The sequence below is a fragment of the Sphingobacterium sp. NGMCC 1.201703 genome (assembly GCF_047784615.1).
Classification (GTDB): domain Bacteria; phylum Bacteroidota; class Bacteroidia; order Sphingobacteriales; family Sphingobacteriaceae; genus Sphingobacterium.
This window is the reverse complement of the sequence record NZ_JBLOHD010000002.1, coordinates 634388-692058: the sequence shown is the minus strand read 5'-3', so window position 1 is coordinate 692058 and position 57671 is coordinate 634388. Positions and strand designations below refer to the sequence as shown.

At 39.9% G+C, this 57671-nt stretch carries 49 protein-coding genes and 1 other RNA gene (2 of these 50 running past the window's edge); 30 read left to right on the top strand and 20 right to left on the bottom strand.

Going from position 1 to position 57671, the window contains the following annotated elements:
* On the bottom strand, positions 1-51 hold the 5' portion of the coding sequence (locus ACK8HY_RS08185) for a CBS domain-containing protein (RefSeq protein ID WP_077432510.1). The gene continues 612 nt to the left of window position 1, outside the view; 51 of the gene's 663 nt are visible here — the first part of the coding sequence; the start codon lies at positions 49-51; its stop codon lies off the left edge, out of view.
* A gap of 241 nt (positions 52-292) precedes the next feature.
* Between ACK8HY_RS08185 and ACK8HY_RS08180 the strand changes: the two genes are divergently transcribed.
* Together ACK8HY_RS08180 and ACK8HY_RS08175 are read left to right on the top strand one after the other, a co-directional pair.
* Entirely contained in the window at positions 293-1126 is an 834-nt protein-coding gene (locus ACK8HY_RS08180) for a 1-acyl-sn-glycerol-3-phosphate acyltransferase (protein WP_077432511.1), read from the top strand.
* Positions 1127-1131: 5 nt separating this feature from the next.
* Positions 1132-2091, top strand: a complete 960-nt coding sequence (locus ACK8HY_RS08175) for a GNAT family N-acetyltransferase (protein WP_077432512.1) — start codon at positions 1132-1134, stop codon at positions 2089-2091.
* A gap of 33 nt (positions 2092-2124) precedes the next feature.
* Here the strand turns inward: ACK8HY_RS08175 and ACK8HY_RS08170 are convergent, their stop codons facing one another.
* From ACK8HY_RS08170 to ACK8HY_RS08160, 3 genes are read right to left on the bottom strand one after another with little or no spacing between them, the layout of a single operon-like run.
* The gene (locus ACK8HY_RS08170) at positions 2125-2859 is read right to left on the bottom strand and encodes an MIP/aquaporin family protein (protein WP_416133333.1); all 735 of its coding nucleotides are present in this window, start codon (positions 2857-2859) and stop codon (positions 2125-2127) included.
* A gap of 9 nt (positions 2860-2868) precedes the next feature.
* A complete protein-coding gene (gene glpK / locus ACK8HY_RS08165; protein WP_416133332.1) occupies positions 2869-4368 on the bottom strand; it encodes a glycerol kinase GlpK in 1500 nt (499 codons plus the stop codon).
* A 25-nt stretch (positions 4369-4393) separates the two neighbouring features.
* Positions 4394-5971, bottom strand: coding sequence for an FAD-dependent oxidoreductase (locus ACK8HY_RS08160; protein WP_416133331.1), 1578 nt, complete (start codon positions 5969-5971; stop codon positions 4394-4396).
* A 367-nt stretch (positions 5972-6338) separates the two neighbouring features.
* Here ACK8HY_RS08160 and ACK8HY_RS08155 point away from each other — a divergent pair, with 367 nt between their 5' ends.
* Positions 6339-6845 (top strand): thioredoxin family protein, encoded by a 507-nt coding sequence (locus tag ACK8HY_RS08155; RefSeq protein ID WP_077432516.1) that lies wholly within the window; start codon positions 6339-6341, stop codon positions 6843-6845.
* Between the two features lie 499 nt (positions 6846-7344).
* Here ACK8HY_RS08155 and ACK8HY_RS08150 read toward each other — a convergent pair whose 3' ends face one another.
* The gene (locus ACK8HY_RS08150; protein WP_077432517.1) at positions 7345-8736 is read right to left on the bottom strand and encodes an arginine decarboxylase; all 1392 of its coding nucleotides are present in this window, start codon (positions 8734-8736) and stop codon (positions 7345-7347) included.
* 108 nt (positions 8737-8844) lie between these two features.
* Here ACK8HY_RS08150 and argS point away from each other — a divergent pair, with 108 nt between their 5' ends.
* From argS to ACK8HY_RS08135, 3 genes are read left to right on the top strand one after another with little or no spacing between them, the layout of a single operon-like run.
* Positions 8845-10629 carry an arginine--tRNA ligase gene (gene argS / locus ACK8HY_RS08145; RefSeq protein ID WP_416133330.1) on the top strand — a complete coding sequence of 595 codons (1785 nt, stop codon included), beginning with the start codon at positions 8845-8847 and terminating at the stop codon, positions 10627-10629.
* Between the two features lie 4 nt (positions 10630-10633).
* Positions 10634-11710, top strand: a complete 1077-nt coding sequence (locus ACK8HY_RS08140) for an oxidoreductase (RefSeq protein ID WP_416133329.1) — start codon at positions 10634-10636, stop codon at positions 11708-11710.
* Between the two features lie 57 nt (positions 11711-11767).
* On the top strand, positions 11768-12913 hold the full coding sequence (locus tag ACK8HY_RS08135) for an NAD(P)/FAD-dependent oxidoreductase (RefSeq protein WP_416133373.1): 1146 nt from the start codon (positions 11768-11770) through the stop codon (positions 12911-12913).
* 86 nt (positions 12914-12999) lie between these two features.
* On the opposite strand, the gene ACK8HY_RS08130 is transcribed toward ACK8HY_RS08135, so the two are convergent.
* Positions 13000-14043: a helix-turn-helix transcriptional regulator gene (locus ACK8HY_RS08130; RefSeq protein ID WP_077432520.1), complete on the bottom strand. Its 1044-nt coding sequence runs from the start codon at positions 14041-14043 to the stop codon at positions 13000-13002.
* A gap of 158 nt (positions 14044-14201) precedes the next feature.
* On the opposite strand from ACK8HY_RS08130, the gene rnpB reads away from it, so the two are divergent.
* Both rnpB and ACK8HY_RS08120 read left to right on the top strand, forming a co-directional pair.
* An RNA gene (gene rnpB / locus ACK8HY_RS08125) (RNase P RNA component class A) lies at positions 14202-14579 on the top strand.
* Positions 14580-14644: 65 nt separating this feature from the next.
* Positions 14645-16036, top strand: coding sequence for a sigma-54-dependent transcriptional regulator (locus ACK8HY_RS08120; RefSeq protein ID WP_416133328.1), 1392 nt, complete (start codon positions 14645-14647; stop codon positions 16034-16036).
* Positions 16037-16172: 136 nt separating this feature from the next.
* Here the strand turns inward: ACK8HY_RS08120 and ACK8HY_RS08115 are convergent, their stop codons facing one another.
* The 4 genes from ACK8HY_RS08115 to ACK8HY_RS08100 all read right to left on the bottom strand — a co-directional run bounded on the left by ACK8HY_RS08115 (position 16173) and on the right by ACK8HY_RS08100 (position 21224).
* Positions 16173-16832, bottom strand: coding sequence for an HAD family hydrolase (locus tag ACK8HY_RS08115; RefSeq protein WP_416133327.1), 660 nt, complete (start codon positions 16830-16832; stop codon positions 16173-16175).
* A 75-nt stretch (positions 16833-16907) separates the two neighbouring features.
* Positions 16908-18809: a DUF3857 domain-containing transglutaminase family protein gene (locus ACK8HY_RS08110; RefSeq protein WP_416133326.1), complete on the bottom strand. Its 1902-nt coding sequence runs from the start codon at positions 18807-18809 to the stop codon at positions 16908-16910.
* Complete coding sequence (locus ACK8HY_RS08105) at positions 18806-20782, bottom strand: DUF3857 domain-containing protein (protein ID WP_077432524.1); 1977 nt, start codon at positions 20780-20782, stop codon at positions 18806-18808. Before ACK8HY_RS08105 ends, ACK8HY_RS08110 begins: the two co-directional genes overlap by 4 nt.
* Positions 20783-20849: 67 nt before the next feature.
* A complete protein-coding gene (locus ACK8HY_RS08100) occupies positions 20850-21224 on the bottom strand; it encodes a hypothetical protein (protein ID WP_077432525.1) in 375 nt (124 codons plus the stop codon).
* A 436-nt stretch (positions 21225-21660) separates the two neighbouring features.
* Here ACK8HY_RS08100 and ACK8HY_RS08095 point away from each other — a divergent pair, with 436 nt between their 5' ends.
* Positions 21661-22185: a hypothetical protein gene (locus ACK8HY_RS08095; RefSeq protein WP_077432526.1), complete on the top strand. Its 525-nt coding sequence runs from the start codon at positions 21661-21663 to the stop codon at positions 22183-22185.
* A gap of 102 nt (positions 22186-22287) precedes the next feature.
* On the top strand, positions 22288-23166 hold the full coding sequence (locus ACK8HY_RS08090; protein ID WP_416133325.1) for a flagellar motor protein MotB: 879 nt from the start codon (positions 22288-22290) through the stop codon (positions 23164-23166).
* Positions 23167-23254: 88 nt separating this feature from the next.
* Here the strand turns inward: ACK8HY_RS08090 and ACK8HY_RS08085 are convergent, their stop codons facing one another.
* The 3 genes from ACK8HY_RS08085 to ACK8HY_RS08075 all read right to left on the bottom strand — a co-directional run bounded on the left by ACK8HY_RS08085 (position 23255) and on the right by ACK8HY_RS08075 (position 27522).
* On the bottom strand, positions 23255-23887 hold the full coding sequence (locus ACK8HY_RS08085) for a gluconate 2-dehydrogenase subunit 3 family protein (RefSeq protein ID WP_416133324.1): 633 nt from the start codon (positions 23885-23887) through the stop codon (positions 23255-23257).
* 3 nt (positions 23888-23890) lie between these two features.
* Complete coding sequence (locus ACK8HY_RS08080) at positions 23891-25627, bottom strand: GMC family oxidoreductase (protein ID WP_077432529.1); 1737 nt, start codon at positions 25625-25627, stop codon at positions 23891-23893.
* A gap of 302 nt (positions 25628-25929) precedes the next feature.
* The gene (locus ACK8HY_RS08075) at positions 25930-27522 is read right to left on the bottom strand and encodes an ABC-F family ATP-binding cassette domain-containing protein (RefSeq protein WP_416133323.1); all 1593 of its coding nucleotides are present in this window, start codon (positions 27520-27522) and stop codon (positions 25930-25932) included.
* 265 nt (positions 27523-27787) lie between these two features.
* Here ACK8HY_RS08075 and ACK8HY_RS08070 point away from each other — a divergent pair, with 265 nt between their 5' ends.
* A complete protein-coding gene (locus tag ACK8HY_RS08070; RefSeq protein WP_077432531.1) occupies positions 27788-29125 on the top strand; it encodes a sigma-54-dependent transcriptional regulator in 1338 nt (445 codons plus the stop codon).
* Between the two features lie 93 nt (positions 29126-29218).
* On the opposite strand, the gene yiaA is transcribed toward ACK8HY_RS08070, so the two are convergent.
* Complete coding sequence (gene yiaA / locus ACK8HY_RS08065; RefSeq protein ID WP_077432532.1) at positions 29219-29686, bottom strand: inner membrane protein YiaA; 468 nt, start codon at positions 29684-29686, stop codon at positions 29219-29221.
* 139 nt (positions 29687-29825) lie between these two features.
* On the opposite strand from yiaA, the gene ACK8HY_RS08060 reads away from it, so the two are divergent.
* Positions 29826-31334 carry a hypothetical protein gene (locus tag ACK8HY_RS08060; RefSeq protein ID WP_077432533.1) on the top strand — a complete coding sequence of 503 codons (1509 nt, stop codon included), beginning with the start codon at positions 29826-29828 and terminating at the stop codon, positions 31332-31334.
* Here the strand turns inward: ACK8HY_RS08060 and ACK8HY_RS08055 are convergent.
* Positions 31328-31948: a murein L,D-transpeptidase catalytic domain-containing protein gene (locus ACK8HY_RS08055; RefSeq protein ID WP_416133322.1), complete on the bottom strand. Its 621-nt coding sequence runs from the start codon at positions 31946-31948 to the stop codon at positions 31328-31330. The genes ACK8HY_RS08060 and ACK8HY_RS08055 overlap by 7 nt on opposite strands.
* A gap of 47 nt (positions 31949-31995) precedes the next feature.
* The gene (locus ACK8HY_RS08050) at positions 31996-33099 is read right to left on the bottom strand and encodes a DUF695 domain-containing protein (RefSeq protein ID WP_416133321.1); all 1104 of its coding nucleotides are present in this window, start codon (positions 33097-33099) and stop codon (positions 31996-31998) included.
* Positions 33100-33407: 308 nt separating this feature from the next.
* Between ACK8HY_RS08050 and ACK8HY_RS08045 the strand changes: the two genes are divergently transcribed.
* The 10 genes from ACK8HY_RS08045 (at position 33408) to ACK8HY_RS08000 (ending at position 44025) form a co-directional block, all read left to right on the top strand.
* Positions 33408-33911 (top strand): BON domain-containing protein, encoded by a 504-nt coding sequence (locus ACK8HY_RS08045; RefSeq protein ID WP_416133320.1) that lies wholly within the window; start codon positions 33408-33410, stop codon positions 33909-33911.
* 14 nt (positions 33912-33925) lie between these two features.
* Positions 33926-34345, top strand: coding sequence for an SH3 domain-containing protein (locus tag ACK8HY_RS08040; RefSeq protein WP_077432537.1), 420 nt, complete (start codon positions 33926-33928; stop codon positions 34343-34345).
* A gap of 82 nt (positions 34346-34427) precedes the next feature.
* On the top strand, positions 34428-35393 hold the full coding sequence (locus tag ACK8HY_RS08035; RefSeq protein WP_416133319.1) for a hypothetical protein: 966 nt from the start codon (positions 34428-34430) through the stop codon (positions 35391-35393).
* Between the two features lie 312 nt (positions 35394-35705).
* Entirely contained in the window at positions 35706-36908 is a 1203-nt protein-coding gene (gene tyrS, locus ACK8HY_RS08030; protein WP_416133318.1) for a tyrosine--tRNA ligase, read from the top strand.
* A 132-nt stretch (positions 36909-37040) separates the two neighbouring features.
* On the top strand, positions 37041-38798 hold the full coding sequence (locus ACK8HY_RS08025; RefSeq protein ID WP_416133317.1) for an aromatic amino acid hydroxylase: 1758 nt from the start codon (positions 37041-37043) through the stop codon (positions 38796-38798).
* 81 nt (positions 38799-38879) lie between these two features.
* The gene (locus ACK8HY_RS08020) at positions 38880-39239 is read left to right on the top strand and encodes an S-adenosylmethionine decarboxylase family protein (protein ID WP_077432541.1); all 360 of its coding nucleotides are present in this window, start codon (positions 38880-38882) and stop codon (positions 39237-39239) included.
* A gap of 3 nt (positions 39240-39242) precedes the next feature.
* Positions 39243-40679 (top strand): hypothetical protein, encoded by a 1437-nt coding sequence (locus ACK8HY_RS08015; protein WP_416133316.1) that lies wholly within the window; start codon positions 39243-39245, stop codon positions 40677-40679.
* Between the two features lie 14 nt (positions 40680-40693).
* Positions 40694-40912, top strand: a complete 219-nt coding sequence (locus ACK8HY_RS08010; protein ID WP_077432543.1) for a DUF350 domain-containing protein — start codon at positions 40694-40696, stop codon at positions 40910-40912.
* Positions 40905-42419 carry a polyamine aminopropyltransferase gene (locus ACK8HY_RS08005; protein ID WP_416133315.1) on the top strand — a complete coding sequence of 505 codons (1515 nt, stop codon included), beginning with the start codon at positions 40905-40907 and terminating at the stop codon, positions 42417-42419. Before ACK8HY_RS08010 ends, ACK8HY_RS08005 begins: the two co-directional genes overlap by 8 nt.
* Positions 42397-44025 carry an FAD-dependent oxidoreductase gene (locus ACK8HY_RS08000; protein WP_416133314.1) on the top strand — a complete coding sequence of 543 codons (1629 nt, stop codon included), beginning with the start codon at positions 42397-42399 and terminating at the stop codon, positions 44023-44025. The genes ACK8HY_RS08005 and ACK8HY_RS08000 overlap by 23 nt, the downstream gene beginning before the upstream one ends.
* A 120-nt stretch (positions 44026-44145) precedes the next feature.
* Here ACK8HY_RS08000 and ACK8HY_RS07995 read toward each other — a convergent pair whose 3' ends face one another.
* Together ACK8HY_RS07995 and ACK8HY_RS07990 are read right to left on the bottom strand one after the other, a co-directional pair.
* Positions 44146-45045: a flavin reductase family protein gene (locus tag ACK8HY_RS07995; protein WP_416133313.1), complete on the bottom strand. Its 900-nt coding sequence runs from the start codon at positions 45043-45045 to the stop codon at positions 44146-44148.
* 13 nt (positions 45046-45058) lie between these two features.
* The gene (locus tag ACK8HY_RS07990; protein WP_077432547.1) at positions 45059-46033 is read right to left on the bottom strand and encodes a fumarylacetoacetate hydrolase family protein; all 975 of its coding nucleotides are present in this window, start codon (positions 46031-46033) and stop codon (positions 45059-45061) included.
* Positions 46034-46348: 315 nt separating this feature from the next.
* On the opposite strand from ACK8HY_RS07990, the gene ACK8HY_RS07985 reads away from it, so the two are divergent.
* The 8 genes from ACK8HY_RS07985 (at position 46349) to ACK8HY_RS07950 (ending at position 56365) form a co-directional block, all read left to right on the top strand.
* Positions 46349-47506 (top strand): homogentisate 1,2-dioxygenase, encoded by a 1158-nt coding sequence (locus tag ACK8HY_RS07985; protein WP_416133312.1) that lies wholly within the window; start codon positions 46349-46351, stop codon positions 47504-47506.
* Positions 47507-47535: 29 nt separating this feature from the next.
* Positions 47536-48663, top strand: coding sequence for a 4-hydroxyphenylpyruvate dioxygenase (hppD, locus tag ACK8HY_RS07980; RefSeq protein WP_416133311.1), 1128 nt, complete (start codon positions 47536-47538; stop codon positions 48661-48663).
* Positions 48635-49903 (top strand): Glu/Leu/Phe/Val dehydrogenase dimerization domain-containing protein, encoded by a 1269-nt coding sequence (locus ACK8HY_RS07975; protein ID WP_416133310.1) that lies wholly within the window; start codon positions 48635-48637, stop codon positions 49901-49903. Before hppD ends, ACK8HY_RS07975 begins: the two co-directional genes overlap by 29 nt.
* A gap of 788 nt (positions 49904-50691) precedes the next feature.
* Positions 50692-51471, top strand: a complete 780-nt coding sequence (locus tag ACK8HY_RS07970; RefSeq protein ID WP_416133309.1) for an N-formylglutamate amidohydrolase — start codon at positions 50692-50694, stop codon at positions 51469-51471.
* Positions 51461-53293 (top strand): flavohemoglobin expression-modulating QEGLA motif protein, encoded by a 1833-nt coding sequence (locus ACK8HY_RS07965; RefSeq protein WP_416133308.1) that lies wholly within the window; start codon positions 51461-51463, stop codon positions 53291-53293. The genes ACK8HY_RS07970 and ACK8HY_RS07965 overlap by 11 nt, the downstream gene beginning before the upstream one ends.
* A gap of 14 nt (positions 53294-53307) precedes the next feature.
* Positions 53308-54309 (top strand): glutathione synthase, encoded by a 1002-nt coding sequence (locus ACK8HY_RS07960; protein WP_416133307.1) that lies wholly within the window; start codon positions 53308-53310, stop codon positions 54307-54309.
* Positions 54310-54571: 262 nt separating this feature from the next.
* Positions 54572-55555, top strand: a complete 984-nt coding sequence (locus tag ACK8HY_RS07955; RefSeq protein WP_416133306.1) for a lipoate--protein ligase — start codon at positions 54572-54574, stop codon at positions 55553-55555.
* A 42-nt stretch (positions 55556-55597) separates the two neighbouring features.
* Complete coding sequence (locus ACK8HY_RS07950) at positions 55598-56365, top strand: methyltransferase domain-containing protein (protein ID WP_416133305.1); 768 nt, start codon at positions 55598-55600, stop codon at positions 56363-56365.
* 19 nt (positions 56366-56384) lie between these two features.
* On the opposite strand, the gene ybaK is transcribed toward ACK8HY_RS07950, so the two are convergent.
* Positions 56385-56861, bottom strand: a complete 477-nt coding sequence (ybaK, locus tag ACK8HY_RS07945) for a Cys-tRNA(Pro) deacylase (protein ID WP_077432554.1) — start codon at positions 56859-56861, stop codon at positions 56385-56387.
* 11 nt (positions 56862-56872) lie between these two features.
* Positions 56873-57671, bottom strand: the final stretch of a protein-coding gene (locus tag ACK8HY_RS07940; protein WP_077432555.1) for a DNA polymerase/3'-5' exonuclease PolX. 860 nt of this gene lie beyond the right edge of the window; 799 of the gene's 1659 nt are visible here — the last part of the coding sequence; its start codon lies off the right edge, out of view; it ends in the stop codon at positions 56873-56875.

Genomic DNA, 57671 nt, shown 5'->3' with positions numbered 1-57671 from the left:
AGCTTTCTGGATGCTGAAATCTGCGTTTGAAAGAAATTGTCCTATTAACATACCCAAACTTAATAAAAAAAATGATGTGATAGGGAAAATTTTATAGATCAGAATCTTTGGCGGTGTCTGGACTTTTTTGTGTTTGATGAATAAATTAAAAGTAAGTAATTACATTATTGCAAATAAGTACAATTTTAATGTTTAAAATTGTACTTTTATTAGCATTCTGTTAGTATTTTTGTCCACAATTTAAGCTATGTTAAAAATGGAGGGTAGCTAGTTTTTTAGAAAAATAAGATTGATGGTTACGAGTGAGAATAAAAAATTTATTGATATACGCGAGGTTATTCGCAAAAAAAATGCAGGATTAGCAAAGTGGATTCCATCTTTTTTGTTGAATTATCTTAAGAGGACCATTCATGAAGATGAGATCAATGATATTATGACGCGTTTTGCAGATTTGCAGGGGCTGGATTTTGTCGATGCGTTAATCAATGATTTGGGAGTTACAGTAAATTTATATGGCGCCGAAAACATTCCGGATTCTGATCCGGTCATTTTTGCCTCCAATCATCCTTTGGGTGGTTTAGATGGGATTGCGTTTATGCATGCGATAGGAAAGCATCGACGGGATGTGAAATTTTTGGTGAATGATATCTTATTAAATATAGGAAATTTGAGGCCTTTATTTGTCGGTGTGAATAAATTGGGAGGACAGGGTAAACAAGCTATTTCGGCAATTGAGGAAGCCTATGGAGCCGATGATGCTTTGCTTGTATTTCCCGCCGGCCTGGTCTCCAGAAAGCAGAAAGATGGACGTATCGAGGACCTGGAATGGAAAAAAAGCTTTATCAGCAAAGCGAAGAAATATAAAAAAGATATCATTCCGGTACTTATTGACGGCAAAAACTCTAAGTTTTTTTATAATTTTGCAAGGCTTAGACAAAAAATAGGTCTTAAGGTAAACATTGAAATGTTATATTTACCTGATGAAATGTTTGCCCAGCGCGGGCACACTGTTAACATTATAGTAGGAAAGAGAATCCCTTATACAGCGTTTGATCAATCAAAGAACGAAAAGACTTGGGCTGAAGAAGTGAAAAGAAGAGTTTATGGATTAGCTCAAGAAAAATAGAATTTATGCAAGAAATTATACCTCCAGTTGATAGAGAACTATTGAAAGCCGAATTGAACAAGGACGTTTTCGTACGATATACCAACAATGGAAATAACGAGATATACTTAATCAACTATCATAACTCGCCCAATGTCATGCGCGAAATTGGACGGTTACGGGAGTTGACATTCCGTGGCGCAGGTGGAGGTACAGGGCTTTCGATCGATATCGATGAAAATGATACATCTGAGGATTGCTACGATCAACTGATCGCATGGAATCCCGAAGATGAAGAAGTTGTTGCCGGTTATCGTGTGATTAAATGTGCAGAGGCAGGAGAGACCAATGGTATTCCCAATTTATCTACCGCCCATTATTTTCAGTTCTCAGATCAGTTTACAAAAGATTATTTACCCTATACCATTGAATTAGGGCGATCTTTTGTTCAACCTCGATATCAACCTGCAATTGACAATAGAAAAGGAATTTTTTCCTTAGACAATCTGTGGGACGGTTTGGGGGCTTTGGTGATGCTCAATCCAGAAATCAAATACCTTTTTGGGAAAGTGACAATGTATCCACATTATAACAAGGATGCACGGGATATGTTGCTTTACTTTATGGACTACTATTTCCCGGATCATGATAAATTGGTTATTCCATTGCCTGATTTAGAAATTAAAAACGATTATGACCGTTTTATCGGTGTTTTTGATGGCTTAGATTATAAGGAAGGTTATAAAATATTAAATAGTCATGTAAGAGCATTGGGGGAAAATATCCCACCTTTAATCAATACATACATGAACCTGTCCCCGACGATGAAATCTTTCGGTACTGCTCGAAATGATGAGTTCGGTACGGTGGAAGAAAAAGGAATTTTGATTGTTATTGACGACGTTTATCCCGTGAAAAAGGAGCGGCATATGAATACTTTTGAGCGCGATAGAGAATATGGTCATCGTAAACCAAAACGGGTTTAAAATAATAAAGGGATTCAATATTGAATCCCTTTATTATTTTATTAAAGTATAGACTACAAATGCTAATATCGCCCCAATGATTGGACCAATGATGGGGATCCAGGCGTAAGACCAGTCCGAACTTCCTTTACCTTTAATTGGCCAAATCGCATGGAATAAGCGGGGACCGAGATCTCTGGCGGGATTAATTGCATAGCCGGTTGTGCCTCCTAGGGATAAACCAATAGCCCATACTAAAAAGGCGACCGGTATGGCACCTAAAGAGCCCATTCCAATAGGTTCAGTCTTTCCATTAATTGTGATATCCTGTCCTGTTATAAAAAAGATAACAAAAATTAAGACGAAAGTTCCAATGATTTCACTTGCCAGGTTTGTTGAAGTATTCCGGATATTTGGGATTGTAGCGAAAACACCTAGTTTGGTGGTGGGATCAGCTGTTGCATTAAAGTGGTCTCTGTGTATAACGTAAGTTAACAATGCGCCGCAAAATCCGCCTGCAACTTGAGCCAGAATATAGCCTGGTACTTCCGTCCAGGGTAAAGCCTTATTAAGTGCCATGGCAATTGTCACTGCTGGGTTGAGGTGGGCGCCCGTGTAAGGTCCCGCGAAGACCACTCCAACATACACGGCAAGGGCCCATGCAGTGGTAATGACAATCCAGCCACTATTTTCTCCTTTTGTTCCTTTTAAGATTACATTTGCAACAACACCGTTCCCCAGGAGCAGGAGCAGTGTCGTTCCGATAAATTCAGCTAAATAATGGTTCATATGTATTGATTAGTTTTCTGTCCAGAATTGCAATGCCTTAACGCCCTTAGTCCATTGTTTAATAATTTGTTTAGTCTGCTCTGCTTGTTCTTTTTCGGGTTCAAAAAGACGGTCTTGCGCCCAAAATTTAGCAAGCTCTTCTTCACTATTCCAAAAACCGACAGCCAGTCCAGCAAGGTAGGCAGCGCCTAATGCAGTTGTTTCAGTAATTTTAGGTCTGATCACATTGCTGTCCAGTACATTGGCTTGGATCTGCATTAACAGATTATTTGCTGTTGCTCCGCCATCTACACGCAGTTCTTTGATCGGGATTCCGCTGTCCGCTTCCATCGCCTGTAAAACATCTCTGGTCTGGAGTGAAATGGCCTCTAGGGAAGCCCGGGCAATATGTCCGTTTGTTGTCGCCCGTGTTAAGCCGAATATAGTGCCTTGTGCCCTGGCATTCCAATAAGGCGCGCCTAATCCGGCGAAAGTTGGGATAAATGTTACCCCGCCATTATCTTTTTCAGCGAGCGCTAACTGTTCAATATCTGCTGATTTGTAAATAATATTAAGATTGTCCCGCAGCCATTGGACTAATGCCCCCCCAATAAATATACTTCCCTCCAAGGCATATTCGGTTTTGCCATTGATCTTCCAGGCTACGGTAGTCAATAAGTTGTTTTTAGACATGATCGGCTTATCACCAATGTTCATTAGCATGAAACAGCCCGTACCGTATGTATTTTTTACCATTCCTTTTTCAGTACATTGTTGGCCAAAAAGGGCTGCCTGCTGATCTCCCGCGATTCCCGCGATTTTGACTTTGTGTGCGAAAATCGTCGTTCTGGACTCGCCATATATTTCGCTGCTTTCCTTAACTTTGGGTAGCATGGCAGCTGGGATGTCGAATAATTCAAGAAGCTCCGTATCCCAATCCATTGTATGTATATTGAATAAAAGTGTGCGGGAGGCATTGGTAACATCGGTAATGTGGACATCCCCGCGGGTTAGGTTCCACACCAACCAAGTGTCGATAGTGCCACAGATCAGCTCTCCATTTTTTGCTTTTTCTCTGGCTCCGTCCACATGATCAAGAATCCATTTTATTTTGGTTGCTGAAAAATAAGGATCTAGGATAAGACCTGTTTTTTCTTGGATCATTTCATGTTTGTTAGATTGGCGGAGTTCGTCACAGTAATCCGCTGTGCGCTTATCTTGCCATACAATGGCATTGTAGATTGGTCTGCCGCTTTCCTTTTCCCACACAACTACGGTTTCCCGTTGATTGGTTATGCCGATGGCCGCAATGTTTTTACCATTCAACCCAGCTTTGGTTGTAGCTTCGGCCGTTACACCTGCTTGCGTAGACCAGATTTCATGCGGGTCGTGTTCCACCCATCCAGGTTTTGGAAATATTTGCGTGAATTCTTTTTGAGCAATTGAAACGATATTTCTGTCCTTATCAAAAATAATGGCTCTGGAGCTTGTTGTGCCTTGATCCATCGCCAAGATGTATTGTTGTTCCATAATTGATTACTGCGGGTTATTTATATTAGTTTAAGATATAGTTTTTTGCGACTTTTTGAAAATTTTCTAGCTGACTTTTTTGCCAGGTTTCATCTTTGCCCAATTCCTGAGCAAGTATTTTAGCAACTTCGGGGGCGGCTGTAATCGCCGCTTTTGCATCAAGGAATAGGATGCGTACACGGCGTGAAAGTACGTCTTCCACGGTTTGGGCGAGTTCGTTGCGAACGGCCCAGACCACCTCTGCTTTTTTAAATTCCAGATGTTCGACTAATTTTTCACCCCATTGCGGATTTTCTTGCGCAAGCGCATATATCGCTTCTTGGTCGGAACCGTAAATATACATGTGGTTACTTCGGTCGCTTGTGGGAATAGCGCTATAGATTTTCTGAGTTGCCGATGTGCTTTCCTTTTTGGGAAGACAGCCAATTTTAATTGCTTTATCAACAGTGTCTTGTCCCATTCTTCGAAAGGTCGTCCATTTTCCCCCAGTTAGCGTCAGCAAATTTGATTCACTGACAATTACTTTATGGCTTCGGGAAATTTCTTTGGTCTTATTCGAGTTTCCTGTTGGCGCGGCCAAGGGTCTAAGACCGGCAAATACAGCAAGTGCATCCTGACGCGTTGGTTGTTTTGTAAGGTAACGGCCTGCTGTTTTTAAGATAAATTCAATTTCCTTTTCTAGCGCTATGGGTTCTAAGCTATGTTCGTCGATCGGTGTATCTGTAGTTCCAGCTATGACACGATTGTGCCATGGAACCAAAAAAAGGACGCGGCCATCATCTGTTTTCGGTATCATGATTGCGTCATCTCCAGGAAGGAACGATTTATCGAAAACAAGGTGCACACCTTGGCTGGGTCTGACCATTTGTTTTGCTTCGGGTTTGTCCATTTTGAGTATATCATCGACAAAAATTCCTGTTGCGTTGATAATGGTTTTACCTTGGATGGTGAAAACTTCTCCGGTGTCAGTATCCTCGGCAATAACACCATTGACCTTACCGTTATTGTTTTTGGTGAGATTGGTGACCCGCATATAATTAAGTGCTACACCGCCCATTTGGATGCAGGTCTGCGCTACATTTACAGCTAGTCTCGAATCGTCAAATTGTCCATCTTGGTAGACAACTCCACCGTATAAGCCCTTTTTTCTCACGGTACTGATTCGCCGTAACGTTTCTTCCTTGTTGATGTGTATGGATTTCCCTAAGCTCAGTTTGCCTGCAAGGAAATCGTATATCTTCATGCCAATTGTGTAGAAAGGGCCGTCAAACCAGCTATAATTAGGAATGATAAAAGATTGATTTTTGACTAAATGTGGGGCGTTTCGCTGTAGTAGACCTCTTTCGTGAAGTGCCTCTTTAACCAGCGCGATGTCTCCCTGAGCGAGGTAACGTACACCGCCATGCACCAGTTTGGTTGCCTTACTGGATGTGCCTTTGGCAAAATCAACCTGCTCCAATAATATTGTTTTGAATCCTCTGCTCAATGCATCCAATGCGACACCTAAACCGCTTGCTCCGCCACCTATGACGATAACATCCCATTCACTTGTGTCCTTTATTCTTTCTATTAATTTTGACCTTTTGAATTCTTCTTGTTTCATTTTGTTTCGTTTTTGGTTTTAGGGTGTTGTCCCTTTTCTGGGTCGATATAACCAATTGATACTAAGTTATAGTATATTTATGAGATTTTAAAGGAATTTTGTGAAAAATATTTGAAAACAATTTGTGTTTTCTTTTGTTTTCTTTTGTTTTGTTTGTTTATGTTTGTCTTGTTTCTAGATAAGGTATTCTAGTTTTTATTCTTTTAAAAACTAGAAAGATATTGTATGGTTTCTTTATTATGGCTGGTTATATGTCGTTGTGATGAATATTTTTTTTATATACTGTTTAACCATTATAGTGGGCTTATGTTTTGGTTTGGGGAAAATGATTTTGTATTTTTAAATCACATAAATAATTTGTTGGAGAATGAAAAGGATTAAATTATTGTTTTGGGGGATAGCTGTATTTTTGGGAAGCCAATTTGTGCATTCACGTGCGATCGCTCAGGAGGTTTCAAAAACACAGGGTGAACTGATCAAGCCTTACAACCCGGAGGCCGATGCGCAAAAAGATATTGATGGTTTGATACAGCTGGCTAAGAAGGAAAAAAAGAATATTATTATTCAGGCTGGAGGGAATTGGTGTGTATGGTGCCTGCGATTTAATGATTATATCCATAAAACAGCAAGTGTAGATAAATTGCTAAAAAGTCGTTTCCTTTATTATCACCTAAACTATTCGAAAGAAAATAAGAACGAAGCGGTTTTTCAAAAGTATGCACCTGAAGGAAGTAAATTAGGTTATCCGTTTTTTATTGTATTGGATAAGAACGGAAAGACGCTTCATGTACAGGAGAGTGGTAGTTTGGAGAAAGGGAAAAGTTACGACGAAGACAAAGTACTGAAATTTTTCAGTGCCTGGGTAGCGAAATAAAAGAGTACCGCAGCAGAATTTCTTAAGGAAAATTATCATAAAATAACGGAAAATATACAGTGAGCAGGCCCCTTATTTAGGGGTCTGCTTTATTTTGTGGCAAGCTGATAGATCGGAGAAGTTTCCTGCTAAAGATTTCGCGATTAGCTATGGGTTTGCGTTAGGGAATTTGGGAGGCAACTTCATAATTAGCCCTAGTTTATAGGGAATATTATTCGGAGTTTAGACATATTTTATTCGGTTTCATCCGAATGAGGTCCGAATGAGGTCCCTGTTAGGTCCGTATAAAGTCCCTGTTAATTGGCAACTTGTTATAAAGTTAAGTACTGTTAGTTTCGTTGATTGATAGGGGAGAGCTTAGAGTGCAGATGATTGGAAAAAGTAGGGTAGCGACCTAAAAGAATAGGTCTGGATCTTAAGATCCAGACCTATCTCTTATGGTTGATTCGCACTGAAAAGATGCGTTAAATTTAGAGTGCCATTTTTTAGATGGAGTATTTTATTGATAGCCCAATAGCTTCATGACTTGTTTGGAATTTTGTTCCTCTCCAAATACTTCGTAGTTGAACGTCTCATCTCTATTTCTACGAACCAAAACATGTTTTGGCGAAGGAAGTAAACAATGGTGAATTCCTCCGTAGCCACTCAATACGTCTTGATAAGCACCTGTATGGAAGAAACCTAGGTATTGTACTTTACGTGTTTTAGGCATAAAAACAGAGTTCATATGTGCTTCCTGATTGTAATAATCCTGGCCATCACAGGTGATTCCGCCCAAGTTGACGCGTTCGTACTCTGAATCCCAATTGTTGATCGGTAATAGAATGTACTTTTGGTTCAACGCCCAAACATCTGGTAGGTTGGTAATGAAAGATCCATCAATCATAAACCAGCGTTCGCGGTCATTTTGTTGTTTACGTCCCAGTACTTTATATAGGATGCCTGATGCTTCAGCGACGGTATATTTGCCAAATTCTGTAATAATATCCGGTTCCATCACTTCGTGGTGTGCGCAGATTTGTTTGATCCGGTTGACGATTTCGTTGACCATATATTCATAATCGAAATCGTGTACCAGTGAATCTTTAAAAGGCATTCCACCACCGATATCCAAGGTGTCTAGGTCAGGGTTTATCTTTTTAAATTTACAATAGAGGGTTACATATTTCTCCAGCTCATTCCAATAATATGGTGTGTCTGAAATCCCCGAATTGATAAAGAAGTGAAGCAGTTTTACTTTGAAGTTGGGGTTGTCAGCAATTTTGTTGTTGTAGAATTCTACAACATCTTCTTGACGAATGCCCAGTCTTGATGTATAAAATTGAGAATCAGGTTGTTCTTCCGAGGCGATGCGAATTCCCAGGGCACAGGGCTCGTCCAATTCAATTTCATCGTCGTATAGGTTGAATTCTTCTTTGTTGTCCAGTACGGGTATAATATTTTTATATCCATCATGGATCATATCCACAATATACTGCTTGTACTGGTAGGTTTTAAATCCATTACAGATGACTGTAATGTCTTTTGTTACGGTACCCTGTCTCTCCAATGAGTCAATCATCGGCATGTCAAATGCAGACGAAGTTTCAAGGTGGATGTCATTTTTCAAGGCTTCTTCTACGATATGCTTGAAATGAGAGGATTTGGTACAATAACAGTATTTGTAAGTTCCACGATAGTTGTGTTTCAGAATAGCGGTCTGAAACAGGATTTTCGCTTGTTGAATTTTTTTGCTGACGATAGGCAAATAAGTAAAACGTAACGGCGTACCGTACGTTTCTATCATTTCCATTAAATTCAAATCGTGGAAATACAATTCGTCGTCGATGATTTCGAATCCGTCTTGCGGAAAACCAACACTTAAGTCAAGAAATTCCTGATAGCTCTGCATTTTTTATTATTTTTGCAAAGATATACTTTAATGGTGAATACCTAAATAAGGAATGTTATTTATTTCCAGTTCACTATCAGGAAGTTGTAAAATTTACAAAATCATTAAATGGCAAATTCTATTCAAAGGCGACTTGTTGAAGTCACTGTACAGGCTGTTAAAACGCTTTATAATGCAGATATTTTAGAACATCAAATTGCTTTACAGGCGACCCGAAAGGAGTTTGAAGGGCAAATTACCATCGTAACTTTTCCGGTAACCCGCTTTTCGAAATCTTCACCGGAGCAAACAGGTAAAGAGATCGGTGCCTACTTGCAACAACATATTGCTGAAATTTCGGACTTCAATGTGATAAAGGGTTTTTTGAATATTGTACTTTCCGATGACTACTGGGTTTCCTTATTGAATGAAACGATTGTTGCCAAAGATTTTGGTGTCTTTCCGGCGAATGGAAAGAAATTGATGGTTGAATATTCTTCGCCCAACACAAATAAGCCACTGCATTTGGGTCATATCCGAAATAATCTATTAGGTTATTCTGTTGCTGAAATTCTGAAGGCCTATGGTTATGAAGTGATCAAGGCAAATCTAGTAAACGACCGCGGTATTCATATTTGTAAATCCATGCTGGCCTGGCAGAAATTCGGTGCCGGAGAAACGCCGGAGTCTACAGGAATGAAAGGTGATCACCTTGTGGGCAAATACTATGTAGTCTTCGATAAAGAGTATAAGAAAGAAATTGAAGCATTGAAAGCGGAAGGTCAGTCAGAAGATGAAGCAAAAAAGAATGCGCCACTGATGAAAGAAGCGCAGTCTATGCTTCAAAAGTGGGAAGCAGGAGACGAAGGGGTGATTAGCCTCTGGAAGACCATGAACAATTGGGTCTACGCTGGTTTTGAAAAAACCTACAAACAATTGGGCGTAAACTTTGATAAATATTATTACGAATCCGATACCTATCTGTTAGGTAAAGATATTATTCAGGAAGGGCTTGACAAAGGTGTTTTCTTTAAGAAAGAGGACAACTCCGTTTGGATAGATCTGACAGATGAAGGACTGGACCAAAAATTGGTGCTCCGTGGCGACGGTACCTCGGTTTATATTACACAGGATTTGGGTACCGCACAGCTTAAATATGATGAGTTCAAGATGAGTGAATCTATTTATGTAGTGGGTAACGAACAGGATTACCATTTCAAGGTATTATTTTTGATCCTCAAAAAATTAGGTAAGTCCTGGGCAGACGGACTATTCCACTTATCTTATGGGATGGTTGATTTACCTTCCGGTAAAATGAAATCCCGTGAAGGAACTGTCGTGGATGCTGATGATTTGATGGCTGAAATGCTTAAAACTGCGCAGGAACGTACGGAAGAACTTGGGAAAACCGAAGGTTTGACCGAAGAGGCGAAGGCTGAACTTTATAACACGATAGGGATGGGGGCGTTAAAATACTTTTTATTGAAAGTAGATCCGAAGAAACGCCTATTGTTTGATCCAAACGAATCGGTAGACTTCCAGGGACATACCGGACCTTTTATTCAATACACTCATGCGCGTATCAAGTCTGTTTTGAGTAAGGCTGGATTTGATAGCAATAGCCCTGTTTCGTTGCTGACGTCCATCTCGCCTTACGAACGTGATCTGATTCAGCAGTTGGGCGCATTTCCCGAAACGATTGAAGCATCTGCACAGGAATTTAGTCCAGCACAATTGGCAAATTATATTTACGAGGTTGCCAAATTATATAATAAATTTTATCACGAAGAGAGCATATTGAAAGCCGAAGCTGATGACGTAAAGAATTTTAGGTTGCATCTGTCCGCTGCTGCAGCTAAAGTTATCGCTAAGGGGATGGAGCTGTTGGGTATCTCTGTACCAGAAAGAATGTAACAATATGAGAAAGATTCGTGTAGGCCTTATAGGCTTTGGTATTTCGGGGCAGGTTTTTCATGCCCCCGTTATGCGTTCGATTGCGGCATTGGAACTTGTAAAGGTTACTGCGCGTAAAGCTGAACAACAGGCTTTATTGAAAGAGCGCTTTCCGCAAGCTGAAATCGCATTATCTGCAGATGAAATTTTTGCTGATGATACAATCGAGCTGGTCGTCGTTGCTACCTCTAACGATATGCACTATCCCCTCGCAAAAAGAGCTTTGGAAGCGGGAAAACATGTTGTTGTAGAGAAACCTTTTACAAATACAGTCGAACAAGCTGACGAGTTAATTGCGCTCGCAAAGGAAAAGAACCTGGTGCTTGCTCCTTATCATAATCTGAGATTTACTTCGGATTTCCGTACACTTGTGAAAATCATAAAAGGTGGACGACTGGGGAGGATCGTAAATTTGGAAACGAGATTTGACCGCTTCCGGAATTATTTGCGGCCAAATGCATGGCGTGAGGAAAATATACCCGGATCGGGTATATTTTATGATTTAGGATCGCACCTTATCGACCAGGCTTTACAGTTATTCGGAAGGCCAGACGCGGTATTTGCAGACCTTGCCATACAACGTGATCATGCAAAAACCATCGATAATTTTGAATGTATTCTGTACTATGACAACCTGAGAGTCTCTCTGAAAGGATCAATGCTTGCGAAAGAACCGACCTCACGGTATCGTGTTTTTGGTATGAATGGCAATTTTGTAAAAAATGGCGTTGACCCCCAAGAAGCCTTACTGCGGGACGGTAAGTTTCCGGATGAAGACCCTAGTTGGGGAATGGAGGATCCAAGTATTTATGGTAAACTGAACATTGTTGAAAATGGCCAGGACATAGAGGAAATCATTGTGTCGGAACGTGGATCTTATCCTGACTTTTATCAAAATGTTGCGGATACTATTTTAGGCCACGCGACCTTACTAACTTCGGCAGACCAGGCACGGGACGTGATTCGTATTATCGAACTTGGTTACCAGAGCCAACAAGAGCGGCGCGTTGTTCCGGTTGATGGTCAATTGATTGCTTATTAATATCAGACAGTGAAGACATACGATGCGATTATCATTGGCGCCGGTGCCTGCGGTCTTATGTGCGCAGCGCAGGCAGGACTGCAGGGCAAGAAAACACTGTTATTGGAGCGTAATGATAAAGTTGGTGCAAAAATCTTGATTTCAGGAGGTGGAAGATGTAATTATACAAATACCGGGACCACTATCGCTAATTTTATCTCTGAAAATCCCGATTTCTTACATGGTATTTTTAAGCAATGGACGGTCGACGATACCATCGATTTTTTCGAAGCATACGGTATTAAAGGACAGGAGAAAACCTTAGGGCAGTTATTTCCGGAGACCAATAAGGCGAAAGATATCGTTGCAATATTCTCAAAAATTCTTTATGAAACCGGACAGGATATTGCGCTTAATATACTTGTGAATTCGGTGGAAAAGAGTGCTAATGGATTTATCGTAAAGGCAGAGCATTCGAAAGGGGAATATCAGTATGAAACTAAAAAGCTGGTTATTGCCTCAGGCGGGCTGCCGGTTCAAAAGCTAGGCGCATCTGATTTTGCTTTACGTGTCGCAAAACAGTTTGAGCTAGAAATTGTGAAGACTGCCCCGGCACTAGTGCCTTTAACAATTACAGGTAAAGATGCTGATTGGTACAGCTCTCTCGCTGGTAATTCAGTGTTTTCAAAAGTGTCCACAGCAAACATCGCTTTTGAAGAGAATATATTATTTACACATTGGGGGTTGAGCGGCCCGGCAATACTCCAGATATCAAGTTATTGGAGTCCTGGGCAGGAGATCACGATAGATCTACTTCCAAAATTTAATCTTGAACAGTTGATCAAGGAAGAGCGGCAGCAGGGCGGAAAGCGAATGGTATCCCAATTGCTGAATGATTATTTTAGCAGGAAGTTGGTGGATGCGTTGGGTAAATTCTTGGCATTGGACCTCAAAATAGCATCCCTGAGCAAAGCAGACGCTAAGTTGATCGTAGATACAATTCATCACTTTAAGGTCAGACCTGCGGGTGATAAGGGCTACGATAAAGCGGAGGTGATGCGGGGCGGCGTTTCGACGAAAGAATTGCACGGTAGGACATTAGAATCCAAGAAAATACCAGGTCTTTATTTCGGAGGTGAGGCTGTTGATGTGACGGGTTGGCTTGGTGGTTATAATTTCCAATGGGCTTGGGCTAGTGGTTATGCAATTGCGCAAGCCATTTAGAATGCGTTCGCCCAGATCATTCCTTTGTTCTATTGTGAATGCCCGATCCAGATTTTTGCCGAGAGAAGATTGAAAAAAATGTAATTCTATAAGGTATCGTTACTTTTTTTCGATTGATCGAGATATAGCTGAGATGCTGCTGTTAACCGCTGTTTTATCCGGTTCTGCAAATTGCGCGGGGCAATTACCTTGATCGCTTCACCGAAGCCTAATATTTCCCTTTCCAACTCAAAATTAAGGACTACATCAATGCGGACCAAAATTGATCCATCTTCCTTTTTGTCTAAAATCTGCTGTGAAGAATGTAATGGCTTTGTTTCGACATAAGGTGCATTCCTTGCATTGATTTCCAGGATAACACGTTGGCCACGGTCTTTCTGTGTTTTCGTCACCCCAATAGTATCGGCAAAATATCTTTCAAAATCTATTCCCGAATAGGTTATATATGAATTTTTGCCCATTTCTTCGATTGTATCAATTCGATCTAAGGCAAGCGTCATCAAGCCCTCATTTTTTCTGTGATGGCCGATGAGAAACCAACGATTGCGATATTCTTTTAAGAGGTAGGGGGAGAATATCAGATCTTGTTTTTGCTGCGCTTTAAAGGATTGATAGCCTATAAGAAGCGGTGTTTTTTCGCGAATGGCCTGATGGAGCTGACTAATAAATGATAAGCCCTTCAAAAGATTATTGTTTTCCATTTGGATAATGGAGGGTTGATTGTCTTTTTTAGTATGGATGCTATCTTCGAGGCGTGCGACAATATCGCTCATTTCATCAAAGCTTGAAAAGCCACTAACATGTTTTAAGACCTCTACAGCTTCCTTCATTTTTTGCATATCGCCAACCGAAATAGGAGAGTTGCTTATACTATAGTTTGGGTCTTCGTAGGTATAAAACTTACGATGTGTAACGACGATTGGTGCATTATATCCCAGTTTATTGCTTCTCATCAACTGGATATCACCTTGCACAGTACGTTTACTTATGCCATTTTTGATACCTTCAAATTCATAAAGAGCATCGGAAACTTTTTCCATGAGGTCTTCCAAAGTCCATTTACGATGTCTTAAGCGCAGACAATTATCTATTGTTTTATAACGGATCAGTGCAAGTTTGTTTAATGCCATAAGTTGTTGGTACAAGTTTAGATGAAAATACGAAACTTTATGTTATCTACGCAGGAGTATTGCGTAATTTTTGTTGTGCCTGAGGTCTTAAGCGCAGCTTCGTGGAAATTATAAAGAAATAGGCTGTTTATCCAACTAAAATCGCTACTTTTGCGCAGAAGCAAACTGGTTCTATCGCTGCTCTTTAGGGAGGAGAGGAAAGTCCGGGCAACATAGAGCGACACGCTTCCTAACGGGAAGGATGCTATGTAAATAGCAGACAGAAAGTGCCACAGAAAATATACCGCTTTTCGGAGTAAGGGTGAAAACGTAAGGTAAGAGCTTACGGTCTTGTATGGTAACATACACTACGGTAAACCTCGTGTGTTGAAAGACCAAATAGGTTGCGAAACCCGAAGGCTGCTCGTCTTCTTTCAATTTATTGGAATTCGCAATGGGTAGGTTGATTGAGTTTGTCAGCGATGGCAAATCTAGATAAATGATAGAAATTCCACTTCGGTGGTCTACAGAACCCGGCTTACAAGGTTTGCTTCTTTTTCGCTAATTGCTAAAAAAACCTTATATTGATATCCATAATTGAAAATAGCATAACGCTGAATTTATGAGTACAATTTTAATCATTGACGATGAGCGCGCCATCAGAAGTTCTTTGCGTGATATCTTGGAATATGAAGATTATACGATTTTAGATGTTGACAATGGTCGCGATGGATTGGATATTTTAAAAAAGGAGAAGGTCAACTTGGTTCTGTGTGACATCAAGATGAACAACATGGACGGAATGGAAGTGTTATCTGAAGCACATCAGAGCAGTCCAGATATTCCTTTTATCATGATCTCTGGCCATGGAACGATTGAAACGGCCGTTGAAGCAGCAAAAAAAGGAGCTTTTGACTTTCTAGAAAAGCCGTTGGACCTAAACAGGTTACTTATTACGGTTCGGAATGCCTTGGATAAAAGTTCTCTTGTCACCGAGACCAAAGTTTTAAAACGCAAGGTCAGTAGTTCAAAAACCAAAGATATATTAGGAGAATCGGGAGCAATAAAACGTATTAAAGAAACGATCGATCGCGTTGCTCCAACAGAAGCAAGAGTATTGATTACCGGAGCGAATGGTTCGGGTAAAGAACTGGTGGCCCGTTGGCTGCATGAAAAATCAAATCGTTCACAAGCTCCTTTGATTGAAGTAAACTGTGCCGCTATTCCTTCTGAGCTGATCGAATCGGAATTATTTGGACACGAAAAGGGCTCTTTTACTTCGGCGATAAAACAGCGTATCGGTAAATTTGAACAGGCAAGTGGCGGGACACTGTTTTTGGACGAGATAGGTGATATGAGCCTTTCTGCTCAGGCCAAAGTGCTACGTGCTTTACAGGAGCATAAAATCACCCGGGTTGGCGGAGATAAAGAAATCGATGTCAATGTACGTGTTGTAGCTGCCACCAATAAAGATCTGCTTAAGGAAATTGAAGACGGCAATTTTAGAATGGACTTATACCATCGTCTCTCGGTGATTTTAATCCATGTGCCCGCATTAATAGATCGTGTCGATGATATTCCTTTACTTTCAACAAACTTTTGTGAGGAAATCTGTATGGAATATGGTATTCCTGTTAAAGAAATCACAAATGCTGCAATGAAAGAATTAAGTCATCTGCCTTGGACCGGAAATATACGTGAATTGCGTAACATGATCGAACGGTTGATTATTTTGAGTGATAAATCGATTACCGATAAGGATGTTATTGCATTTGCTAATCCTTCGCGTGAACCTGTCAATGGAATTGCCCATGAGAGAGGCACGGTAAATTACGGACTGGATATGGATTCGTTTGATTCATTTCAGGATTATAAAGATCATGCAGAAAAAGAATTTATAAAATATAAATTGGAAAAAAATAACTGGAATGTTTCCAAAACTGCGGATGACCTGGATATACAACGGAGTCATCTCTATAGTAAGATCGAAAAATTTGGTCTCAAAAGAGATTAACAAAAAATAAGGGCTTCCCAAAGAAGCCCTTATTTTTTGTATACATTTTTGCTATAATTCCGCTGTATTAAATTGAAGAAACAAAGTTAAATAGGGCCTTGTGTCAATTTATCGATCATTTTCTGATGAGCTTCTTTTAGTGCAATATAGCTTTTATATTCGCGACCGAAATTTCAGTATAGTTTCTGATATAGATATCGCTCAGGGGAAGATCCTCTCTTTTATGGGTAGATAGTACGGCAACAACCTTCATGCCTGCATTTTTAGCTGCTGTAATCCCAGAGAAAGAATCTTCAAATACAATGCATCTTTCAATCGGCATGGCCAGATTCTCCGCTGATTTCAAGTAAACTTCAGGATGCGGTTTGTGCAATTTGACATCTTCACTGCTCAAGGTTGAAGAGAAGAGATCTCGGATCTCTAATTCATCCAAAATTAAGTCCATATTTTCTTTTGGGGCGGAAGTTGCTACCGCAAGTTTGAAGCCCTTGTCTTTTAAGTCCTTCAGAAACTCAATTAAGCCCTTGATCGGCGCAACATGTTCCTTATAGATTACCCTGAACAGTTGCTCTTTTTCAAACTCAAGCGTACGCAATTCCTCAGGTGAGATTGGACGTTTAAAAAAATGTTGCATAATATAGCTGTTGTGTTTGCCATACATATGCTGTTCAAATTCTTCTTCAGTAGCTTGATGGACGTTATGGTTTTTAAAAAAAGCTCTGAATGCTTCAGCGTGAAAGGGATTTGTATGGCTTATTACTCCGTCCATATCAAAAATAGCTGCATATTCTGTCATTCAGCTAATATACAATAATTGCTTTATCCGGTTGTTTGACAATCTTCATATTCTGGTAAATATTTTAGGAAGATATTACAATAGGCTCAGATTATAACGTCCTCTATCGGAACTGCTCACTTCTTTATGAAACTGAAAGAAATCCTCATAGTTGCTTGCCGGATAATTCCCTTCAAAGAGCTCCAATTTTCTATAGGTGAAAAGTTTATTTCCTTTTATCTCCGATTTCAATTCATATTTTCCAAATGGTTTTTCAATTACTTTCTGCTCTGGGGTTATTTTTTTTACGATGTTTTCCGGCAGTGTGATGTTTATGCTGTCAATATCGACAAATCCCCTTTCAATAAAAATATCTTCCGTACGGTTCTTATTCTCGGATATGCTGGATTGTGTGTTGAATATATTTGGCTGAATCAGCATCTTATTTCCATTTTTTACAGCATAGTTTTTAATGGAAATGGAGATGTTCTCTTCAATGAATGGATTGTGTTCTTTGTGTTCTGTATATTTAACCTGTTCAAAATTGATGTTATCGATATTATAGTACTCTGTCAGCAGCTTTGTTTTTTCGTTATTGCTCGCCAAAAGAATTTCCATATGATTCTCATATTGCGTTCCATAAAACTTTGTGTTTAACGATCCTTTTATGCTGCCATCATCGGAGAGACTGAGATCGGCATTACGAACCTGAAGATTGGTTGAATTGGTATATTTTGGTGTATGCATAATTACACCGCCATTTTCGGTACAAGCAATCACATCTCTGTCATCCGTAAAATTGCTCAGGAATCCAAAAGGAAGGTTTTGGCTGGTACACTCTAGCCAGGTTGTGTCATTTTTGAATGGTAGGCATAGAATCGCATGATTGCCATCCTGCACATTTGCAAATGTCTTATGAAAATTTTCCTTACGCTTACCCGCTTCGACCATACAATAGTAAGAAGGTATACCTACAGCAGATAACATGCTTGCCATATAATTGACCAGGGCTTTGCAATCACCATAACCTAAACGGTCAACCTCAGATGCCGGAAAAGGTTCCAGTCCACCAATTCCAATTTGGATACTGATATATCGCGTGTTTTTTTGCAGATAATCGTAAAGGATCTTGGCTTTGTCCCGATCCGATGCGGCATTTTTTGTAAGTGATATGAATTTCTGTTTTGAGGCTTCAGTAAGATCTTGCTTTTTGCTCAACAATTTGGTTGTAAACCAGTCACCATACTCTTTCCAATCGTTAAAGTTGCCTTCTTTTCCATAATAAACAAAGTTTTCGGGAACGATTAATAAACTTGTTCTCTTCAGGTTAGGATTGGGGCTATAAGATTCCTCTTTTTTAGCTGGAATTTGTTCTGCACTCCAGGTTTTACTGACTGTTTTATCGGTTTTCTCTTCTTTAATATTGCCTTTATAGTTTTTTGACTCAATTCGGAATTCACTGCCTATTGGACTTATGAATTGATAGCTGCTTTTTTCAACGGATACATTGTTTGAAACTTCAGGAGTCCATGAGGGAATGATTAAGTTTTGTTTATGCCTTACTTCATATTGATACTCGACGGTATAGGGGTAACTATGATAATCCGGGATATAGACCTTCATTCTTGAGTCAGCGAACATTGTACTATTGTCAACAGCACTTACATCTTTAAAATCCTTGGTTGCTATTTTTTTCTGCAATATCCCCATCTCATTATAGATAGCTCCCTTGATGTTTTTGATCTCATTTGATTTATTATAATGTATTGGAAGGGCGGCATAGTAATCCCCATTTTTATTATAAACAGTAATGACACGCGTGACAGTTTCCGTGACTTGCTCAGGCGATTTTACTTCCACAACAGTTTTGTCATTTCGGACTGTTGCTACTGCCCGACTTTTTAGCACACCCGGAATCTGGGCAATATCGTAGTTTTCCTGAGCAATTGAAGCAATTGGTATAAGGAAATAGGCTAAATTGGCAAATAACGTTTTCATTTTTTTGTGGTTAATCTAATGTCTAATTTCTGCTGTTGTATAATACGAGAATAGAGCTCTTTTAAAGAGAAGTATTCGTCTACCGTAAATATTGGTTTATTAAAACTAAGGCTCCCCATAACCTCTAGTTTGGTGCCAGCTAGCTGTGTGATGTATTTATATCTTGCAGCAGATTCGGGAAGAGCCAAAGATATATTTTGTGGTTTATCGGTTACTTCGTATTGTTCTGGGATTTCTAATTGAATATTGTATTGAAGTTTAGATTTAAATCCCATATCTACAGGATAAGTGCGGTCCTGAATTTTGAAGGGATTGTACGATATGCGATCGATGACATTTGGAGCAAGTGATAAAAGGTTGCTTTCGGGTTGTTTATTCACCTCCAGTGTAATTTCAAACGTTTCGCTCAGTGGCTGATCAAGTTCGTCAAGATGTTCAATTTTGGCATTCGTAAAACTAACGTTGGGCATTTCCTCATCTAGTTTTTCCCAATATTCTTCGAGCGAATTGAATTTAGCGATATGCTGTCTTTTTAAGAGCGCTTTATTACCTTGACTGCTGATGGTGAGTGTGCCCTTAATTTGACCTTGTTCATTCAGTACTCCCGTCAACGTATAATATTGTTCGGAGATCTCCTCGGAGGCTAAGGGGAACCAATCTGAACTCTTTTTGGAGTATATGATTCTGCCACGCTCATTGAGACATTGCAAAGGTAATGAGCCAAAGGGAAGATAGCTATTTGATGCGTCCAATTTATATTTTATTCCGTCAATGTCCACACAGGCGATTACATAATCAAAGTCAGATAATACAGGAAATAGCGAATTGGGATTACCATTTCGTCTTGTCGATAAAATAATTGGATAGGCATCTAAATCCGCTGCTTGTAGGGCTGTGATCAGCGATAAATTGATATCACCAATATTACCAGTTCTTTTTTCTAGCGCTTTTTCGATCCCATTTTCGGAATATTTTCCAAGATAGTTATTCCATTTTATCTGTTTCTTGATGTAGTCATAGATTTTAATGGCCTTTACCAATTTTGAGTCGTCTGGAGATAAAAGCGTTGATAGCGTAGTTTTGAATAGATCTGTTTTTTTGAATTGCCCACCAAAGGTCTTCTCATTCATTAATTCTGTGTCAACATCTTTCCATGTTTTACTAAATGTTTTTTTGACACCAGTGCTTGGATAGAATATGGATTCGAGTTCGTAATATATGGCAGATTTAAAATTTTTTGGGGAAGTCATAAAGTCTTCTTCAACAAAAGCCGGAATATTGGACATCGTATAGGTGAGCTTTGAACAATCCATTCTTACTCCATCCAAAAAAAGATATTCCTTTAAAACTTCTCCCTTTTTTTGGTCATCAAGTCTATAAGGACCACGCAATACCACATTATAGGTAAAAGATGCTGGTATGATTGCGATATATTGGCTTTGTAATTTGGGGATATCATCCTGAAATTCCCATGTCTTAAAATTAAATAGATCCTGTTCGAGTGTCCGATAAGAAACTTCTATGATGGATCCTTCTTTAATATTGGGAAGTGTGAATTTGTTCAGATCGAGGTAAGTGGAGTAATTTTCTTTAAAAACCTTTTTACTTTCAAGTTCTGCTCGAATAATCTGTCCGTTTTCCAAGTTGTAGGTAACAGCCTTCAATTCATCCAGGTGGTCACGGACATAACTTCCTCTTTTGTAGGACGGTATTTCGAAATTAGCTTTCTTAAATCCTTCTTTATTATTTATACGAATGAGGACATGGTATTCATGCATCAATTTGATCCGATGATCATAATCATCGACGAACACGGAACTTTGTCCAAATTCTTTTAAAACAATAGCGTTGGCATTGCTATCCAGTGGCGTAGTCGAGAAATCCGAGATACTTACTTTACCAAAATCGAAATTCTGTCCAAAGATCTTTGAACAAAAACAAAATATTAAAAACAGCGTTAAAAAATGGCGCATAACTTAGGCGTAATTTGTATACGAATATAAGTTTTTAGCCAAAATTAAACGATAGCTCTAAAAAATATTATTTATCTATTTGTAATAAATTGTCAATGACATCGGTAATATTATCAATATCCTCGCCATCTTCTAGCATAGAAAATGCGAGGTAGGTTGCGTAGATTTCAGGACTAAATTTAACATGTTTATCTGAAATGAACTTATCAATCTGTTGTTCATTGCATTCGAAATGGATGCTTTGCAATTCATTGAACAAGTTTGTTGAAATGGTCTGGTGATTTTCTCCACAGGCAAATCCGGCAATAATATGGAATAGAAATTTATCGGTTATTTCGTCATCTTCCTTTTTGAACATAGCACGAATATGCTTATAATCGAATTTAGTTTTTGCACTATTGACGATAGTGTCCCAAATCTGATACTCCGCTTTTGTCTCCATAGCTCGCTTTAAATTTATATTGGTATAAGCAATATACTAAAAATAATTCTATTTTAAGCAAGAATGGAGACAAGATTTCTTAGAAAGAGATAGGAAGTTGTAGAACTTTTCCTTCGTTCGGTCTGATCTGGATTAAGGCTGTAGGAGTTTGAAAATCAGTTCGCCCAATATGCAGCCCAATAGAATTCCAAAAAGAACAGATAGACATACTTTTAACCATTTGGGGCTTGTTTTAAGTGCTACTTTCATGGCGCAAAAATGCGTTAAAAATATCCTTTTGGAAAGAAATTCGGTTTGGAAAAAGCCAACTGTAGTGATCTGATGACAGCTGGTTTTAGGCTTTGTGGTATGATAATTGAAAATTAATATTTGAATTCGATTTTTTTAGTAATTTAAGTCGGAAAAAGAATGTTTTGAAAAAGCCTGATTTATAATTATGATGACACGAATAGTATTGACAGTATTTCTATTTACAATAGCAAAGATTGGATTGGGACAGCAGCTGAATATTGATAAGATCAGGAAAGACTATGCTGAGGCCGTTAAGGATGAGGATTTGTGCGAACGTAATTTTGAGGTGCTTGATGAGGGGGCCAAATCTACTACAGAGAAGGTCTATCGTGCAGCTTATGAGATATTGATAGCGAAACACATGGGCAACCCGTTTAGGAAAGTTGGCCAATTTAAAGAGGGTAAGAAGCATTTGGAGGAATTGATCAAAGACAATCCCAATCACATTGAAGCCAGATTCATTCGTTGGAGCGTACAGGTCCATGCTCCATCTTTTTTGGGCTATAAAGACAATATTATAGAAGATAAAAATTTCTTGGTCAAGAATCTTCGTAAGCTCCCGAATGAGGAAGCGAAATCCATTATTTACAATTATCTGAAAGGAGCCAATCCTTATTTGAAAGGTGAGCAAATATTCACTACAGCGGAGCTAAAGGAGCTAGGACAATAGACGTTAAAGGATGTTAATTCAGTAGCGTACTTTTTTTTTGGCTAAGATATTGCTTTATCTTAGTTCAACGAATTAATTCAACATCTACAAAATTAGAATGCTATGAAGAATATAGGTTTTCCGATATCCATACTGACCGCAAGTTTACTTGTTACGGGATGTGGTGTCAGTAAAAAGACATACCTAGGTTTGCAGACAGAATATAAAAATTTGCAGACACAATATCAGGATAGTCAACTTCAATTGACTGAAAGTCGGACAAGAATTAAGAGTTTGGAAGATCAGTTAGCTTCAGAACGGCAAAATAATGCTGATCTTAAAGCTGCTTATGCTGCGTTGCAGGGTTCTTTGGATAAGAGTATCAATCAAAACTCACAGGGAAATGTCAATATTTCCAAGCTTGTTGATGAAATCAATGCTTCAAATAAATACATTAAACACCTTGTTGAGACCAAGAACAAGTCTGACTCGTTGAATTTGGTATTGACAAATAATCTGACCCGCTCACTGAGTCGTGAGGAATTACAGGAGGTTGATGTGCAGGTGTTAAAAGGTGTCGTTTATATTTCACTTGCAGATAATATGCTATACAAGTCTGGAAGTTATGAAATCAGTGATCGTGCTGATATGACTTTAAGCAAAATAGCGAAGATTATTCAAGATTATAGAGATTATGAAGTATTGATTGAAGGTAATACCGATACTGATCCGATTTCAAAACCCAACATCCGGAATAATTGGGATTTAAGTACATTGAGAGCTTCTTCGGTGGTCCAGGCTTTACAGACGAAGTACGGAGTGGATCCGAAGCGATTGACAGCAGGGGGTAGAGGTGAGTATAATCCTGTCGCCGATAATTCCACAGCTCTCGGAAAACAGCGCAATCGGAGAACACAGATTATTATTACACCAAAACTGGATCAATTCATGGAATTGATCGACAAGGCTCCGGAACCAACTGAAGTGACACCGGTACAATAAAGTAAATAATAGCAATGTCTGTCGTAATAACGACATTGCGAGCAGTTAAAAAAAGAAAATCCTTTCCAGCTTTGGAAAGGATTTTCTTTTATCCGAAAAATTTACTTGGATCAAAACCATGTTCTTTTAGGACATCGTCCGGAACACCGTTCCATACACCGGGTTTGTTGCCGGCATATCCGATATCTTTGATTCCTATTTCGCTGGTATAAAAACCGGAGGAGGTCAGATTGCGCATTAAGGAGAAAAATGCCGCTCCCTGTTGCATTTCAGGCTTTGCTAGTTCAGGATAAGCAATTTCATCAATGAGTGCGAGCTGTTCCTTTGAGTCACATTTTATAAACACGTTGCCGTATCGTCTTTTGGTTTGGAGATCGAGCCATCGCAACCCACCACGCATAGGGATTTTGTTGTCAGGTAAATCCTTTACAATAAACTCGATAAAATCTGGGACTCCCGCCTCAGAGGCACTGCCTGATTTGCTGTCCTTCGGAATAATGATGTCGGCTAAAACTGTAATTGTTGCCATTTCATGTTCATCAAAAAACTTTTCTTCTTTTAAGCGAGCTGTCCGTTCATATTCAAAATCCTGGACGCCCGGGAGTTTATCACCAGTTGCGGCTGTCGTATTTTTGGTGTCTTTTGAATTACAAGCTGCGGTTAAAAGACCTGATCCGGCAGCAATAAAGCCCAGTGCTTTTAGAGATTCTCTTCTGTTCATGCTTTAACCATTTAATTTTTTCTTTTCCTGTAATATATATTCTGCGGTACGCATCGATAAAGCCAGAATTGTCCATGTAAGGTTCTTGTCACCTTGTTGTACAAAAGGTCCAGCATCGACCACATAGAGGTTTTTACAATCATGCGCTTGTCCCCATTTGTTTAATACCGAAGTTTTTGGATCGTTCCCCATTCTTGTTGTACCACCCTCGTGAATAATTTTTCCGGGAGCTTCTAAGCCATATAAGGTATCAGCTCCAGGGATCTTCGATGTGATGACAGCCCCCATTTCATGCATAATAGCTTGAAAAGTTTCTTGCATATGTTTGGCCTGAGCGATTTCTTCATTGGCCCATTTGTAATTGAAGCGAAGGACAGGGATTCCGAATTTATCCACTTGGTTGGGATCAATTTCACAATAGTTATCTTTTCTTGCCAGGGCGGTGCCACGTCCGGCCATGCCCACATTGGCACCATAGTAACTACGATAATCTTCTTTAAGTGCGGTGCCATAGCCACCTTTTGCTTTTGTTTTTCCGTCAGCGCTTTTACCAGCGTCATTTACCTTTGGTACCCAATTTAGGAATCCATAAGAAGGCATATGCAGACCGCCGCCATATTCAATATGGTAGCCTCTTGGGAAGTTCAATTTAGCATTGTCTTCCCACCAGGGCGAATAGATATGCACACTTCCGACACCATCTTCATTATACCTTTTACGATCAAGTAATTGAGGTAAATAACCAGAGAGGCTGGCACCAGTGGAGTCGTGGAGATATCTGCCGACTAAACCGCTGCTGTTGCCGACACCACCCGGATGCGCTTTAGATTTTGAGTTTAACATAATCCGGGCACTTTCACAGGCGCTGGCTCCTAGAATTACAGTTTTGCCTTTTACGGTATATTCCTGTAAATCTTTGGTGTCAACATAGGAAACACCGGTAGCTAATCCTTCGTCATTGGTCAGCACTTCCCGTACCATTGCATTGTCGATGACCTTTAGATTCCCTGTTTTCATCGCCGGAATTACCAGGCAGGATGAAGAGGAGAAATCACCATATACCTTACATGCACGGCCGCATTGGCCACAGTAGAAGCAAGTACCGCGGTCTTTTATGTCTTTCGATACTTCGGTCAGGACTGCGCCCCTTCCCGGAATAACAGGTACACCAGCTTTCTTTGCTCCTTTTGCAATATATAGTTCATTAAGACGCGGCTTGGGAGGTTTCATAAAAATACCGTCAGGTTCGTTATGTATACCCTCAACGGTACCATAAATACCAATCATACGGTCGACACGATCATAAAATGGCTTGACTTCATCATAGGTGATGGGCCATTCGTCGGTCATGCCATCTTTTGGTTTGAAATCATCGGGACCCATGCGTAATGAAATACGACCCCAGTGATTTGTTCTACCACCAAGCATCCTTGCTCTGAACCATTCGAATTCGGTTCCACTAACTTTGCTGTAAGGCTCTCCTTCGAGTTGCCAGCCACCAAAGGCTGCGTCAAAATCGCCAAAAGGTCGTGTAGTGCCAGCTCCTCTGCGGGGAGATTCCCAAGGCCAGCGTAGTTGTAACGAATCTTTTGCGGGATCGTAAAATGGGCCAGCCTCCAGCATCAATACTTTAAGGCCCGCGTGGGCCAGGATATATCCGGCCATACCTCCACCTGCACCTGAGCCTACGACGATAGCGTCAAACAATTCGGGATTCTCTTTAATTTGATAATTTGACATAATTAAATTGAGTAATTAATTGAAAAGCCTGCGAGATACATGTTTTTTGAGATCTATATCTGTGGGAAGGTTCAACTAATCGATGGTTATTGTTTCATGTTTAAAATCATCGTGAATATATTGATAAAATTTTATTTTTTTTCAATTTAATTTATCGTTTTAGCATTATTCTAAATAAAGAATACGAGATTGTTACAAAATAGGCCTGTCGATTGCAATGAAAGTGGTTCGATTGCACATATCCAGATCGGACTAGTACCAATATCATTAAACGTAGAGATGTCCACGTTAGTTTATTTTATCTAATTTTTTAAGCTAATAGCCCTGTCGATACCAATATCGTTTTGAAACATTTCGTCATGGGAAATGACAAGGAGTGTGCCTTTATAATGCTGAATCGCCCGGGTAAGGATACGAATGTTCTGAATATCCAGGTTATTTGTAGGTTCATCCAGAACGATGAGATCCGGAGCTTGTTGTCTAATCGTCAGGCAACAGAGGATCAGACGCATTTTTTCACCACCACTTAAAAGCCTGCAGGGCTTGTCCCAATCATCCTTTCCAAATAAAAAACGATTGAGTCTTATTTTGATATCATGTTCAGCTAAGGATTCACTGTTATAGGATTGCGCCTGTTCATATACACTCAAGTGGAGGTCAATAAGTGAGTACTCCTGATCGAGATAGATTGCGTTAAATCGCTGTCGTTCAATCTGGCCCTGACTGGGACTAAGATGTCCTAACAGGATTTTGATCAATGTGGTTTTACCAGAACCATTTTTGCCCTGCAAAATAATGCGCTCTCCGCTGAATAGCTGCAGGTCAATGTTTTCCGGCCAAAGTTCGGTGGTATTGTAGCTGAAATTGATTTTGGTCGCTTTGATCATGCTTTTTCCGCGTGGGAAACTACTGTTTCCTAAATCAATTTTCATTTCATCTAAGCTTGCTTTTGTGCTCCGGAGGTCCTGTAGATTGGATCTCATGTCTCCGATTTTGTCCTGGTGAACGCTTTTGATTTTGGCCGTGCTTTTTTCCGCATTATTGCGAAGCGTATTCATCATAATACGGGCCACGCCTGCTTTTTCCTGTTTTTTCTGACCGCGATTGTTCAATCTATTTTGGCGTTCAATCGTTTCTCTTTCTTTCTCTTTAGCTGTTTTGATCGCCTTTTCCTGATAGTGTATGTCCTGTTCCAAGGCATTGCGCTCTATTTCCTTTTGTGATTCGTAAAAAGCATAGTTTCCTCCATATCGTTTTATGCCCCTCGGTGTCATTTCTAAAGTGTCCTCGAGCAGATTGAGCAGCGTGCGGTCGTGGCTAACAATCACAACAGTCTGTTTTGAAGCCTGCAGCCATTGATAAAGTAGATTTTTACTGTCCATATCCAGATGATTGCTCGGTTCATCCAACAGGATAAGCTCGCATCCGTGAATTTGGATTCCTGCCAATAATACTTTTGCCTTTTGGCCCCCACTGAGATCAGACATTTTCCCTGTCAAATGAATTTCGGGCAGATTCCAATACCTAAAAGCTTCCTGGCATCGTTCTTCCAACGTCCAGTCGTCTTGAAGGATATTAAAATTTCCTTCTGTAGCATCGCCCTCTAAAATGGCATAAAAAGCGTCCAGTTTTTTGTCAATGCCTAAAGCCTCTGCAATGGTTAGATCATCGTACTGTCCTGTAATCTGTGGAACATAAAAAGGGCGGGTATCACGATGTATACTCCCTGTTGCGGGTGCTAGCTCACCAGCAATAAGACGCAATAATGTTGATTTACCAACACCGTTGTTGCCAATTAATGCGATTTTCTCTTGTGAGTTGATTGTTAGACTTATGTTTTCAAACAATAAATCTTTATTCGGATGTATATAGGATATCTGTTGTAATGAAATCATGCCAAAATTCTTTATAATGTTAAAAACAAACCATCGCGATAATTATTTATCGGCGGTATTTATTACGTTCTAAAGAATCTTGATCTTACATACAGTTTTGTGGATGAGCTACAAATATAGCAGTTTATTTCTAATCTCAAAAAAGCTATTTTTTAGGTATAGTCAAATCCTTCATGTTTTCAATATAAAATAGATAAACGGTCAAGTAACTTTTTAACGCTAAATTTTTGCGGTTTGCATTGAACAAATCGTAATTTTGGAAAACATGGTAAATAAAATACTTCTTATAGATGACGAAGAGAAGCTTCGTAAACTGCTTGCTAAGATCATCAGCTTGGAGGGCTTTGAGGTCATCGAAGCTGATGACATCCGGTCTGGTTTGAAAAAGCTTGATATGTTTGATATTGATGTGGTACTATGCGATGTTAAGTTGCCTGATGGTAATGGGGTAGAGACAGCGAAGTTGATTAAAGAGCGTCATCCAGTTGTTGAGATCATCTTATTGACTGCTTATGGTAACATTCCGGACGGAGTTCAGGCGATCAAAAACGGTGCTTTTGAATATATCACCAAAGGTGATGATAACAATAAGATTATACCTTTGCTCTATAAAGCCTGTGAGAAGGTGGCGCTGGCGCGCCGGGTACAACAGTTGGAGAAACAATTAGGCAATAGGCTTTCATTTGACAAAATTATAGGTAGTTCTGTTTCGATTAAATCGGCCATTGCACTTGCGCAAAAGGTATCTGTAACAAGCACGACCGTTCTATTAACAGGGGAGACGGGGACGGGTAAGGAAGTATTTGCACAAGCAATCCACCAGGCTAGTCCTCGAAAGGAGCGCAGTTTCGTCGCTATTAATTGTGCGGCTTTCACAAAAGATCTGCTGGAAAATGAACTATTCGGACATAAGGCCGGAGCATTTACAGGAGCAACAAAAGATCAACGTGGTCTGTTTGAAGAGGCTCATCTGGGCACTATTTTTTTGGATGAGATCGGGGAGATGGCGATCGAACTCCAGTCCAAAATCTTGCGTGTACTGGAGACCGGCGAATTTTTAAAAGTTGGTGATTCCAAGCCGACGAAAGTAGATGTCCGTATTATCGCTGCAACCAATAGAGATCTTGAAGCTGAAATAGATTCCGAACATTTTAGAAGTGATTTATTCTATAGATTATCGGTCTTTACAATTCAATTGCCACCCTTGCGTCAACGTGTTCAGGATATTCGATTGTTGGCTCAGTATTATGCTGATTTTTTTGCGGTAAAGTCGAATCTCAAACCATTAAAAATGACAGCTGAGTTTGTCGCTGCTCTCGAACGAAATCCATGGCGCGGCAATATCCGTGAATTAAAAAATGTAATCGAACGCAGTGTCATCTTAAGCGACGACGGTCAGCTTGATTTAGGAAGCCTCCCTTTTGGAATGAACGGTTTAAAGACGGAGCAAACCTTGGCCTCCAGTTTTTCCATGGCGCACATGGAACGTCAACATATTCAGCGTGTGCTGCAGCATACCAATGGGAATAAAGCTGAAGCAGCACGATTGCTGGAGATTGGTATAGCGACATTATACCGTAAACTCGAGGAATATAAAATATAAACTTAAAATAAGGTTAAACCAAAATATCCCTGGGATTCTTTTTGCAATAGATCCTACGGCATGTTCGCCAGGGGCCGTAGGATCGGCAAACCGCTAAAGTTTTATTTCATTATCATCAATAAGTTTAGCATCCCGTGTATTTTTCTGAACAGCTATCGCAGAGAATAGGCTTAAAGAAAAGGACATCGCATAGAATCCTTTTTCGCTAAGTAGCAGATCAGCGTTCCACAAGCCGATAACCAATAAAACTATCGCGGCAATTGTTGCAAACCAGCTTAGTCCATAGTAAAGTTCGGTTACAGCAAGTCCTTCAGCCTTATCTCGGACGCTTTTCTGAACAGAGATAACGGCGAATAAGGCAAACAATAGAATGGTAAAGTAATAGCCCTTTTCATTCAGAGCCATCGTTGCGTTCCATAAACCGATACAGTAACCTATAGTACCTACCAGTAAAGCAGTCCACGATGCGCCAATAAAAGCTCCTGTTGGTTTAAAAGGATTTCTTGTGTTTGAATCCTTTTTTGAAATTTTTTCTTCAATCATGTTTTTTAGCGGTTCCATAATTTTAATTTTTTTATAGTTGTTGTTATTTGTTGATTCAAATATCAAGAGCATTCCTTAGTATATAAAATCAATATATAGAAAATACTGATGATATATTTTTATTTATTAAATTTGATATCCCTTTAAATTTTATACTATGGATTCGATTGTAGAGCTTATTGGTCTTTTGGATAATAATGATATTAAAGATTTTGGCCGATTTTTAAAGAAGAAGAATAAACGCAATGATGTCAAGAATATCAAATTATTAGAAATATTAAAAACTGATGATATAAATGGATTAAAAAAACTCTATGCGTCTTCAAAAAATAAAGATGCTTACCACGCTCTAAGAAAAAGATTACATGATAGTCTATTATTGTTTATTTCCAATAAGACATTTGAACGGGATAATAGTGAGGCTCATGAGGCACTGCGTTTACTTATAGTTGGGCGTTTTCTGCTAGAGAATGATTTGATGAAACTAGGCTTTAAATGCCTTCAGCGGGCGGAGCAAAAGGCTTTACTTTTGGAGCAGTTTAGCTTACTCAATGAAATTCTACAGGTTAGACTGCAATATGCCTATCTGGAGTCGAGCCCTGATCTGGCGCCGCTAATTGATCGTTTAATATCTAACCAACATAAAATACAGCAAGAGGCAAGATTTCAGATAGCCTATGCGTTGCTAAGAGTGGAGCTACAGGATATCCATCTCAAGGGCAAGATCGTTGATCTAAATAAGCTAGTGATGGATACAATCGGCAGGTATGACATTTCCTTACGGGAACTGTTGTCTTTTAAATCGCTTTATCAACTCTTGTATATCGCCAATGAATACGCGATGATTCATCAGAATTATGCACTGGTGGGGTCATTTTTGGTAACAAGCCACGAGTTTATAACAAAGCAAAAAGCGAATGCGCCCCATCACTTGTATTATTACTTACATATCCTCTATTATCTTGCTAATTTCAATTTACGGAATGGGTTATTTCAGGAAAGCTTAGCATATCTGGAACAGTTGATGGCTGACTGTGCTCCAGGGACTGTTCTTCGGACTCAGTTTCATTTACGTTATTATCTGCTAAAGGCTTTAAATTACCATTATATGGGTGAGGGTGCCAAAGCGCTTGATCTTTTACGTGTAGGAACACAACAATCAACATTGAAATCCAACGATACGGATATTGCGGACCTGCAATTATGTCTGGTTATGTTTTTGGCGCAATCTCAAGATAAACTAGCGTTGGCAGAATTAAGAAAAATGATCCGGACAGATGCTTGGTATGAGCGAAAAATGGGTATGTTATGGACAATCCGTAAGAGCTTGCTGGAGATTTTGATCCACATTCAATTTGGAGATATTGATTTGGCGTTTTCGCGTGTGAAGAGCTTTAAGCGCCGGTACAAAAAATACCTGGAAACGGTACGGGAAGGCCGGGTTGTAAATTTTTTAAGATTGGTTGAAAAGTATCTGCAAGATCCTGCTGTAATAAAAAATAAGACTTTTATTACCGCCATAGATACGATGGCTATAGATTTGGAAAATCAAGATCTATTTGTGCTGGCATTTATTGCATGGTTAAAATCCCTGATCACATCGGAAAGCCCTTACCAGGCCATGTTGCATTTAGTCGATCGATCGGTAAATAAAAAAGATCAATAATAGATACTCAGGATAATTTGTTTTTGAGAGGTATCGATAATACGTTGCAATCTTTCATAGAATTTGACGTTCACCATTGGGCAGCCCTGGCTTAAACATATTGGAGCAACCTGTTCATCATAAGGCATGTTGTCATATTTATGTAGAACGATATTTCTGTCATAGGCATTGCTATTGGAATCTTCAAGACCAAATAACCTGTAAGCCTTTCCGAAGCGACCATTATAGGATACCCCGATTGCATACAGGCCCAATGAGGTCGCATAGGAGCTGTCTTTATTGCTGAATTTTAGTTGCCCAGTTTGCCCAGTTTCCGAACCGGAACCATGCGCTACTAAACCCTGATCCAGCAGCTGATTATTTCGAAGATCGACAACGAAAAAGCGATTTCTACCAGAAGGTCTTTTCATATCAAGTAGAAATGCAAGCTCCTTATTGTAGTTTTTATTGTTTTTCACGAGATTTTTGACCCGATCGAAAGCATTGTTGTACCGTGCTGAATCGGATGCCGCCGTGTTTTCCGTACGATCTGTCTTAGAGATATTATTTTGAGAAACTTTAAAAGCAATCAGACAGATCCCGATTAGGATAATAAATGCGATGAACTTATTCATTGTAAAACAAAAGGTGATGAATATTTATTTTTGGTTGCCTATTGCTGTTATTCTATTGTTTTATTAAATCGCTCAAAAGAGTTCCAATATTTGTCTTTATAGATAGCGTAGTCTATATCAAGTTTATTTTGATATTGCCCTATTAATTGATCTATGGTTTGGGACGATTTTCTAAATTCCGTACAGGCCAGGTAAACTTCCCGAATGTTATCAGCCGTCTCCCGGCCGATATTGAGGTGACCTATATCTTGTGGAAGACTGCTCATTAAGTCATCTTCGAATTTATCCATTAAATCGTATGTAACCTGGTCGGGCATGCCGTTTGTTGCCGTACCGTTGTAATTGATCCGCAGTGTTACGATCCAGGGGTGTGATGCTTTTCCGTTCCAATCCAGCAGGGAAGTATTTATTATGGCTAAGATCGGTAAATCATTTTGTAGCATACCTTCGAAAGCGGTGTAGGAATCATTTTCAGCTTCATGTCTGACATCCGTGTATTTTTCGACAAATTCTTTTTCACGCCAGATTAGATAGTCTTTTAATTTAATCAGCGGAATGAGTTCACCTGCAGCCTGATTACTGGAAGTGACATTTAAATTGTCAATAGTGATGATCGAGTTTAGTTCGCCAATATAATTATCCAGGAATATTTCAACCCCATGGGCAATGTTTGCTTTATCTTCTTCGGTATACTTGGGGTGTACAATAACAATATCCACCTCATCTGGACGGTATTGGTGTTCAATGGGGTAAAAAGACATATCGTTGATGTCAAAGGAAAAACCGTACATTGTTATTTTAAATTTTTCCATGTCCTTGACTGCGGGCTTTAAAGCTGTAAATTTCCAGTTGGGAAGGGCAGGAGCTGCATTGATTAAAGTCTCTACGAACGCAATATTTTTTACAACACCATCAGGGGTAATGATAAGCTCTGCAGTATCGTCATTGCACATTCCAGTTAAAAAATAAAGATCCTTTCGGAGCGCATCGATTTTTGGGGAAAGCTTGCTGAAAAAATTCTGATCAATATGATCTCCATTTTTTACAATTTGAAAAAAGGTTTGTTCGTTTTTTTCAAACCAGTTCCAAAAATCCTGTATGCTATCTTTTCTATTTTCCTTCTTTCGAAAAATATTGTTCAAAAATCCCATAATTTGTATGTGTTCGATTGGTACCCTATATCAGGCCTGTTACAGCTTTGCTTCTAAAATTAATGATATAATTATGATCCAACAAGTAATTCACTGTCTAAAAATCATGTGACAAACAATTGGTCCAGGAGTTTGTTAAGGATAGTATTGGACATCATAAATTCATACGGAACATATGGGATACCCATAGCAAAGTAGGGGCACATTTGGTCGAAATCGTTGGGGTATGCTTGACTTAAATACAAATGGGTTGTAATGAGTTCATTTAAAGTAAGAAGAATAGAAACTTAATAAATAATTATTTACATATGAAATTTAGCAAATTAACATTCTGCCTTTTGGCAACATCAGCAGTACTTTCTTTTTCTGCATGTAAATCGGGATTATCTGATGATAAATTAGAGGAAAAGATAGAAAATGCACTTACGGGACGTAAAACTGTTGATGTTGAAGTCGAGAAAGGAAAAGTAATCCTAAGTGGTACTGTAACCTCGGAGGAAGAAAAGCAGCAGATAGAATCTATTGCAAAGACCGCTGGAGACAAAGATGTCAAATCCATTCAAAATGATCTTGTTGTGAGCGCACCTGTTGCAACACCGGCGCCTATTACGGTGTCGAATAATGACGCTGTACTTGGTGCGGCTGTAAATACGTTTATGAAAGATTTTCCGTCCGTTCAAGCGAATGTTAAAGATGGGGTTATTTCGGTAACAGGAACCTTGGAACAGGCGAAGATTGTTACATTGAAGCAAGGTTTGGATAATCTGAATCCAAAGAAAGTAGATTTAAGTGGTATTGTGGTTAAAAAATAAAAAAAGCATAAATTATGTCATTACAAGAAAAATATAAAGTTCTTTTGGATACTGCGCAATCTTCAGGGGTCAATGATCTGAATTACGCTGAAATGGATGGCGTACTTCAAATTAGAGGTACCGCACCTAGTGCAGATGTGAAAAATAAACTCTGGGAAATTTACGGAAATATCGATCCTAACTTCCAGACCGGTGATGTAGTCTTAAACGTAGACGTGGCCACTGAGGTTCCGGGTAGTCAGGTTAGGGTGATTACAGAGAATAGCAATTTAAATATCAGAAAGGGCCCAGGGACAGACCAGCCTATCGTGGGAAAAGCTGCAAAAGGTGAAATTATCACACTGATTAGCAAAGCAAATGATCAATGGTGGTTGGTGCGGACCACAGACAATGAAGAGGGCTATTGCTACGCTCAATATTTGGAGTCAGTCTAATTACGATCGGTTCCTGAACAACATAAAAGGGAGATCTACCTTAGGGTATTTCTCCCTTTTCTTTTTCTATAAGCTATTTTGTATGGCATTATATTCACTATTTGTATTTCGTTTGGTTCGATCTTCTGGTTTTGGAGCAATAATTGTATTATATGTATTGCAACAAACTTATTACAATATGTTGAAATTGATTTTTTTCTTATTTCCAGCTATTGCTCTATCGGGGCAAATAGTGGTAGCACAGGAGTATGTTCGTTTGGACAAAGACCGGTATCAGTTACATTTATCAGAATCTCCAAAAGATACCATTAGGATCGTTGAAAAAGGAAAAGTTACAAAATTGAAGCAGGGAAAATATATTCTGCAACAGAACCAATTTATGGGTGCCTCGAACGCTTTTATTGCCGTCAATAAAGAGGGGTTAGTGGATGGAAATTTTAAGATTGAAAAAGATGGAAAACGTGCTGTGGCTCAGGTGCGGCATGGTGTGATGGAGCAAATCGATGTGCTTATCGATGCAACGTTGGATCTGCAGTATATCATTACAGATACTTCGAGTGTACAGCGTGATTTTCGAAATGGCAAAATTAGCCAGGAGAAGATCGTGATTTATCAACCAAATTTAGGGAAGAAGAAAGTGTTAAAGACATTTTTTGATACCTACTATACCATTGAAAATGAATTTGACCATAGTAGGTCTGACTACAGCCGGGATAATAAATTACTTTATAAGGCAAAATTGGATTGTGTCGGTCAGGTCGTTGAATCCAAGTCGTTCAATAGAGATGGTCAGCTACTTAGACACACGTATAAGAAGGATAAAATCAATTATACGGAATTATATCAGCATAACAATCTAGTCGAGCGGCTGTACAAAATCAACGACGTGAACTACAGGGAATATTTTAAGAACCAATTATTATTGAAGAAAATCGTTGAGAAAAAGCGAAATGGCCGGATCGAGCGATATGTATATAGTGCCGAAGGTAGGCTACTGGAGAAAAGCAAGGATACTGTATCTAAAAAAGGAGATGAGAATCACGTCTAGTAGGATTTTTGATACAAATTTAATGGATATAGTTGGGTGTCCGATAAGAGTTGATTGAGGCCATCAGAGCAGCGTGAACAGGAGCGGATGGTTTGCTATATTATTTTGAGTTTTTTGGATTTTAGAAATATAGCCTTACCTTTGTTAAGGCAATGAAGAAAATGAACAATATATTACGTCTTCCATTTTTCTCAAATTATTATCTCCCGATAGTAGTTCGGGAACCTTATGCCTATTAAAATTTAGAAAATTTAATTATTTATATAGCTAAGCCCGAACATAACGTTCGGGCTTTTTTGTTTTTATAGCATTATGTTAACAGATTTAGAAGAAAACATTGAAATTATGTTGCCCAAGAATGGGCTGAGATCCAAATTGCAACAATCTAAAGAAACCGGGCACCCGCTGGTTATCAAACTCGGGTTTGATCCCACAGCTCCAGATCTTCATTTGGGGCATGCTGTGGTATTGAAAAAACTTAGGCAATTTCAGGAATTGGGTCATGAAATCGTGGTTTTGATTGGGAGTTTTACTGCGCGAATAGGTGATCCAACAGGCAAAAATAAAGCGCGCAAGCCTTTGAATCAGGAAAAAATAGCTAACAATACGGCTACCTATATTGCACAATTAGCTAAAATTATCGATGTGTCAAAGACAAAGGTCGTCTTTAATGGGGATTGGTTGGATAAATTAGATTTTGCAGAGGTTATTCAGCTTGTTTCAAAAGTGACGGTCGCGCAGCTGATGCAACGGCATGATTTTCACAGGCGCTATACAGATAATCAGCCGATTGCCATGCATGAACTTATCTATCCGATATTGCAGGGTTTTGATTCTGTACACATCAAAAGCGATATAGAAATGGGAGGGACAGACCAATTGTTTAATTGTGCAATGGGACGTCAAATTCAGGAATCTTTTAACCTCGATCCTCAGCTTGTCTTATGTATGCCATTGCTCAGAGGACTGGATGGCAAAGAGAAAATGAGCAAATCGCTGCACAATACCATTGGGTTGCTGGATGAACCGAATGAAATGTTTGGCAAGGCGATGTCTATTCCTGACAGCTTAATCCCAGATTATATTGACCTCACGACGGACTTTAGCCCGACAGAAAAGAAGGTACTAAAATCAAGAGTGGAATTAGGCGAAAATCCGATGGAAGTCAAAAAGCTTATTGCGCATAATCTCGTGGCCCAATACCATGATCTGGAGGCTGCCGCAGCTGCATTGGATTTTTTTGCTAAACAGTTCCAGCAGAAATCATTTGATGATAAAAAATTTGAAGAGATATCGTTACAGTATATTAATGCGCAATTGGGTACTGTTGCAAAGCTTGTTGACCTTTGTCACTTTTTAAAGAAAGATCTGAGTAAGTCCGCGATTCGCAGACTCATTGCTGAAGGGGCAGTACAAATTGACTCAAACAAATGTCTGGATGCTGATCTGTGTGTTGATCTGGGGATTGGTTTTAAAATTAAATTAGGAAAAAGAAGTTTTTTTAAAATTGTTTAGGAAGGTTTTAGTAGATATACCTTTAAGATGTTTTGTAAAAAAGCGTGGAAATGCAAGGTTGCTCTTTCGGAAACCACAATTATTTTCTACCTTCATACAAAGTCTCATACTTTACTTTGATACCGATTATAAATGGAAACATATAATAATGTTGTTTTGGAGCAGTTGCCAAAACATTTAAAGCGCTTTGTAGTCGCCCAGCAATATGAACGTTATACAGCTTTAGATCAAGCCCTGTGGCGCTATGTCATGCGTCAGAATTATTCCTTTTTAAAAGACGTCGCTTATTACCCATATATCCCGGGATTGAAGAAAGCGGGCTTATCCATTGCGCGTATACCAGATCTGCAACAAATGAATGATAGTCTGAAATTAATTGGCTGGGGAGCAGTAACAGTTGATGGATTTATACCACCGTCGGCTTTTATGGAATTTCAGGCACATCGGGTATTGGTCATAGCGGCAGATATCCGGCAATTGGAACATATCGAATATACGCCGGCTCCAGATATTATCCACGAATCGTCAGGACATGCGCCGATTATCGGTGAGCCAGACTATGCCGTTTATTTGCAGTATTTTGGGGAAATTGGAACAAAAGCACTATCCTCCCGTAAGGATTTTGAACTGTATGAAGCCATTCGCCACTTGTCCATTTTAAAAGAACATGCCGGTACGACCGAAGCGGAATTAGCGGAAGCTGAAAGCCATTTGAAAACCGTTCAGGACAATATGGGTGAGCCTTCGGAGATGGCCTTATTGAGCAGATTGCATTGGTGGACGGTGGAGTATGGGCTAATAGGCAGTTTGGAAGATCCGAAAATCTATGGGGCAGGCTTATTGTCTTCGATCGGTGAGAGCGCCAGCTGTATGCAAAAATCGGTGCCTAAACTTCCATATGATCTACATGCTGTGAACTATGCCTATGATATTACGAAGCCACAGCCACAGTTGTTCGTGACACCGGATTTTGAGCATTTAATGAAAGTTCTGAACCAGTTTGCAGATACTATGGCTTTTCGGGTCGGAGGCAAACAAAGTTTGGAAAAAGCGATTGACTGTCAAGCGGTATGTACATCCGTTTATAGCTCCGGATTACAAGTCTCAGGTGTTTTTAAAACAGCAAACTCAGATCAGGCTATTTCCTATTTACAAACTGTAGGCCCTACTGCGCTGGCATTTTCAGGAAAGCAATTAGAGGAGCATGGTACAAACTATCATCGGGAGGGCTTTGGTTCTCCAGTCGGTTTGTTGGAAAACAGTCCTAAAGATTTGGCTGATTTCTCGAATGAAGAATTGAGCGATTATGGCATTAGCCCAGGAAAACGATGTTCTTTGCGGTTTTCTTCGGGTATCGTGGTGGAAGGTGTTGTTGTGAAGGCCCTGCGTCAAGAGACCAAGGTCGTGTTGATTTCATTTGAGGATTGTGAAGTCTACCGAAATGATCGGATGGAAATTTATTTTAAACCGGAATGGGGAACTTACGACATGGCTGTTGGTGCTGAGATTGTGTCCGTCTTTGCCGGTGCAGCTGATAAAGACACTTATCCGTCTGTGGACGAAAAAACGGAGGAAACACCCAATTTATCGCATATACCAATTGAAGACTCGAAATTGGTCGCCATACATGCGTGTATCGGAAAACTACGTTCGGAATCTTTTGACAGGAAAAGTTGGAAGGATATCTTTGATCAGTTGTACACAGAGATCACAGATAACTGGCTCGCACTGGTAGAACTGTACGAGATCGCGTGGGCGCATCATGTATATGAGCTAACGCAAGAGGCTGAAAGTAAACTTAGCGCTATAATCGCAATACGGCCCAGCCTGAAAAAACTGATAGAAGACGGCATACGGGTCGCAAAAGAGGAGGCGTTAAATAATCACTGAGTGAAATGATTGATTCCTGTTGTATAAAAATTAGGTAAAACTTTTTATATTTGGAATGTTTAATTTATCCAGTTATTTCTGATGAATGAAAAGTATACTCCGGGAAAACATCTGCTGATGACATTGCAGGTGGAGGAGGTATCGTTATTGACTAATATAGAACCTTTTTTGGACTTTACAAAAAAGCAAATCAATATCCATAATTTACAAATTGTAGGTATTTCCACGCATTCTTTTGAGGGCGGTGGATTTACTGCTGCAATTTGTCTGATGGAATCACATATTTGTATCCATACATGGCCTGAGTTTGGACAATTGACATTAGATGTCTATCTCTGTAATTATCTGAAAGATAACAGTGAAAAAGTTTTGCTGTTGGGTAGTGTTTTTAAAAGCTATTTTAATGCAACGGTCATGAATGAAACTGTTGTTAATCGATAGGATATGGATGTAATTTGCAAAAAATGTGGCCATGTACACCAGTTCAAAATCGAGGTAACTGACTTTTCGGGCTTCGTTTGTGCCAACTGCCACAGTTATTTTAAAGGTTCAACACTTGAAACATTAACTTATGTAAAGGAATTTTCCGCTCCTTTAATGATGCAATGGGCTAGTTTGGGAGAACTGGTTCGCTTCAAGAAAAATAGCTACTGGATCATCACCAAGATACAGCGCTATTCAAAAAATGGCGAATATGGCAACGAGTTTGTGGGATTAAATGCGAATAGAGAAGACATCTACTTTAGCGATGGAGTAGATTATGCATGTGCTTTACATACCGTTGAACGGGAAAAGGTGATGCTTTTGCCGCAGAGTAATATCTGCAAGTTCAATAACGTAAAATACAACCTCGAGTATACGGAGGAGCAAACGGTGGTCTATGCGGAGGGATTTGTGTTCGAAGATCTGGAGTCGCCGTCAACAACCAATACCTATATTCAGGTCGTTAATGAGGATCGGTTTATTTCTCAGGAATTTATCGATAACGATGTGCAGTATTATCAAGGGATTTACCTAGATGATGAGGACTATTATCAAATCTTTGATATTTATAAAAGCTACACAGCTCAAAAAGAAATCGCGGGCACGAAACTCAGAAACATCGGAATTTTTGCTGTTTTACTTTTGGCCGTTTTATTCTGGTTTTTAAATTGGGGGCAGATTGGGAAGGATGAGTATAAGTTTGATGAAAAATTCTTCGCTAAAAAAACAAATTCAGAATTTGTCGGTGCTTCCTTTGAATTAAAAGGCGATAAACCTAAAAAACTGGTCCTGGAGGGAATATCGGAATCTAAGAACCATCCCATCCAGCTGATGATCAAACTAGTTAATGAAAAAACAAATGAGATTATAGAGACCGGTACAGCTGTCCACGATAATAATGACATTAATTATGCAAGTGGATTGACCGTTGATTTTTGTCGTATCCAACCGGGGGTCTATCACCTTGTTTTTGTGACCTCTTCATCGAATGGTTCCACTGATATGGCTGTTAATTTTGAACTTAATGAAGATTATAAATTGACGTACGGGGGTACCAGTTATGTTTTTTTGATTACTTGTCTAGTGGGACTCGTGGTCCTTGTGGGGATTTTCAGACATAATATGCTAGCAATTAAAAATAAGGATTTTGTAGCTCGGGGAGAGGGACTAAGTTACGTTGATATATTAAAATTTGATTGGCTGGGGGTAGCTTTAATTGCTTTTTTTGCTTTTTTCATTGCTGTTAGCTTATTTGTAAATTCCTCAACCAATTGTAGGACTACATTGCGGACAAGCACGTTGGAAGACCATACCTATACAGGATCAAGATCGCATTATTATCGATCTTTTTACGGTAGCGGTGGTAGTTATAGTGGATATGGTTCAGGTCATAAATAAAAATTGATATAAAAATGAATTACGAATTGTTTTATAAAGGAATTGCAGCATCATTGATTTATTCGCTTATTGGAATTGCTGTATTGTTATTGGCCTATTGGCTTATCGAGCGACTGACACCCGAGAAGTCCTGGCAGGAGATCGTAAAGAACAAGAATATGGCTTTGGCGATTGTTTTTGCTGCTTTTATATTAGGCATATCGATCATAATAGCTGCGGCAATACATGGGTAAAAAGAGCAATCTGCCCATTTTTCTCTTATTTGCGGTATTTATCATTGCTACTTGTGGGCTCATCTATGAGCTGGTTGCAGGAGCTTTGGCGAGCTATCTGTTGGGAGATTCAGTCAAGCAGTTTTCATTTATTATCGGTACCTACCTATTCTCAATGGGGGTGGGGTCATTTTTGGCAAAGTATATTACGAAAAACCTTTTTGATCGGTTTATAGACATTGAACTTTTGATCGGGATTATCGGTGGCTGTAGTTCAGTCGTTTTATTTTTACTGTTCCAGCAGGTTGAGCACTTTCAATTTGTACTCTATTTCTTTGTTTTTCTGACAGGCTGTCTTTGCGGCATGGAGATACCCTTACTGATGAATATTCTAAAAGACCGAGTCCAGTTTAGGGATTTGGTTTCCAATGTATTTGCCTTTGATTATATCGGTGCGCTGATTGCTTCGGTACTGTTTCCTATTCTGCTTATCCCCAAGTTGGGCGTAATGGGAACATCCCTGTTTTTCGGAATAATCAATATTCTGGTAGGCGTCTTTCTATCCTTCTATCTTGCGAAAAGGCTCAAAAATCCAAATTGGATAAAAGCCAAGTCTATCGCTTGCCTGACCCTGCTTTCGGTTGTCTTTTTTTATTCCGATAACTTGCTTCAATATTCCGAAAGTCAGTTATATGGGAATAATATTATCTATAAGCATTCTACACCCTATCAACGTATCGTTCTGACGGAGAGCAAGGGTGAATATCAATTGTTTCTGAACAATAATTTACAGTTCAACACCAAGGATGAATATCGGTATCATGAGGTGTTGGTGCATCCAGCGATGTCTATGGCGAAAGATGTTTCCAATGTTCTGGTATTTGGTGGTGGAGACGGATTAGCTGTCCGCGAGATCCTGAAATATCCCGGTGTAAAAAAAGTGACGTTGGTAGATCTGGATGAAGGGATGACCAAGTTATTCCAGACCAATGAATTATTGGTCAATCATAACAAAGGTTCGCTGAAAGATGCCCGGGTAAAAGTCATCAATCAGGACGCATTTATCTGGGCAAAATCGGCGAAGGAAAAGTACGATGTTATGATTATTGATTTTCCGGACCCATCAAACTATAGCCTTGGAAAGTTATATACGACGAGTTTTTACCAAAGTCTATCGCCGCTTATGACGCCCTATACCATGGTTTCGGTACAGACTACCTCGCCTTATTTTGCTCCCAAATCGTACTGGTGTATCCATGAGACGATCAGTACGGTTTTTCCAAATACAGTCGCTTATCATACCTATGTGCCTTCCTTTGGCGAATGGGGATTCTGTCTGTTTTCGGCCGATATGAGGCAGCAGTTTAAGCGTATTACCCGACGTGTGGACAAGCTACGGTATTACAATTATCATTTTGGAGAACTGACTGATTTTCCACCAGACATGCGTGCGGATCATGTAGAAATAAATCGTTTGGACAATCAGATTTTAGTGCGGTATTTTGATGAAGAATGGAGTAAGATTTAATCCCTCGCGACGCGGTTTCCTTAAGCTTGCATTCTTGGGGGCAATCGGAATGCAATTTGCTCAGGCCTGCAAGAAAAAAGCAAATCATATTTTTTTACGGCTGACAGGGACAGATCATATTTTGGGGCATCGCCTTCGGTTTCCCGATTTTCCCAAACCGACAACAGTTATTGAAATACCCATTCTGATTCTCGGCGGCGGTATAACTGGCTTGTCTGCGGCTTATCGTTTGCAACAGAACGGAAGGGGAGATTTTCTGCTATTGGATATGGAATCGGAAGTGGGGGGGAATGCGCGTCATGGCGAGAATGCTTATAGTCGTTATCCGCTGGGAGCACATTATCTTCCTATTCCAAATGCTTCCAATATTGAACTGCTGCGGTTTTTGGAGGAATCGAAAATTATCGTCGGCTGGACGAATGAAGGTGTTCCATTATTTGATGCGGAACAATTGTCCTTTGCTCCGCAGGAGCGACTTTTTATTCATAATATCTGGCAGGAAGGTATTGTTCCCAACTATGGATTATCGCCGCAGGAGACAGCCGAAGTAGATCGATTTATGGTTCAAATGGATCAGTTTAAGCGATTGAAAGGAGCTGATGGGAAGTATGTTTTTGATATTCCGATGCGCAGTGCTTCACAATCAGACCATCTTAAAAGGCTAGATGTTATGAGCATGCGATCATGGATGGAATCGGAAGGGTATAAGACCGAAGCGATCTATAGCTATGTGAACTACTGCTGCCGGGACGATTATGGAACAGGTATATTGGCTACTTCCGCTTTTGCCGGTATACATTATTTTGCGAGCCGCAAGCATGACTGGTCCACTTATCAGGATCTGGTGCTCACCTGGCAGGAAGGGAATGGACGGTTGGTCAGTCACTTGAAAAAATATGCGGATGGTAAGGTACTGAATCAGCATTTGGCTTATCAGATCGATGTCAGGGAAGATGCGGTGGAAGTGTTTGTATTCGACAGTAAAGGGAAAGTGTCAAAGACCATTAAAGCCCAGAAGGTGATCAATTGCTGCCCGCAGTTTGTCAACCAATATCTGCTGCCAAACCGTAAGTCATTGACGAAAGAATTTCATTATGCCCCCTGGATTGTGGCAACGATTGTATTGCACCGTTTCCCTTTTACGGATGGCGCGACACTTTCCTGGGAAAATATAATTTATAATGGAAAGGGATTGGGCTATGTTTATGATCAGCACCAAAGCCTGAACCAGCTGCAAAGCCCTTTTGTAATTACCTATTACCACAGTTTAGGAGATGGAGACCTCAATGTAAACCGGAAACAGCTGTACCACTGGACAGATCAGCAATGGAAAGATTTTATACTGGAAGATTTGGGAAAGGCTCATTATGGAATAGAAAATGAAGTCATCAGTATAGAAATTTTTCGACATGGACATGGTATGATCAGTCCTGTTAGTGGTTTTCTATCAAGCGAAGCGCGCACAGAACTGGCGAAACCTATCGCTGGCAAAGTCTATTTTGCGCATTCTGATTTAAGCGGCATATCTATTTTTGAAGAAGCCTTTTATCAGGGAATCACTGCAGCTGATCAGGTTATGACTAGTTCAAGCCCAAAAGAAGCATAGCTGTCGGTCTATGTTTCCGGATTTCTGTGTGTTTGTTATTTCTATGGGTTTGCTATAGCACTTGCGTTCCCGATATTTTAATCGCTGTACTCATATGTAGTATTTTGCGCCTGAAGCTCCTTATAGGCTTAATAGCACCTGCCATGCTTTTTCCAATTGTTCTGTATCCAACAATTGCGCCGCGTATTCATGTACTTTTTGTGTCAATTGTGGCGAACCTTGCTGAAAGTTTAGCCTGAGATAGTTTAAATATTTATCCTCTTGGGAATTCTGCTCTAAAACAGGTAAGGATTCTACATTGGCCAATAGTCCCAGGTGGTTTCCGGTAAGTACTTTGGAAAAGCGGATGCTTTCTGGCAATTGATCGACCCCAATACCCAGACTGCGAAGTGGTTTAGGAACAATAAAGAGGTTTTCATTGGTTACCCGGCAGTACCAGTCACCACCGAGACGGGCGACCAGATCTAGTTCCTCTTGTTTTATCGTATTGTTTTTGTGTAATAATTCTTTGTGCACATGCATATAGAGGACTTCTGCAATAACGAGATTTCCCGCTCCGGGTTCTTCGCTCAGGGCGATCACTTCCCTTACTCGGCACTCTAATTGAACTGGAGATTCTGCGACTCGAGGCGGACGAACATGTAAAGACGGAATCGGCGTAAACCCCGATTTATCAAATTCATTGATCTCCTTGCTGTACTCTGTGCTGGCCAGTGATTGTTGCTGTACCATCGCATAGTTTACGATATTGATGACGACCTCATTGACTTCCTGAATATTGTCCAGTGTATGTTTGGTACTTCCATCACGCATGCGACGCAAGGGCGAGAACACACATATTGGAGGCTGGTGTGACATCAGGTTGAAGTAGCTGAAAGGACTGAGGTTAACCTTGCCTGTCGCATCGATGGTACTCGCAAAACAGATGGGACGGGGGGCAATGGCATATTTGATTAAATTATCAACGATTGCTTTATCAGCTGATGGTTCAAAAGTGACTGTATCGAAAGAAGAATTCATTTGTTGAAAAGTTTTAATTATGGTATAATGCAACGGAGTTGGAAAGTGTTCCCAAACCTGTTACTTCCAGTTCGATCTGGTCGCCTACCTGCAACCATTGATCCTGATATGCCGGATTCTCCATACGCCCGGTACCGTTAAGTTCTAAAAAACAGCCCGTTCCAACTGTTCCAGAACCAATTACATCCCCCGGAAAGAGACGTACACCATAGGATACGCGTTCAATAATTTCGGCAAATGTCCAGTGCATCGTCGCAAAATTACCGGAAGAAACCTGTTCACCGTTCACGCGACAAGACATGTTGAGATTATAGCGATCGCCGATATGATCTCCCGTAGACTTAATTTTATAGGGTTCCAATTCATCCTTGGTGACCAACCATGGGCCGATTGCCGTAGCAAAATCCTTTCCTTTGGCTGGCCCCAAGCTTAATTTCATCTCATCCAGCTGGAGTTTTCGGGCACTGAAATCATTCATGATCATGTATCCGGCGATATAGTCATCAGCCTTGGCGGCGGGAATATTTATCCCTGTTTTATTGATCACGATGGCTACCTCAAGTTCAAAATCCAGTTGCTCAAGATGCAGCGGCATACATTGTACGGGGCCAGGGCCTTGTATGGCCTGATGATTTGAGAAATAAAAAACAGGGAATTCGTCAAATTCAGGAATCATATCCAGTCCACGGTTTCTTCTGGATGTCGCTACGTGTTGTCGAAAAGCATAAGCGTCACGTACCGATGTCGGATGGGGTACCGGGGCTATGAGTTGACTATCTTGTACGAGTTGATAGGGCTTGGATATCCGCCCTTCCTGCAGTGCCGAATGGTAGTACTTTAAATCGTTTATGGCTTCATCTCCACGGACTAAAAAATCAGCCATATTGGTTGGAAGGGAAGGAGCTATCGCCGAGCAGCTGTATACTCGGTCATTAATCATGATACCTAATTCGTGTTGGCCGTTATTTACGCACGTAACAATTCTCATAGCGGAATATTATATTGGTTATTCAAACTTTGAATGCGACACAAATATATCGTATAAGTTTCGAAAAAAATATTTCTTGACTTGAAAACAGAAAAATATTCTTACCTTTATTATAACATTATAAACTTACAAAAATGATCAATCGTGGAATACATCGCTTTGCGTCATCCATGCCCTATATTGCTTTCAATAGAGCAATTATAGCTGATATTGTTTTTGCCCAATACTAATCCCTTCGAACTTATTGCCAATCGATTCTATTTGGCAACTTGATATTCATTTATTTTTTATAACCGTTTTTTAAATCGTAGAATTATGCCATTTTATGTTAAACAAGGGCAAATTCCAGCACAGCGACATACTGTTTTTAGAAAGCCCGATCAAACACTCTATGCTGAAGAATTGGTCTCAACGCATGGCTTTTCCAGTCTTTATTCGCTCGTGTATCATTGCCACCCACCTACATTGGTCAAACAGATTCGTGAACCCTATGATGTTACACCGAAGATTGCCCGGGAAAAACATCTTAAACACACCAGTTTAAAAGGATTTCAGGTACAGCCCCAGAATGATTACCTAGAGAGCCGTACAGCTGTCCTGGTCAATCAGGATCTGCACATTTCCCTGGCTGCACCACGTCAGTCCATGACAGATTATTTTTATAAAAATAGTCAGGCCGATGAGATAATTTTCGTGCATCGTGGTACCGGGAAACTCAAGACAGGGTATGGAAGTATTCCTTTTCAGTATGGTGATTATCTGGTTGTTCCGCGAGGTACAATTTACCAGATGGAATTCGATGAGACAGACAACCGACTATTTATTGTTGAATCTTTTTCGCCGGTACGTACGCCAAAGCGGTATCGTAATGAATTTGGTCAAATGATGGAACATGCACCTTTTTTCGAACGGGATATCCGTGTACCACAGGATCTCGAGACTTTTGACCAGTTTGGTGATTTTGAGGTGAAGATCAAGAAACAGGGATTGATCTATCCGTATATTTACGGAAGTCATCCCTTTGATTTTATCGGCTGGGATGGTTACCATTTTCCCTGGGCATTTTCCATTCATGACTTTATGCCAATTACCGGAAAATTGCATCAGCCACCACCTGTTCATCAGACCTTTGAGACCGATACATTTGTATTGTGCAGTTTCTGCCCACGCTTGTATGACTATCATCCACAATCAATACCTGCACCTTATAACCACAGCAACGTTGATTCAGATGAAGTACTATATTATGTAGATGGTGATTTTATGAGCCGCAAATCCGTGGAGAAAGGACAGATCACATTACACCCTGGGGGCATTCCACACGGGCCGCACCCCGGTACGGTAGAAAAGAGTATAGGGCAAGTTAAAACGGAGGAGCTTGCGGTCATGATCGACCCTTTCCGCCCCCTGATGCTGACCGAAGAAGCACTAAAAATTGAAGATCCTGATTATTTTAAATCTTGGATGAGCTAAGTTGAATACGAATAACCTTTATATAAATTATGGCAAATACATTTGCAGAAAAGATTGCCCAAGCGCAAGATTTTCTACCTATTAATGGAACCGATTACATAGAGTTTTATGTGGGAAATGCGAAGCAGGCTGCACATTATTACAAAACAGCCTTTGGTTTTCAGTCGGAGGCATATGCGGGCCCAGAGACTGGTGTTAGAGACCGTGCCTCCTATGTCTTGAAACAAGATAAAATACGACTAGTGCTGACCACAGCGCTTAAATCAGAGCATCCTATCGCTGAGCATGTCAAAAAGCACGGTGACGGGGTTAAGATATTGGCTCTATGGGTTGATGATGCCCGAAAATCATTTGAGGAGACTACCAAAAGGGGGGCAAAGGTCTATCAGGAACCGCAGTTACTCAAGGATGAGCAAGGGGAGGTATGGACCGCAGGAATATACACGTATGGCGAAACGGTACATCTGTTTGTGGAACGAAAGAATTACAATGGAGTATTTATGCCTGGCTATGAAAAATGGGAAAGTGATTATAATCCAACGGAGACTGGGTTGCTCTATGTCGATCATTGTGTAGGCAATGTCGGTTGGAATAAAATGAATGAAACGGTTCAATGGTATCAGGATGTGATGGGCTTTGTTAATATCCTGTCCTTTGATGATAAGCAGATCAATACTGAATATTCGGCATTAATGAGCAAGGTGATGAGTAACGGCAACGGCTATGTCAAGTTTCCGATTAATGAACCTGCGGAAGGGAAAAAGAAATCTCAGATCGAAGAGTATCTTGAATTTTATGAAGGTGAGGGGGTGCAACATGCCGCATTGGCAACGAAGGATATCGTACGTACGGTGAGGGAGCTTAAATCCAGGGGGGTGGAATTTTTGGGAGCTCCTCCAGAGGCATATTACGACATGCTACCGGAAAGGGTAGGTGATATAGATGAAGAAATCCGAATTATCCAAGAACTGGGTATTTTGGTAGACCGCGATGATGAGGGATACCTCCTTCAGATTTTCACCAAACCAGTTGAAGATCGCCCTACCTTATTCTATGAGATTATTCAGCGAAAAGGCGCACAGAGTTTTGGTGCCGGTAATTTTAAAGCCCTTTTTGAAGCGATAGAACGTGAACAGGAACGTAGAGGTAACCTATAAGGATATGTTGGGTATGAAAGAATTATTGCGTGCATTTGAGCATAGAAGTCCGGAAATCGTATTCGAGTGGAAAGACAGTGAAACAGATGCGAAGGGCTGGGTGGTTATCAATTCGTTACGCGGTGGTGCAGCTGGTGGCGGCACACGAATGCGGGCAGGTCTGGATCGGCATGAAGTAGAGTCCCTAGCCAAAACTATGGAAGTGAAGTTCACCGTTTCAGGTCCTGCAATTGGCGGAGCCAAATCCGGTATTGATTTTGATCCACACGATTCTCGTAAAAATGAGGTTTTGGACCGCTGGTTTAAAGTAGTAACGCCCTTACTAAAAAATTACTATGGGACAGGCGGGGATCTTAATATTGACGAAATTCATGATGTCATTCCATTGACAGAAGAATACGGGCTATGGCATCCCCAAGAGGGAATATTGAATGGACATTTTAAGGTCAATGAGAGCAACCGTATCCATCAAATTGGACAGTTGCGCTATGGCGTGTCCAAAGTATTGGAAGATAATACCTACAGTCCCGATATAAAACGTAAATACAAGGTTGCTGACATGATAACAGGTTATGGCGTTTCGGAGTCCATCCGTCATTATTATAAACTGTTTGGAAGCGACTGTAGGGGAAAACGTGCGGTTATTCAGGGCTGGGGAAATGTTGCGGCGGCGGCGGCTTTCTATCTCGCTAAGTTGGGGGTGAAAATTGTTGGAATTATTGATCGGGCGGGTGGTTTGATCAATCAGGAGGGCTTCAGCGAGTCAGCTATTACACAGTTATTCTTAGACCGTAAAGGAAATGAGCTTAATTCACCGGATTTAATGTCTTTTGAGCAGATTCAAAAGGAAATCTGGGGAGTGAAGGCTGATATTTTCGTCCCTGCGGCGGCATCACGTCTAGTTTCGAAAGATCAGATACAACAGCTTATGGAAAATGGACTTGAAGTCATTTCTTCGGGAGCAAATGTACCTTTTGCTGATCAGGAAATATTTTATGGTCCGGTCATGGAGTTCGCAGACCAGCATGTGGCTGTGATACCCGATTTTATCGCTAATTGCGGTATGGCAAGGGTATTTGCCTATTTAATGCAGCGAAATATTGAAATGAGTGATGATGCCATTTTCTCAGACGTTTCAAAAGTGATTTTTGAAGCTTTGGAAAAAATCCGGAAATCTTCCGCTGATCACACACACATTTCTTCGAGAGCCTACGAAATTGCGCTTAAACAATTGATTTGATTCTTTATGTAAGTCGTTAAACGAAAAACACTTGAAGCGGGGAACTTCAAGTGTTTTAACTAACCAATTATTAACCTAAATTTATGAATGTTTAAAACAGTACAATACCTGTGCCAAAACTTATTTACCTAAGATGAATAAATTGTCATTTTTTTGTTAACTTATTATTTGCTTTTTAATTGAATAAACGAGGGGGACCTATAACTCTATGCCTTAATTTAGCATTCAATCGTGGAGGTGGCAGCTAGATTAAAGTCGAAAGTTTTGTTCAGGCTATCTATTACTTTTAACTTTTATAAATAACTGATAAACAGAAACTCCTGAAGCGGGGAGCAACAGGAGTTTTCCTAACCAATTATTAACCTAAATTTATGAAAAGTACAAGTATAACGTGAATGGAACAGAAAATGTTTCAACTATTTTTACTTTTTTAGATTTTTTAACATTTTTTTGTATTTCTATATCGATTTTCGGCAAAATATTCTAATATTCATTTTCTTTTCGTATTAGAAAAATAAAAAACCTGTTAGCGGGGACTAACAGGTTTTTTATAAACTAACTAATTATTAACCTAAATTTATGAAACTAGTAAGTAACTTTCAATAAGGATGCCAAGACATAAACGAAATGGTTTGTTTAACGATTTTTAACGCTTTCTAATCCAAAAACGGTAAAACATCATTTTGTTCGGTCTAGCGTATTTTATTTTTCAAACCTTTTGTCATCCGTAAGCGTTTACTTAAGCGGAGTGAGCTAAATAATCCGTGAAACTGTTTAATATAAACTACATGTCTTTATCCTATCTCTATCAAATCGAAAATCATAGAAGCCCTTTTTGGGCTTTTGCTATCCATGATGGCCATCATATCGATGCGGATTTAGAACCGTATTTGCATATTTCTCCCGAAGATCGCTTACGTGAGGAGGATCCTTATACAGCAATTTTGGCAGAACTGCCCTTTAATCGTTTTGTCTGTGGTACGTCAAGGTTCCAGTTGGATTTAAACAGGAATAAGAATGGCGCGATATACTTGACCCCAGAGCAATCCTGGGGAATTCAGGTCTGGCGTACAGATTTAACCCAACAAATAAAAGACCAACTGTATGAAACGTATGACATGTTGTATCAAAAAATAGCACAGCAGATACAACATACCATCGATCGCTATGGTTATTTTGTTGTTTTTGATATTCATAGTTATAATGCGCGTCGTGACGGGCCGACGACGATAATTGATAAAGTAAATAATCCGCAGATTAATATTGGGACAGCGCATAATCACATCAAATGGCGGGAATTGACTAGTGCATTTATGGCTATGCTCCGTACTGGGAAAGATGGGCAAACCTACGATGTACGTGAGAACGTTAAATTTAAGGGTGGCTTCCTCTCTTCTTATTTAAATGAACAATTTGGCGATTACGGCTGCGTTTTTTCAATAGAGTTTCGCAAGGATTTTATGAATGAATGGACAGGGGAGGTTTTTCCTCAAAAGTTACAGGAGTATAAGCAACTTTTAATGCAAACCATTGACAGCCTCGAATCCTATTTTGCCTATGAAAGATAATGCGAAGCAGCTAGCGGGTATTTTAAAAAAAATAAAGAATAAGGAAGTTTTTCATGTGCAGATACCCCCAAAAAATAAATTGGTGTTCAATCAGGTTGTGCCTTACTTATTTTTATACCGGCAGTTCTTTAGTCCGGATCCTATGCTGGCGGAATTGGTGAAATCCGAACCCGCATATTTTAGGGTGAAGGACCCGGAAATGAATATATCCGACTGGATTGCCCCGATAGTTAATCAGCTAGTGGAAGAATTTGGTGCCTGTCTGATCATAGAAGCCTGGACTGCTGCTCCGACACAAGAGGAAGATATTCAGATTCATATTGCCCGAAAAAATGTACAATCCATTGCACAGTATCTCGGCAAGCAATTGGAGACAGAGGAATCTATTACCAAAGTCGAAATTGTGACCGATACAAAAACCAACGCGACGCAAAGTCTCTCTCCTGCGAGCATACAATTGGATAAACTAAATAGCAATATCTTATATATGGGGTTGGAAATCAAACCAAAGTATCTGCTGGGGGTTAATCAACAGATACTTCCCATAGATCTGCGCCATTTTCGTGAGGCTATATCCCGAAGTTTATCCAAAACATTTTTTGAATTTATTCGTATCCACACGTTGTCCAAACCAACATCGTTTAAAATTAGTCACCCCAAAAAGATGTTACCACTGGCTTGGGAGATCGATCAGAAATTGGCGCGTGAAAGTCAGCGATTTGATTTTCTATTGCTGGTTACACCGACCAATTCATATGATGCCTGGCTACAATTCAAAAAAGGTAATTACCGTAAGGTTCCGGTTTTTCATTATAGACCCATGCCCATTGATCCCGATATCATAAAACGTAACCTCTATAATCTGCATATTGAAGATCTTTACGATCCTTCTATCGCTTATTTGTTTCGGGATAAACGCAAAGAACTTGATCAGATGATGAGCATGCTGAGTGAGCGGGGAAAAGAAGGTTTTTTACTGGGCAGCATGCAGGTATTTGGTACCGTAAATGAAAAATTGCTTGATAAAGCACAAGCCATCTTGACAATTACTGCAACGGATAGGGAGCATAAGACCAAGGAGGAGGATATTGTTTATGCGGAAGAGTTTGCGAAACTAGCGCAAGCTGAACTCGACTATTTAAAAAGTCAGGATTCAAATTTTGGTACCACGGTGCGGCTGCGGGATGATATCTATGGGGTGATGGTGAATCAGGGCGTGCTAAATATCAGTAAACAATATAGCCTGCCCCGACATCGGGTACAGGCATTGATCCAACATGAAGTTGGGACCCATATCGTCACTTATTATAATGGCAAACAACAGCCTTTTAGTCTTTTTAGACTTGGAGTACCTGGCTATGAGAAGCTTCAAGAAGGGCTGGCTGTACTGGCCGAATATCTTGTTGGCGGCTTGACGAATAATCGATTACGGATATTGGCTGGCCGGGTCGTTGCGGTATACCACATGCAACAGGGAAATACTTTTCTGGATACCTTCGCACTGCTGGTAGATAAATATCAGTTTTTGCCCGAAACAGCCTTCCAGATGACCATGCGTGTTTTTAGAAGTGGGGGACTGACAAAAGATGCCTTATACCTCAGTGGTTTAATCGAACTGATCAACTATATAAAAAGTGGCCGGGATCTTAGCTTATTGACTATGGGCAAGATCAGGGAGGACTATATCCCCATCGTTGAAGAATTAATGCTTAAGGGTGTATTGAATGCACCGGTGTTAACACCCAAATACTTGACCTCACCCTATAAAGATGTATTAACCAACCTCAAGAAAAGTAAAGGAATATTTCAGATGATCCAATAATTTAGCGATATTATATGAAGATAGCATTTGTTATTAATCAAACCCATAAGGAAACAGAACGTTTCACAACAACCCTTCTTGCCTTGAGGGCACATCAGCTAGGGCATGCGGTATATTACATCGGGCTGGCCGATTTTTATTATGAATCTGCCCATATTGCCGCCCATGTACGTGAGGTTCTCCCTACGCAACAGATTACCTCTGCAAAGCAGTTGATGGAGGCATTGAGAGCTACCACAAAGACAAAAATGGAATTGGAGAAGATGGATGTCATTTGGCTCCGATTCGATCCTGTTTTAGATATGGTGAATCGGCCATGGGCAGCTTCTTCTGCGCTGCAGTTCGCCTCCTTATTAAAAGAAAAAGGGGTACTGGTCATTAATGATCCCGATAGTTTGGGGCGGGCAAGTAACAAATTGTATCTTGAAGGTTTTGACGAATCTATCCGACCGAAAACAATTGTCACTAGAAATTATGCCGATGTGGTCGAGTTTTTTGAACAACAGAATAAATTGATTATTTTAAAACCCCTAAAAGGTTCGGGTGGAAAAAATGTGTTTTTAATCAATAAAGATAACCAGCAGAATCTCAAGCAAACAGTAGAAGCAATTGCCCGGGATGGCTATGTAATCGGACAGGAATATTTACCGGAGGCGAGCGGCGGTGACATCCGTTTTTTTCTCTTGAATGGTGAACCTATCTCCATTAATGGCAAACATGCTGCTGTTCACCGCGTGCAACAGGAGAACGAGATACGGAGCAACGTACATCAGGGAGCGAAAACGCAGGCAGCGGTGATATCATCGGAGTTACTGCTGATGGTCGATAAAATCAAAGACAAATTGATTCAGGATGGGATGTATTTTGTTGGTTTGGATATCGTGGGTGACCGCATTATGGAAATTAATGTTTTTAGTCCGGGAGCTTTATGTCAGACAGAAGAGATCGTAAAAGAAGACTTTTCCGCATTGATTATCAAGAATCTTGAAGAAAAAATACGATCTTCTAAACGTTAATCGTGTGAATAGTAAAACAGTTAGATGTAATTGGTTTTATAATAAGCGATAAACGGGCAAAGATCAATAATTGAGGGGGGCTGTATAAAATATATCCAGTCCTGAGAACAATGCTATTTTTGGCATTATTTGAAATCTTTTAGTAGTAAATAGGATTGTTATAATAGGACGCTGATAAAATGTGGGATTGACGAAAATTATGAGTTTGAGATGAATCAAGCCATTTAAATTCTTGTTAATTTTAAGAAAATATAAAAATACGATGTATATTATTGATTCGCCTTCCCATGATGCCTATTTCAATATTGCTTCTGAGGAATACCTGCTCACGAAATATCCGAAAGAACCCATTTTCTTATTGTACATAAATGATCCCTCAATTATTATAGGCAAATTTCAGAATACTTTGGCCGAAATTAACCTTGATTATGTAAATGATAATAAGATTAAGGTCGTGAGGAGAATGTCTGGAGGTGGAGCCGTATATCATGATTTGGGAAATCTTAACTTCTCTTTTCACACCCTATTGGGAAATCTCGATTTTATGGATTTTTCGACCTTCACACAACCCATTGTTTCTGTTTTGAACAAATTGAATATTCCGGCAAAATTGGAGGGAAGGAATGATCTGTTGGTGGATGGAAAAAAGTTTAGTGGAAATGCTAAGCTCGCAAAAAATGGTAAAATGGTTCAGCATGGTACTATTCTAATTGATTCACAGATGCAGATATTGAGCGATGCATTGAAGGTAAACCCGCTTAAATTTGTTGATAAAGCTGTCAAGTCCAACCGTGCTAGGGTGACAAATCTGATCGGTTATCTACCTCAAGGTTTTACAACGGTAAAATTTAAGCAACTATTGATCGCAGAGATGCAGCGTGAAAATCCTGATGCGGAGGTCATTCATTTCTCTGCAACTGATATCCAGCATATCGAACATCTGGCGAAGGAAAAATATGAAACCTGGGACTGGAATTTCGGTTTCTCCCCGAATTATAATTTTAAAAAGGCAATCAAGATCCCAGTTGGTTTTATAGAATTGCATTTGGATGTACATAAAGGTTCTATTGAGCATGCTAAGATTTTCGGGGATTTTTTTGCTTCTGAATCTATTCATGAACTGGAGCAACTATTGATTGGAAAAAAACATCAACTGGAAGAAATCAGAGCGCTGTTGGAAACCATAGATCTAACTTCGTATTTTGGAAAAGTTGATGTAGCTGAAATTTTGGAGCTATTTAAATAATAGCTATTGTATTATCCCATTGGGACTTAAATAAAAGATATTATGCCTTGGAATCCAGATATCTATAATAAGTTTAAAGACATCCGTTTCAAACCTTTTTTTGATCTATCCGAACTAATAGCTTCGGAAGCAACGATGAAAGCGGTAGATCTCGGATGTGGAACCGGAGAGCAAACCGCTATTTTAAGCGATAAATTTCCACAGGCTACATTTCTTGGAATAGATGCATCTCCAGAAATGTTATCGATGAGCCGTAAACTTGAACATGAACACCTGAAATTTGAAAATAGTAGTGTTGAAAAATTTCTGGAGACAGCGGGTTCCTGGGATTTGATATTCAGTAATGCGGCATTGCAATGGCTGGATGATCACCAACTGCTTTTTCCGCATCTCATTTCCAAATTGAGTAGTGGTGGGCAATTGGCCGTTCAGATGCCTTACCAGCCAGAAAATGTCTTAAATAAACTGCTATCTGAGCTGGCTGCTGAAGAACCTTACCGAAGCTATTTGGATGGTTGGAATAGGGCTTCATCGGTGCTAAGTATAGATGACTATGCAAAGATTTTGTTTCATTCGGGCTTGGAGGAATTGGACCTCTCGCTTCGTATATACCCAATTATAGCTGCCGAAGCGGAAGTACTTTATGACTTTATTTCCGGATCGGCATTGATCCCTTATATTGAGCGACTGGACGAAGATAAACGACCTGTTTTTATTGAGGCTTTTAAGACAGGTATTAAACAGCATTTTTCCAGATTCCCTGCAATATATCCGTTTAAACGTATTTTGTTGTATGGACGAAAGAGCTGAAATCGGGTGAGGGTTCGTGTTAAATGCTGATCAAATCGGACCAGATCGCTTTGGTCAGCGTTGCTAAATCATTGGGATTTAATATCATTTGAAGGCCTCGTTTTCCTGCGCTGACAGAAATTTCTGTTTCCAATTGAGCTGCTTCCTCGATAAATGTTGGAAATAGTTTTTTCATGCCAATAGGTGAGCAGCCCCCACGGATATAACCCGTTACAGCTAGCAGATCCTTCATGGGGAGCATTTCACAATTTTTATTACCTGATGCTTTAGCGATCTTTTTTAAGTCAAGTTGCGCATTCCCGGGAATTACAGCAACAATGTAAGGATCTATATTTCCTTTCAATACTAAAGTCTTATAAAGTGTTTCAGGTATTAGACCCAAGGACAAGGCAACATGCTCCGCGCTGACGTCATGATCATCCACCTCATACTCCCTTAATTCATAGTTTACTTTTGCCGTATCCAACAAGCGGACTGCATTGGTTTTATGCGACATAATAAGCTTTTTTAAGATCTACGATTGGAAAAATAGTTTGTAATCTCTGTCAAGGAGTATGTATTTAGACAATTTTTTGCTTCCAGACCACCTTTCTGTGCAACAAAGGTACCATACTGCATGTCCAACAGCCCTTCCGTGCGATGCGCATCAGGGTTAATGGATAACAATACACCCTTTTCCACGGCATAGCGATGCAATCTCCAATCTAAATCTAGCCTTAAAGGATTTGCATTAATTTCGATGACGACCTTATTCGCGGCGCAGGCATCAATTATCTTTTTGTAGTCTAATGGATAACCTGATCTGCTCAATAACAGACGACCTGTGGGGTGTCCCAAAATGGTTGTATATGGGTTTTCAATTGCTTTGATCAATCGAGCAGTTGCTTTCTCCTCATCCATCTTCAGGTTGGAGTGGACAGAGGCGACAACAAAGTCAAATTGTGCTAATACTTCATCGGGGTAGTCCAGTGATCCGTCGCTTAGAATATCGGATTCTATTCCTTTAAATATTTTAAAAGGGGCTAGTTTTTCGTTTAAGCTAGCAATTTCTTTCCACTGCTCTTCCAATCTTTCGATGGAAAGACCATTTGCATAAACTGCCGTTCTGGAGTGATCACATATTCCGAGATATTCGAGACCTAATGCATCTTTACAATGAAGAGCCATTTGCTCCAAGGTATGCACGCCATCACTATAAGTTGAGTGGTTGTGCAGTGTCCCTTTGAGATCTTTAAATTGGATTAATTGAGGTAAAGTATGGTTCTGCGCGCGTTCAATTTCGTCAAGACCCTCGCGCAATTCCGGT

What these genes read in the sequence shown, in the direction of transcription:
- glpK (WP_416133332.1), bottom strand. Translation starts at nt 4,368, where the DNA reads ATGGAACAACAATACATCTTGGCGATGGATCAAGGCACAACAAGCTCC.
- ACK8HY_RS08180 (WP_077432511.1), top strand. Translation starts at nt 293, where the DNA reads ATGGTTACGAGTGAGAATAAAAAATTTATTGATATACGCGAGGTTATT.
- ACK8HY_RS08090 (WP_416133325.1), top strand. Translation starts at nt 22,288, where the DNA reads ATGAAGAATATAGGTTTTCCGATATCCATACTGACCGCAAGTTTACTT.
- ACK8HY_RS08140 (WP_416133329.1), top strand. Translation starts at nt 10,634, where the DNA reads ATGAGAAAGATTCGTGTAGGCCTTATAGGCTTTGGTATTTCGGGGCAG.
- ACK8HY_RS08010 (WP_077432543.1), top strand. Translation starts at nt 40,694, where the DNA reads ATGAATTACGAATTGTTTTATAAAGGAATTGCAGCATCATTGATTTAT.
- ACK8HY_RS07985 (WP_416133312.1), top strand. Translation starts at nt 46,349, where the DNA reads ATGCCATTTTATGTTAAACAAGGGCAAATTCCAGCACAGCGACATACT.
- ACK8HY_RS08110 (WP_416133326.1), bottom strand. Translation starts at nt 18,809, where the DNA reads ATGAAAACGTTATTTGCCAATTTAGCCTATTTCCTTATACCAATTGCT.
- ACK8HY_RS08070 (WP_077432531.1), top strand. Translation starts at nt 27,788, where the DNA reads ATGGTAAATAAAATACTTCTTATAGATGACGAAGAGAAGCTTCGTAAA.
- ACK8HY_RS08080 (WP_077432529.1), bottom strand. Translation starts at nt 25,627, where the DNA reads ATGTCAAATTATCAAATTAAAGAGAATCCCGAATTGTTTGACGCTATC.
- ACK8HY_RS08105 (WP_077432524.1), bottom strand. Translation starts at nt 20,782, where the DNA reads ATGCGCCATTTTTTAACGCTGTTTTTAATATTTTGTTTTTGTTCAAAG.
- argS (WP_416133330.1), top strand. Translation starts at nt 8,845, where the DNA reads ATGGCAAATTCTATTCAAAGGCGACTTGTTGAAGTCACTGTACAGGCT.
- ACK8HY_RS08025 (WP_416133317.1), top strand. Translation starts at nt 37,041, where the DNA reads ATGGAAACATATAATAATGTTGTTTTGGAGCAGTTGCCAAAACATTTA.
- ACK8HY_RS07970 (WP_416133309.1), top strand. Translation starts at nt 50,692, where the DNA reads ATGTCTTTATCCTATCTCTATCAAATCGAAAATCATAGAAGCCCTTTT.
- ACK8HY_RS08130 (WP_077432520.1), bottom strand. Translation starts at nt 14,043, where the DNA reads ATGGCATTAAACAAACTTGCACTGATCCGTTATAAAACAATAGATAAT.
- ACK8HY_RS08060 (WP_077432533.1), top strand. Translation starts at nt 29,826, where the DNA reads ATGGATTCGATTGTAGAGCTTATTGGTCTTTTGGATAATAATGATATT.
- ACK8HY_RS08085 (WP_416133324.1), bottom strand. Translation starts at nt 23,887, where the DNA reads ATGAACAGAAGAGAATCTCTAAAAGCACTGGGCTTTATTGCTGCCGGA.
- ACK8HY_RS07995 (WP_416133313.1), bottom strand. Translation starts at nt 45,045, where the DNA reads ATGAATTCTTCTTTCGATACAGTCACTTTTGAACCATCAGCTGATAAA.
- ybaK (WP_077432554.1), bottom strand. Translation starts at nt 56,861, where the DNA reads ATGTCGCATAAAACCAATGCAGTCCGCTTGTTGGATACGGCAAAAGTA.
- ACK8HY_RS08045 (WP_416133320.1), top strand. Translation starts at nt 33,408, where the DNA reads ATGAAATTTAGCAAATTAACATTCTGCCTTTTGGCAACATCAGCAGTA.
- ACK8HY_RS08035 (WP_416133319.1), top strand. Translation starts at nt 34,428, where the DNA reads ATGGCATTATATTCACTATTTGTATTTCGTTTGGTTCGATCTTCTGGT.
- ACK8HY_RS08175 (WP_077432512.1), top strand. Translation starts at nt 1,132, where the DNA reads ATGCAAGAAATTATACCTCCAGTTGATAGAGAACTATTGAAAGCCGAA.
- ACK8HY_RS08000 (WP_416133314.1), top strand. Translation starts at nt 42,397, where the DNA reads ATGAAGAATGGAGTAAGATTTAATCCCTCGCGACGCGGTTTCCTTAAG.
- ACK8HY_RS08150 (WP_077432517.1), bottom strand. Translation starts at nt 8,736, where the DNA reads ATGCAGAGCTATCAGGAATTTCTTGACTTAAGTGTTGGTTTTCCGCAA.
- ACK8HY_RS08055 (WP_416133322.1), bottom strand. Translation starts at nt 31,948, where the DNA reads ATGAATAAGTTCATCGCATTTATTATCCTAATCGGGATCTGTCTGATT.
- ACK8HY_RS08100 (WP_077432525.1), bottom strand. Translation starts at nt 21,224, where the DNA reads ATGGAGACAAAAGCGGAGTATCAGATTTGGGACACTATCGTCAATAGT.
- ACK8HY_RS08015 (WP_416133316.1), top strand. Translation starts at nt 39,243, where the DNA reads ATGGATGTAATTTGCAAAAAATGTGGCCATGTACACCAGTTCAAAATC.
- tyrS (WP_416133318.1), top strand. Translation starts at nt 35,706, where the DNA reads ATGTTAACAGATTTAGAAGAAAACATTGAAATTATGTTGCCCAAGAAT.
- ACK8HY_RS08005 (WP_416133315.1), top strand. Translation starts at nt 40,905, where the DNA reads ATGGGTAAAAAGAGCAATCTGCCCATTTTTCTCTTATTTGCGGTATTT.
- ACK8HY_RS08160 (WP_416133331.1), bottom strand. Translation starts at nt 5,971, where the DNA reads ATGAAACAAGAAGAATTCAAAAGGTCAAAATTAATAGAAAGAATAAAG.
- ACK8HY_RS07950 (WP_416133305.1), top strand. Translation starts at nt 55,598, where the DNA reads ATGCCTTGGAATCCAGATATCTATAATAAGTTTAAAGACATCCGTTTC.
- ACK8HY_RS07955 (WP_416133306.1), top strand. Translation starts at nt 54,572, where the DNA reads ATGTATATTATTGATTCGCCTTCCCATGATGCCTATTTCAATATTGCT.
- ACK8HY_RS08120 (WP_416133328.1), top strand. Translation starts at nt 14,645, where the DNA reads ATGAGTACAATTTTAATCATTGACGATGAGCGCGCCATCAGAAGTTCT.
- ACK8HY_RS08075 (WP_416133323.1), bottom strand. Translation starts at nt 27,522, where the DNA reads ATGATTTCATTACAACAGATATCCTATATACATCCGAATAAAGATTTA.
- ACK8HY_RS08135 (WP_416133373.1), top strand. Translation starts at nt 11,768, where the DNA reads ATGTGCGCAGCGCAGGCAGGACTGCAGGGCAAGAAAACACTGTTATTG.
- hppD (WP_416133311.1), top strand. Translation starts at nt 47,536, where the DNA reads ATGGCAAATACATTTGCAGAAAAGATTGCCCAAGCGCAAGATTTTCTA.
- ACK8HY_RS08155 (WP_077432516.1), top strand. Translation starts at nt 6,339, where the DNA reads ATGAAAAGGATTAAATTATTGTTTTGGGGGATAGCTGTATTTTTGGGA.
- yiaA (WP_077432532.1), bottom strand. Translation starts at nt 29,686, where the DNA reads ATGGAACCGCTAAAAAACATGATTGAAGAAAAAATTTCAAAAAAGGAT.
- ACK8HY_RS08050 (WP_416133321.1), bottom strand. Translation starts at nt 33,099, where the DNA reads ATGGGATTTTTGAACAATATTTTTCGAAAGAAGGAAAATAGAAAAGAT.
- ACK8HY_RS08095 (WP_077432526.1), top strand. Translation starts at nt 21,661, where the DNA reads ATGATGACACGAATAGTATTGACAGTATTTCTATTTACAATAGCAAAG.
- ACK8HY_RS08170 (WP_416133333.1), bottom strand. Translation starts at nt 2,859, where the DNA reads ATGAACCATTATTTAGCTGAATTTATCGGAACGACACTGCTCCTGCTC.
- ACK8HY_RS08040 (WP_077432537.1), top strand. Translation starts at nt 33,926, where the DNA reads ATGTCATTACAAGAAAAATATAAAGTTCTTTTGGATACTGCGCAATCT.
- ACK8HY_RS08020 (WP_077432541.1), top strand. Translation starts at nt 38,880, where the DNA reads ATGAATGAAAAGTATACTCCGGGAAAACATCTGCTGATGACATTGCAG.
- ACK8HY_RS07990 (WP_077432547.1), bottom strand. Translation starts at nt 46,033, where the DNA reads ATGAGAATTGTTACGTGCGTAAATAACGGCCAACACGAATTAGGTATC.
- ACK8HY_RS07960 (WP_416133307.1), top strand. Translation starts at nt 53,308, where the DNA reads ATGAAGATAGCATTTGTTATTAATCAAACCCATAAGGAAACAGAACGT.
- ACK8HY_RS08115 (WP_416133327.1), bottom strand. Translation starts at nt 16,832, where the DNA reads ATGACAGAATATGCAGCTATTTTTGATATGGACGGAGTAATAAGCCAT.
- ACK8HY_RS07965 (WP_416133308.1), top strand. Translation starts at nt 51,461, where the DNA reads ATGAAAGATAATGCGAAGCAGCTAGCGGGTATTTTAAAAAAAATAAAG.